The sequence below is a fragment of the Arthrobacter sp. ASL1 genome, from assembly GCF_056680475.1.
Map to the genome: position 1 here is coordinate 3,553,722 of NZ_CM155284.1, position 57,124 is coordinate 3,610,845.

Below are 57,124 nucleotides of genomic sequence, written 5' to 3' on the forward strand. Positions count from 1 at the left end.
GACCGAAGACGGTGTCGGCTATACGCTTGCCGACACCGTGGGCTTCGTCCGCTCGTTGCCGACCCAGTTGGTGGAGGCCTTCCGCTCCACGCTCGAGGAGATCGCCGACGCCGATCTGATCCTCCACGTCGTCGACGCTTCCCACCCGGACCCCGAGGGCCAGATCCATGCCGTTCGCCAAGTGCTCACGGAGGTCGATGCACAGAACATCCCGGAAATCATCGTGCTCAACAAAGCGGACATCGCCGACCCGTTCGTCGTTGAACGAATCCGCCAGCGCGAGACGAATCATGTCGTCGTCTCGGCCCGCACCGGCGGGGGCATCCCCGAGCTGCTGGAGCGGATCAGCTCCTCGATCCCGCGTCCCGACGTGGGCATGGAGTTGCTCATCCCCTACGATCGGGGGGACCTGGTGAACCGCCTGCACGGCACCGATGCCGAAATCCTTTCCACCGAACACACCCCCGAGGGGACCCGCATGTCAGTCAAGGTGCGTGGCGTACTCGCCGCGGAACTGGAGCAATTCGTCGTCCATGGCTGAAGTACAAGACGTGGTGGCCCTCCTGGACCGGGCCGTGGAACGCATGGGTGGCGAGAGCCGCACCGGACAGCATGAAATGACCCGACAGGTCGTGGAGTCTCTGGAGTCAGGGCGACACTTGCTCGTGCAAGCCGGCACGGGCACCGGCAAGTCGCTCGCCTACCTCGTCCCGGCGATTGCCCATGCACTCGAATCGGACAAACCGGTCGTGGTCTCCACCGCCACCTTGGCGCTCCAGGCGCAGATCGTTGGCCGAGATGTCCCCCGCCTACTGGAGAACCTTGCGGACGAGCTGCCGCGTCGGCTCGACGTCGCCCTGGCCAAGGGGCGCTCGAACTACGCCTGCAAGTACAAGCTCGGAGGCGGATACCCCGACGAGGATGAAGGGGCGCTCTTCGCCCTGGACGACGACGGTGCGGCACGACCGCTGACAGTCGGGGCCGGACCATCTTCCGCCTTGGGCCAGGAAGTGGTGCGGGTCCGGGAATGGGCCGAGGAGACTGAGACCGGGGACCGCGATGATCTGGTGCCCGGGGTCAGTGAACGGGCATGGCGGCAGGTATCGGTCAGTGCCATGGATTGCCTGGGCGCGCAGAAGTGCCCCATGGCAGAAGAGTGCTTCAGTGAATTGGCCCGCAAGAAGGCAGGCGAGGCCGACATCGTCATCACCAACCACGCTATGCTCGCCGTGTCGGCGTTCGAAGGGCTGGCAGTCCTGCCCGAATTCGACACCGTGATCATCGACGAGGCCCACGAACTCCAAGACCGGGTGACCAGTTCAGTCACGCGCCCGATTTCGGCGGCTTTGGTCTCTGGCGCGGCGACAGCCACCCGGAGAAATTGCAAGGGCGTGGCCGTGGAGGCCCTGAACCGCGCGGGCCAGGCCCTGGCCGACGCCCTCGACGGCGTTCCCGCAGGGCTGCTTCCCAAGGGGTTGAATGAAGAACAGCGCGGTGCCGTGGCCGCCGTCCGGGAAGCCGCTCGCGTTGCCCTGTCCGACTCGAAACCGGCCAACGGCGAAACCGCTGACGGCGGCCGGCAAATGGCACGTTCCCAGCTCCTGTACCTGACGGAACAATGCGATCGACTCGACGGACCGGCCGACGAGCGAGAAGTCGTCTGGATCTCGCGCCAGGGCAGCTTCACCCCGGGCGCCGGCTACACGGCTCCCGATGACTCCGCGCCGGCCACCATCAACGTTGCCCCACTGTCCGTCGCGGGCAAGCTCCGCGAGGGTCTATTCGATGGGCGAACCGTTGTTCTGACCTCTGCCACCTTGGCCATCGGCGCCGCCTTCGAACCCGTCGCCGGTTCATTGGGGCTCCTCGGTGAGGGCGCCCCGGCTTGGACGGGCATCGACGTGGGCAGCCCCTTTGACTACACGCGGCAGGGCATGCTCTACGTGGCACGTCACCTGCCGAAGCCGTCGAGGAGCGTTTCGCCGGAGGCCTTGGACGAACTGGCCGACCTGATCGGGGCATCGGGTGGGGGAGTGCTTGCGCTCTTCTCATCGCGCCGGGCCGCCGAGGAAGCCGCAGAGGCACTCCGCCCGAGGGTGGACCCGGATATCCTCTGCCAGGGCGAATCGAGCATGTCCACCCTGGTCCAGCAATTCGCGGACGAACGGGACACCTGCTTGTTCGGAACCATGACGCTGTGGCAGGGGGTCGATGTCCCCGGCCCCTCGTGCCGACTCGTGGTGATCGACCGGATCCCCTTCCCCCGGCCTGACGATCCACTGTCCACGGCCCGTAGCCGGGATGTCGCCAGGCATGGCGGCAACGGGTTCATGGCGGTTTCGGCCTCCCATGCCGCCGTGCGACTGGCCCAGGGGGCGGGGCGGTTGATCCGGTCCACCACCGACCGCGGCGTTGTCGCTGTCTTGGACTCGAGGTTGGCCACCGAACGATACGGAAACTTCCTGCGCGCCTCGCTTCCACCCATGTGGGCCACAACCGACAAGAAAGTTGTCCTGGGCGCCCTGGCCCGCATCGCATCCAGCTGATCCTGAACGCAAAGGCCCCCGTCCGCGGAAGACGGGGGCCGGGCGGACGGGAGTCCTAGATCGAGCGCATCACCGAAACGACCTTGCCCATGACGGTGGCGTGATCGCCGAGGATGGGTTCATATTGCCGGTTCTGGGGCAGCAGCCACGTATGTCCGTCTCGTTGGCGGAACGTCTTCACCGTGGCCTCATCGTCCAGGAGCGCGGCGACTATGTCGCCGTTCTCTGCATGCTGCTGGCGCCGGACGACCACCCAGTCGCCGTCGCAGATTGCCGCCTCCACCATTGAATCCCCGCTGACCTTGAGCATGAAGAGCTCGCCATGCCCGACCAGCTGACGGGGTAGGGACATGACATCTTCGACGGATTGGTCTGCAAGGATCGGCCCACCGGCAGCGATTCTGCCGACCAGCGGGACTCTTGCCACATCGGCGGACGAGTCCATCTCGACGACCGACAGGTCTGCGCGCTCCCTGGCCGTGTCCTCGGGCGCCTTCCCCGTCGTGTCCGAGGCAGCGGCGGTTCCGAGGCTGAGGGGCAGCAGGATTTCCATGGCCCGCGGACGACGGGGGTCACGGCGTATGTACCCAAGCTTTTCCAACTGGCTCAACTGGTGGGTGACGCTGGACAGGCTGGCCAGCCCGACCGTGTCCCCGATCTCGCGCATCGACGGTGGGTAGCCCTTGTCGGCGACGGCCCGCTGGATCGTCTCCAGAATCCTTCGTTGCCGAGCCGTCAGGCCCTTGGGTGCCTTCTTCGGCGCCGGAGTCTCCGCTGAGCTCATGGTCCATCCCGTCCTGGTAAATCGCCGGCGTACCGGGCCTGTGCGCAATCTGTCGGATGCGGCTGATGGACTCTCATCCGTTCAGCCGATGCCTCCACTCTAGGGCAGCGGAGACGGTCATTCAAAGATTTATTCGAACGTGTCTCGACAATGCTCGTACAAAGATGCTAAAAATGATCAAGAAGTTCGAATATGAGTTCGAAGAAGATTCGCGGCATCCGCGACAGGTACCCGCAGCGGCGGGTCGAAAGGAAGGCAAGACCATGGCTCACATCGCATTGACTGCCCCGGCGTTCGGCACGAATGATTGCGTCGACGCGCGGGTCGCCCGCGACATCCGTCGGGCACCAGTTTCCCCGCGGATCGAACTCACCCGGCGGGGTCGTTTCCTCCTGATTGGTCTGCCCTTGATGCTGGCGGCGACCGCGGCATTGGTACTTGCCGGCATCTTCACCGCACCCGTGATGGCAGCGGGATCGTCCGGAACCGCGCCGGTGGAGGCGACTACGGTCTCGGTGATGCAAGGGGACACCGTATGGGATCTGGCAGCGGAATTCGCGCCAGACCGGGATCGCCAGCAAGCCGTCGCGGAGATCACCGAAATGAACGACCTGCATGGTTCCGTGTTGGTCCCGGGGCAGCAGATCTTCGTTCCAACCGGCAGCTGAACCGTCATTGTGACTGCCGGCTCATCTTCAAATTCCTCGGGCGGCCCACCACGGAATTAGAATGGTGCGGTGAGTAATCAGCTGGAAAGACTGGCCAAACTGCCGTTGCGGGAGAATCTGCGCGGCATCGAACCCTACGGTGCACCGCAACTTGACGTCGCCGTCCTGCTGAACGTCAACGAAAACACGCATCCGCTACCGGAATCCGTCTGCAGGGCCATCACCGAGGACGTCACCGCGGCCGCCCTCACGCTGAACCGATACCCGGACCGGGAATTCACCGAATTGCGCGAACGCCTTGCAAACTACCTGGGCCATGGCCTGGTCGCGGAGAACATGTGGGCCGCCAATGGTTCCAATGAAGTCCTCCAGCAAATCCTCCAGGCGTTCGGCGGCCCGGGACGCAGCGTCATGAGCTTCCCACCGACCTACTCGATGTATCCGTTGCTTGCCAGTGGTACCGACACTTCATACATCGCCGGAAAGCGGGGTTTGGGTTTCGGGCTCAGCGCAGCCTCCGCCGCCGAGCAGGTCATCGCCGAGGCGCCTAGCCTCGTCATCTTGTGCTCCCCGAACAATCCGACTGGTACGGCCCTGGGCCTGGATGTCGTCGAGGCCGTCTACGACGCGGGACGGGCCAGCAACGCGATCGTCATCGTCGACGAGGCCTATGCCGAATTCGCCCTCGAGGGTACCGAATCGGCCCTGACGCTGCTCCAGGGGCGTGAACGACTGATCGTTACGCGAACCATGAGCAAGGCGTTCGCCTTGGCCGGAGCGCGGGTCGGCTACCTTGCTGCCGCACCCGAAATTGCCGACGCACTGCGGCTTGTGCGCTTGCCGTACCACCTTTCCGCCATCACCCAGGCGACTGCCAACGCCGCACTCAAGCAGGTAGATTCCCTGCTGGCCACGGTGGCGGATATCAAGAATCAACGCGACCGCATCGTCTCCGAACTCACCCGGCTGGGGCTCGAACCCGCAGTCAGCGATTCAAACTTCGTGTTCTTTGGGGGGCTCGAGCACGCCGGACGCACCTGGCAAGGGTTGCTTGACGCCGGGGTACTGGTTCGCGACGTCGGCATTCCCGGCCATTTGAGGGTCACGGCGGGAACCGAAGCCGAGACCACCGCCTTCCTTACGGCCCTCGAGGAACTGCTGTCGTCCGGGGACTCCGCCCCGTCGGATCACGACAGCTAGACTTGACTGCGGGCTGCCACATCTGCCGCCCTGCCCCACCACACCGAAGGAATGTCTGTGCCTGCAGAATTGCTCAGCGGTCGCCGCGCACGCATGGAGCGCGCCACCAGCGAGTCCACCGTCGTCGTCGAGCTCGACCTGGACGGAACCGGCGTTGCCAACATCAGCACGAGCGTCCCGTTCTACGACCACATGCTTACGGCATTGGCCAAACACTCGCTGATTGACCTCACTGTCCAGGCCACCGGCGACACCCACATCGATGTCCACCACACAGTGGAGGACATCGCGATCACCATTGGTGAAGTACTTCGGATGGCGCTGGGCAACAAGGCAGGCATCCGCCGTTTCGGTGAAGCCTCGATCCCTCTCGATGAGGCGCTGGCCCATGCCGTGGTCGACATCTCGGGGCGTCCGTACCTGGTACACGGCGGCGAGCCGGCGGGCCAGGAGTACCACCTGATCGGCGGACATTTCACCGGATCCCTGACCCGTCACGTCTTCGAGGCGTTGACTCTGCATGCCCAGATCTGCCTGCACATGCGCGTCCTCTCGGGGCGCGATCCGCACCACATCGTTGAGGCACAATTCAAGGCCTTCGCACGCGCCCTGCGCGAGGCAGTGGAACCGGACGTCCGGACGGGCGGCGCCATACCCTCGACGAAGGGGGCGCTCTAGGTGGCCGGGCCCCGCATCACCGTCCTGGACTACGGATCCGGCAACGTCCGCTCCGCGGTTCGCGCCCTCGAACATGTTGGAGCAGAGGTAAAGCTCAGCAAGGACGCCAAGGACATCCGAGAAGCGGATGGACTCGTGGTGCCCGGGGTGGGCGCATTCGCCAGTGTGATGCAGGCGCTGAAGGAGGTCGGGGCCGGCCCCCTCATTGGACGCCGAATCGCAGGCGGCCGCCCCGTGCTGGGAATCTGCGTCGGACACCAGGTCTTCTTCGAGGAGGGCGTTGAACACGGCCTCCGCACCGCCGGACTGGGCGAATGGCCCGGAACCGTTGAGCGCCTGGACGCGCCGGTGGTGCCGCACATGGGGTGGAATACCGTCGAGGCCGCGTCGGGCTCACGACTTTTCGCCGGTATCGAGGACGAACGGTTCTACTTTGTGCACTCCTACGCCGTGCAGAAGTGGGACTTCCCGGTGGCCCAGCCCCGCATGACACCGCCAGCGGTGACGTGGGCCGAGCACGGCAGCCGGTTCATCGCGGCTGTTGAAAACGGGCCGCTCTCGGCTGTCCAATTCCACCCCGAAAAGTCCGGCGATGCCGGTGCGCAACTGCTCGCCAACTGGTTGGGAACCCTTGCCTGATGTGGAGCATCCTCCTCATGGCCCTCGGTGGCGTCCTGGCCGGAGGCGCGCTGTCGCTACGCCAACAGAAGGCCCATATCTCCTGGATCATCACCGCATGGGTCTTGGCCGGCATGTCGCTGCTCGCGGCCTACATCTTGACCCTCGACTAGACCCCAGGGCCCGGACAACGGCAAACCAGTACCACCCGAGCCAACCCCCGACGACGACCGGAGACGAATATCATGAATCAGAACAGCATTCTCGAACTCTTGCCGGCGGTCGACATCGCGGACGGGCAGGCAGTTCGCCTCGTCCAAGGCGAAGCCGGCAGTGAGACCGGTTACGGGGACCCATTGGACGCGGCTCTTGCCTGGCAGCAGGATGGCGCCGAGTGGGTCCACCTTGTCGACTTGGATGCGGCCTTTGGCCGCGGGAACAACACCGAGGCCGTGTCGCGGATCTCCCGGGAACTGGGCATCAAGGTCGAGCTTTCCGGGGGCATTCGAGATGATGAATCCCTCGAACGCGCCCTCGAATTCGGTGCGGCGCGGGTCAACCTCGGGACAGCTGCCCTGGAAGCACCCGAATGGACCGCCCGGGCAATCGCCCGTCATGGGGACAAGATCGCCGTCGGCCTCGACGTCCGGGGCACCACGTTGGCCGGTCGCGGCTGGACCAGCGAGGGTGGCGACCTCTGGGAGGTGCTGGCCCGTCTCGAGGACGCCGGCTGTGCCCGCTACGTCGTCACGGACGTGACCAAGGATGGGACCCTGCGCGGACCGAACGTGGATCTCTTGCGCGAGATGTGCACGAGGACCAGTCGTCCTGTCATCGCCTCCGGCGGCATCTCCAGCCTCGCCGACTTGCGTGAATTGCGCGCCCTGGTACCAGATGGCGTCGAAGGGGCCATCATTGGCAAGGCCCTCTATTCGGGCCAGTTCACCCTGCCCGAGGCTCTCGACGTCGCGGGGCGCCGGTAGCCGATGCCCCCAGACGACCAGCCCATTCCGCGGGAAAAGCCCCATGGTGATGAGTCCGGGAGGCGGCCACGGATCGGCCGCCATTTGCCCGGCCACATCGAGGCGGCACTCCTCAAAGCGGGAGAGCGATCCGACTCAGCCGGCCAGCCGTGGTCGGGCCGTGATCTCACGGGTGAGGGCAACCCGCTGCACAACTTCGATGCGGATGACGGACAACCAGATCCCGCCTACGTCGCCGCCATCGACGCACTGAAGGCAGGCGTCGGTGATGAGCAGTCGGTGCACCGCGCCTTGTCGCACGCCCGCGTGTTCGTCCCCGTCATCGCCACGCTCGCCGAAGGGGCAATCGGCGACCACGGATTCACCGAGGACAAGGAAGCCGACATGGCCTTGGTGACCATCAAGGCACCCGACGGCCGGCTGGCTCTCCCGGTCTTCAGCAGCGTGGAGCGGCTGCATGCATGGCATGCCCAGGCCCGCCCCGTTGCCGTTTACGCGCCTCGGGCAGCACTGTCTGCAGTAGCCGAGGAAGCCCAGCTTCTCGTCATCGATCCGGGCGCGGACCTGACCTTCGTACTGCGGCGGCCAGCCATGTGGGCACTGGCCCAGCAGCGGGAATGGACTCCCAGCTACGCGGACAAGGGCCTCGTGCCGGTGCTACAGTCGGCCGCCGACGCCGACCCTGCCATCGTGGGCCTCACCGCGGCGCCCGGCAGGGGTGTTGCCTCCCGTTCGGCCGACGGCACGGTAGTGCCCGGGGGAGGTCCGGGGCCGGAATTGCGGATCGAGGTCACCATCCGTGCGGAAACGGGACGCGAGCAGGCGGCAGCCATCCTCCAGCGACTCCAGCAGGCCCTTGGCTCACACGCAGAATTCGCCGCCCGAGTCGATTCACTGGAACTGGCCCTCCAAGGACCAACCCGGATCTAAGGTTCCCGAGGCGCACAAAAAAGGAGGCCGTCGTGATCACGACGGCCTCCTGGAAGACGGGAAGAGAAGGAGTCAGTTCACCGGACCAGTGAGCTTTTCGCCCGGTCCCTGGCCCGGAGGGTCCTGGATCGTGGAGGCCTCGCGGAAGGCCAGTTGCAGCGACCGCAATCCGTCGCGCAACGGTCCGGCATGCTGGGAGCCGACTTCGGGGGCGGCCGCGGTGATCAACCCGGCGAGGGCGGTGATGAGCTTGCGCGCCTCGTCCAGGTCCTTCAGCTCTTCGGCGTCTTCGCCCTCGGCGAGTCCGCACTTGACCGCTGCGGCGCTCATCAGGTGCACGGCCGCCGTCGTGATGACTTCCACAGCCGCAACCTCGGCGATGTCGCGGACATGATTGGTCTCACCGAACGTGGCGTCCGGATTGGTTTCAGGGGTACTCATGCTGCTAAGCTTTTCACAGACCGACTGGTTTTGCTTATTCCGTGAGTTCCGCCCCAACGGGCAGGATGAACGGAGGCGGCAAAGCGAGTATGCAAGTGGAGGCCTACTCCCACCCGCAGTAACCGCCCAAGGTTGCCGGGTCACTCGGATCGGAATCTTGGTTCCGTGGCGTGCGATTGCACCCAAACCGAATTTTCAGGCCTCCATCTGCCGCGCAGCTGGAGGCCTTCTCCATGTTGCTGGTGGTTTCGGACAACGAACAGCAGGAGTTACACATCAGCGATCCACGCATTAATGATCGAATCCGCGTCCCCGAGGTGCGGCTGGTTGGACCCAATGGCGAACAGGTGGGCGTCGTCCGCATTGAGGACGCATTGCGTCTGGCCGCGGAGTCCGACCTTGATCTGGTTGAGGTGGCGCCGACGGCGAAGCCTCCGGTGTGCAAGTTGATGGACTTCGGCAAGTTCAAGTACGAAGCCGCCGTCAAGGCACGCGAGGCGCGCAAGAACCAGACCAACACGGTGTTGAAGGAAGTCCGCTTCCGGCTCAAGATCGACAAGCACGACTACGAGACGAAGACGGGCCACGCGCTGCGCTTCCTCGGAGCCGGCGACAAGGTCAAGGCCATGATCCAGTTCCGCGGTCGTGAACAGCAGCGCCCCGAGATGGGCATCCGGTTGCTCAACAAGTTCGCCGAGGACGTCGCCGCAGTTGGTGTCGTCGAGTCGAGCCCGCGCATCGACGGACGCAACATGGTGATGGTCGTCGGGCCGCTGAAGAACAAGGCCGAGGCCAAGGCCGAAGCACGCCGCCAGGCGCAGCGGGAGTCGGACAAGGCCAAGGCGACTGCAGTCAAGGAAGGTCGCGTCGACACGTCGGACGACAAGCCTGCGATGACGCAGTCCCTCGGGGACAACCTCCCGGATGAGTTCCAGGCACGTCTGGCACAGGTCGAGGCCGACAACGCCGAACAGGCCAAGAAGGACGCGGAGCAGGCCAAGAAGGATGCCGAGCAGGCCAAGAAGGATGCCGAGGCAGCCAAGGCCGCTCCCGCGGCCGAAGCGCCGAAGGCGACTGCACCGAAGGCCGAGGCGCCCCAGACTGCTGCACCGAAGGCCGAAGCGCCCAAGGCTGCAGCCCCCAAAGCCGCCGCGACCAAGCCTGCGGAGAAGCCCGCAGCGGCCCCCCAGCCGGCCGCGGCAAAGCCCGCAGCAGCTCCCAAGCCTGTGGCGACTCCGAAGCCTGTGCCGAAGCCCATGGCAACCCCCAAGCCTGCTCCGAAGCCGGCACCACGCAATACCGCGAAGCCGCGTCCGGGCAAGTAGCCCGATGCGGTATGCCCCTCGGGGCGGCACACCTGACCCACGGGTTTCCAACACCGGAAACCTGAAAGATCCCCGGCCTGAACAGGGTAACGGGAGCACGTAAGGAGAACGGCGGATATGCCGAAGTTCAAGACCCACAGCGGCGCCAAGAAGCGCTTCAAGCTCACCGGTAGCGGCAAGCTCAAGCGCCAACAGGCCAATCGTCGCCACTACCTGGAGCACAAGCCCTCCAGCCTCAAGCGTCAGCTGAAGGGCGACCGGATCGTTGCCAAGGCGGACACCAAGACCATCAAGCGGATGCTCGGCCTCTAAGCAGACGCACCGGGAACCACCGTTCCCACCCATCCATGGAGTTCCCCCGGGCTGGTCGCCGCATCAAAGGCACACCGAGGGCTAGATATTAAGGAGTACACACGTGGCACGTGTGAAGCGGGCGGTCAACGCCCACAAGAAGCGCCGGGTCGTTCTCGAACGGGCCAAGGGCTACCGCGGGCAGCGTTCGCGCCTGTACCGCAAGGCCAAGGAGCAGCTGCTCCACTCGTTCGTCTACAGCTACGGCGACCGCCGCAAGCGCAAGGGCGACTTCCGGCGCCTCTGGATCCAGCGCATCAACGCTGCATCCCGCGCCAACGGCTTGACCTACAACCGCCTCATCCAGGGTTTGAAGGCCGCCGAGGTCGAGGTTGATCGCCGTATGCTCTCCGAGCTGGCCATCTCCGACGCCAACGCCTTCACCGCGCTGGTCAAGGTCGCCAAGGACGCACTGCCGGCCGACGTCAATGCCCCGGCTACGCAGTCCGCTCCGAAGGCCGCCGCCGCGCCGGCAGCCAAGAAGGCGAGCGCTCCGAAGGCAGCAGCTCCCAAGGCCGCAGCCTCCGCCGAGGGTGAAGGTGTCATGAATGCCGTTGAGGGCGAGGACGCCCCCGAGGGCTACGTCATCAAGGGCAACCAGTCCAAGAAGTACCACGTCCCGGGTTCGACCTGGTACGAGCAGACCCAGCCGGAGTTCTGGTTCAACTCGATCGAGGCCGCCAAGGCCGCCGGCTTCGAGCCGGCTGGCGGCGAGTCCCGCCAGCAGTTCTCCAAGTAGCCAGCGCTGCTCGACGGGCCAGACCCGTTCGGCGAAGGGACGGAATCCGAGGGGATTCCGTCCCTTCGGCCGTTTAACCACCAGCACCCCTACCCCGATAAGGTTCTTCCCATGAACGCAGCGCATGCCTCCGAACCAGAGATGGCCAATCCGCGCGCCGAGCGGGTCAAGGAGGTCGCCCGGTTGGCGACCCGCTCCGGCCGGGCGAAGCGCGGGGCGTTCCTGGCAGAGGGGCCGCAAGCAGTGCGTGAGGCCCTGAGTGCCCACGACGACGCGGTCGCGACGGGCCGGCAGGGGATCGTCCAAGAGGTCTTCGCGACCCCCGAAGCATTGGAGCGCCACCCCGAACTGGCGGCACCGCGTGACCGGATCCGATGGCGGACCACGACTCCCGAGATCCTCGCGTCCATGGCCGACACCGTCACTCCGCAGGGCATCCTCGCCGTGTGCCGTATCCCCGAAGTGACACTGGATGAGGTCTTTGCCGGTACACCGCGCCTGGTCGCGGTGCTGTGCCGCGTGCAGGATCCCGGCAACGCCGGAACCATCCTGCGGGCCGCCGATGCCGCGGGAGCCGATGCCATCGTGTTGACCGAGGGGAGCGTTGACATCTACAACCCCAAGGCGGTCCGATCAACTGTTGGTTCGGTCTTCCACTTGCCGATCGTGACCGGGGCACCCTTCCGGACAGTGGTGGAGGCCGCCGGCGCGGCGGGGGTCCAGCTGCTCGCCGCGGACGGATACGGGGCGGTGGACCTGGACGTCCTGCAGGATGACAGCGCCTCACGACGGGCAGCTGAGGGCCTGGAGGGTTCCGCGGGCGCCCTGCCGGGGACCGCCGTCGTACCCGGTGACGCGCCGCGGCTGGAGGATCCCACCGCGTGGCTGTTCGGCAACGAGGCGCGGGGCCTGGACGAGGACGAGTTGGCTGCTGCCGGACACCGCGTGGCGGTGCCGTTGTACGGGGTCGCGGAGTCGTTGAATGTCGGCACCGCCGCAACCGTCTGCCTCTATGCCTCGGCCCGTGCACAGCGCCATTCCCGCTAGGCAGGCGACGGAGCGGACCGGAAGTGGCCGGCCGGCGTAGTAGCGTGTCGGTAGACGATTCCCGACGGCGCCCCGCGCCACGACAGAGGCGGAGAACATGGCAGCATCCGGTGGGAGCAAGGCGGTCATCGCGGCATTGGCGGCGAACCTGACCATTGCGGTCTTCAAATTCGTGGCCTGGCTGCTGACGCAGTCATCGTCCATGCTCGCGGAGGCGATCCACTCGGTCGCGGACTCGGGCAACCAGGTGCTGCTGCTCGTGGGCGGCAAGCGGTCCAAACGCCAGGCCAGCCCCGAGCACCCCTTCGGGTTCGGACGGGAACGCTACATCTACGCGTTCATCGTCTCCATCGTCCTTTTCACCGTCGGCGGGCTCTTCGCCCTGTACGAGGCGTACGAGAAGTTCAAGGACCCGCACGGCATCGAGGGCCCCTGGTGGTGGGTCCCCATCGCCGTCCTGGTCGGCGCGATCATCGCCGAGGCGCTGTCCTTCCGCACGGCCATCCGCGAGGCGAACCACGTCCGCGGCACGACCGGCTGGGTCCAGTTCGTGCGCCGGGCCAAGGCCCCCGAGCTGCCGGTCATCCTGCTGGAGGACCTGGGCGCCCTGATCGGCCTGTTCTTCGCCCTGATCGGCGTCGGATTGACCTTGCTGACCGGCAACGGGCTCTTCGATGCGGCGGGAACCGCGATGATCGGGCTGCTGCTGGTCTGCATCGCGATCATCCTGGCCGTCGAAACGAAATCCCTGCTGCTCGGCGAGGCCGCATCGCGGGAGAACATCGCGAAAATCGAAGCGGCCATCACGTCCGACGGCACCACGATCATCCACCTCAAGACGCTGCATCTGGGCCCGGACGAGATCCTGGTGGCCGCCAAGATCGGGATCTCCCGCGGGGTCACTGGCGAGGAGATCGCCGGGTCCATCGACGACGTCGAATCCCGCATCAGGGACGCGGTCGCGACGGCCACGGTGATCTACCTCGAACCAGACATCCCCCGGGCCGGGGCCGCCTCCGCGAACGTTGCCGGGAACGACGACGGTGCTCCGCGGTGAGTGGGCTGAAACAGATCGTCGGAGCAGCCCTGGTCGATGACCTGGACGCCCCGACCCGGCTCCTGGCCGCCCGCCGCACCAGTCCTCCGGCCTTGGCCGGGATGTGGGAATTTCCCGGCGGCAAGGTGGAACCGGGTGAATCGTGTGAGACCGGGTTGTTGCGTGAACTAAGCGAGGAACTCGGCATCGTGGCGGAGCTCGGGACCGAAATCGAGGGCCCGACCGACCAGGGCTGGAAGCTCGCGGGCCCAGCCGCCATGCGCGTGTGGCTCGCCGCGATCACCGGCGGGGAACCGGCTCCGTTGGAGGACCATGACGAGTTGCGGTGGGTGGACCTGGCCGGCGACGCAATCGCCGCCCTGGCCTGGATCCCCGCCGACGTGCCGATCGTCGAGGCCATCGTGTCACGCCACGCAGCCACACCCGCAGCAGCGGACCAGGGGGGCGGTGCGCGATGATCCTGCTCACCGGATTCGAGCCCTTTGGCGGTGACGCCACGAACCCCTCCATCGTGGCCGCACGCCAGGCGGCCGGGGAACTCAGTGCGGCGGGCCAGCCGGCCACCGCCGTCGAGCTGCCGTGCGTCTTCGCCACGGCACCGGGAGCCCTGCGACAGGCACTGAAAACGCACCAGCCGGAGCTGGTCATCTGCATCGGCCTGAACGCCGGAACATCCGCCATCACGCTGGAACGGGCCGCCCTGAACGTCATCGATGCCCGCATCCCGGACAACGCGGGGGAACAACCCATCGACGTGCCGGTCGTCGCCGGAGGGCCGGCTGCCTACTTCACGACCCTGCCCATCAAGCGCACTCTGGCGGGGCTGCTTGCCGCCGGCCTGCCCGCCCAGGTTTCCCAGAGCGCGGGCACCTTTGCATGCAACCAGGTCTTCTACACCCTGATGCACGAGCTGGCAGGAGGCGGGGTGCGCGGCGGCTTCGTCCATGTCCCCCCGACGGGCGCTGGCGGTGCCGACCCCGGGCAGCTCGCGCGCGGGCTGTTTCTCGTGGCCCGCGAGGCCCTGGACCCCGCCGCGGACCTCAGCCTCGGTGCCGGCTCCATCGCCTGAGCTCGCGCAGGACGTCGGCGGCGGACCGGACCGGCCGTTCGATGTAGCCTCCCGCAGCCAAACCGGCATCGCGCTCGAAGGCGTTCCGGGAGGCCGGATCGCCGGCGCGCCACCATGAGTAGCCGGCGGCCACCGCATACAGCGCCAGGAACGGCAGACCCAGGCACACCGCGTACTGCGTGCTGTGCCGGTCCTCGTGGGCAACCAGGCCCGGGAAGCGGGCCGGGTCGTCGTAGCGCGGGCGGAACAGGACCACATTGCCGACGGTGAAGGCTCCGGCAACCGGCAGCCGTGGGCGGTAGCCAGCGGCGAAATACAGACCGCGTCCGCCCTCGACCACCCGACACCCCGCAGCCCGGGCGACCAGCAGCCCGCCGGGGGTCGAGAGGTTCACCCAGTTGGCCACCGACCGCACCCGCAGCCAGTCCACCTCAGCCGCCGGCCCGCTGGACGCCGGTGAGGAAGTCGCGGACCAGCGGGCCGGCGGTCTGGGCGCCGCCGTTGCCCTCGGCCACGAACGCCGCGACGGCCAGGTCTCCCTGGATGGCGATGACCCAGGCATGGGCGTTGCGGTCGGCGTCGTATTCGGCCGTGCCCGACTTGCCGTAGACGGTCGGGCCCGGGATCTTCTGCAGGTCCACCAGCGTCCCGTGCGTGACGGTGCCGGCCATCATCTTCTTCAGTTCGGATGCTTCGCCGGAGGCCAGTTTCTTGGTGGGGGACTCGGCCGCATCCGGCTTCGGGGTGGCCAGCAGATGCGGGGAGACCGTCTGGCCGGCGGCCACCGAGGCGGCAACCGTAGCCATGCCCAGCGGCGACGTTTCGACCACACCCTGGCCGATCCCGTTGGCGGCCAACGTGGTTCCCGTCGAATCGTCGGGAATCGATCCGAGGAAGGCGGCCGCGCCGACGGAGGGTTTGGCGTTCAGGCCGAGGGAGGCTCCCGCGTCGGTGAGCTGGCCGGCCTTCATGGTGGAGGCCCCCTTGACGAAGACGGTGTTGCACGACTGCGCGATGGCCTCCGAGAGGGGGATCGTGCCCAGCTTGGCATCGGGGTAGCCGTCGTAGTTCTTGAACTCCTTGCCGTCGATGGTCAACGTGGCCGGGCACTTGACCTCGCTCGTGGGTTTGTCTCCCGCTCGCAGCATCGCCAGTGCCGTGACGACCTTGAAGGTGGAGCCCGGGGCGTATTTGCCGAGCATCGCGGTGTTCAGGCCCCGGTCCGCCGGGCCGGAGGCGGCGGCGAGGATGGACCCGTCGGAGGGGCGGATGGCCACGAGTGCCGAGGCCGGATCGACCTGGGTGAGCACCTTCTCCGCGAGCTTCTGTTTCGCGGAATCCAACGTGACGACGATGTTCTTGCCGTCGACGGGTTTCCGGCTGAACAGCTGGCGGACCTGCTGGCGCGAGGAATCGTAGACGTCCACCGAATAGCCGGTGGTCCCCGAGAGCCGGTCGTTGTATTGGGACTGCAGGCCGGAGAGCCCGACGACGTCGCCGGCCTTGATCTTCCCCTTCGACTTTTCGACGATCTCAGCCGTGGCCTGTCCGACGCTGCCCAGGATCGGGCGCGCGAAGGTCCGGGTAGGTGCCAGCGGTTCGGTGTCGGGGATGGCCCGGCCTCCGGGGATCGCCTTGATCTTCGTGTCGGTGGCGGTACGGTCCGCGTTGTCCCGCAGGGTGATCGCCTCGACGAACGCCTTGTCGCCGGCGCCCTTGACCTTGGATGCATAGCTGGCCGCGTCGATGTCGACCAGATCTGCGAGTTTCTTGGCCGCGCTGGCCGCCTGGCCGGCATCCAGGCGGGTCTTGTCGATGCCCACATGGACGACGGGCCGGTCCTTGACCAGGGCCTCCTTGTCGGTGCTGCGGATCTGACCGCGTGCGGCCTTGCTGGTCTTCAGGGCCACGTACTGGCCGGTTTCGAGTCCGGGAAGGGCGATGGAGGGGGCATAGTCGACCTGCCACGCCTTGGCGTCGGCATCGTAGGCGAGCTGGGCGGTGCTGCCGTAGGTCCAATCCGTTTCCGTGTCGTCCAGGTCCCACACGGTCTTGAGCTCCGCGGTCGCCGTTGGCGTGTCCTGGTTCTCGGAGGTCTGCACCGACTGGACGGTGGTCGTGTGCTTGACATCCTTCAGCGGGGCGAACGCCTCGGACAGGGCCGTGGATGCGGCCGAGGGGTCCTCGCCTTTCAGGGGCACTGAGGAGAAGTCAAAGGTCTCCAGGGCCTTGGCCAACGATTCGGCGGTGGGCTGGGGGTCCGGGACCTGCGGCGAGCACGCGGACAGGCCCCCCAGGGCGAGTGTGGACAGGACGGTCGTCAGCGCCAGGCGCCGGGCTACATGCATGGTGATCATTATTGCCGGGGTGTGGAGCCGATCACAAGGCGGCGCATATGCGCCTCCCGCGTCGGGAACCGGCAGGTGACGCGCATTCGGGCCGGTGGGATCGAACTACTAGACTGGGTCACAGCAACAGGACCACACCGCGATTGTGAAAAGGGCTGTACACCCCCATGTCTGAACCCACGCCACCCAACGGTGGAACCACCGAGGCCGCGAGCACGGCACCACACCCCACCGACGAGGCAGCCGTCCAGTCGGCGGTTGAGGCGGCACTGGCGGCGTTCGCCGACGCCGTGGACCTCGAATCCCTCAAGGCTGCACGCCTGGCCCATACGGGTGAGAAGTCGCCGTTGTCGCTGGCCAACCGCGAGATCGGCCAGCTGGACAAGGCAGACAAGGCCACGGCCGGCAAGCTGATGGGTGCCGCCCGCGGCCGCGTCAACAAGACACTGGCCGCGCGCACCACCGTGCTGGAGGAGGAACACGCGGCCCGCATCCTCGTCGAGGAGGCCGTCGACGTCACGGCGGCCCCGCACCGCCGTCGTGCAGGAGCCCGGCACCCGCTCTCCACCCTGCAGGAACGCGTCAGCGACATCTTCGTGGGCATGGGCTGGGAGATCGCCGAAGGCCCCGAGGTCGAGTCCGAATGGTTCAACTTCGATGCCTTGAACTTCCCCCCGGACCACCCGGCCCGCGAAATGCAGGACACCTTCTTCGTGGACCCGCCCGAGTCGCATCTGGTCCTGCGCACGCACACCTCCCCGGTGCAGATGCGCTCGATGCTCGAACGCGACCTGCCGGTCTACGTGCTGTGCCCGGGCAAGACGTTCCGCACCGACGAACTCGACGCCACCCACACCCCGGTCTTCCACCAGTTCGAGGGCCTGGCCGTCGACAAGGGACTGACCATGGCCGACCTGCGTGGCACGCTGGAGCACTTCGCCCGGCAGATGTTCGGTGCCGAGGCGGCCATCCGGCTGCGCCCGAATTTCTTCCCCTTCACCGAGCCCTCCGCCGAGATGGACATCTTCCACCCCGGCGCCAAAGGCGGTCCGCAGTGGATCGAATGGGGTGGTTGCGGGATGGTGCACCCCAACGTGCTGCGCGCCGCGGGCATCGATCCGGAGGTCTACTCCGGGTTCGCCTTCGGCATGGGCATCGAGCGCACGCTCATGTTCCGCAACGACGTCCCGGACATGCACGACATGATCGAGGGCGACATCCGCTTCAGCGAACACTTCGGGATGGAGATCTAGAGATGCGCATTCCCCTGTCCTGGTTGCGCGAATACGCGCAGGTACCGGCCGACGCCACGGCCGAAGACGTCATGGCCGAGCTCGTGAAGGTCGGCCTCGAGGAGGAGGACGTCCACCGTCCCACCGACTCCCTTTCCGGTCCCATCGTGGTGGGCCAGGTGCTCACACTGGTCAAGGAACCCCAGTCCAACGGCAAGACCATCAACTGGTGCCAGGTCCGCGTGGTGCCCGAGGGCCAGCCGCAGACGCTGACGAACGAGGGCATCGACCCCTCGGGTGTGCAGGGCATCGTCTGCGGTGCCCACAACTTCGTCGAGGGCGACAAGGTCGTGGTGACCCTGCCCGGCGCCGTGCTGCCCGGGGACTTCGCGATTTCGGCCCGCAAGACCTACGGCCACCTCTCCGCCGGCATGATTGCCTCGGTCCGCGAGCTGGGCATCGGCGATGACCATGACGGCATCCTGGTCCTCTCCACCCTGGGCCTGGATCCCGAGGTCGGCACCGACGCCATGGGGCTGCTGGGCCTCTACGACCAGGCCGCGGAAATCAACGTCACCCCGGACCGCAGCTACTGCTTCTCGATCCGCGGGGTGGCCCGCGAATACGCGCACGCCACCGGCACGCCGTTCACCGACCCGGCGACCGGGATCACCGTGCCCGTAGCCTCCGGGCCCGGCTACCCGGTGCGGATCGCGGACGACGCCGGGGCGTACGCCGCGCCGGGCTGCGACCGTTTCGTGGCGCGCATCGTCACCGGGGTGGACGCCTCGCGCCCGACCCCGCCGTGGATGGCCTCGCGCCTGCGGCTGGCCGGGATGCGCTCGATCTCGCTGGTCGTGGACATCTCCAACTACGTGATGCTCGAGCTCGGCCAACCGCTGCACTTCTACGATGCCGACGCCTTGCGCGGTGACATCGTCGTGCGCCGGGCGACGCCGGGGGAGCAGCTGCAGACCCTGGACGACAAGGTCCGCACGCTCCACGAGCAGGACGTCGTCATCGCCGACGACCGCGGGCCCATTGGGGTCGCCGGCGTCATGGGTGGTGCCGAGACCGAGGTGTCCGGGACGACGACGCGCGTGCTCATCGAGGCGGCCCACTTCAACCCCATCGCCATCGCCCGCTCCCGCCGCCGGCACAGGCTGCCCTCCGAGGCGTCCAAGCGCTTCGAGCGCGGGGTGGACTGGGAAGTCGCCGACGAATCAGCCCAGCGGGCCGTCGAGCTGCTCGTCGAGCTGGCCGGAGGCACCGCCGAGGACACCGCCACCGATGTGGGCACCCGCCCCGAACCGGCGGTCATCGACTTGCCCGAGGGATTCGCTTCCCGCCTGATCGGCGTCGACTATACCCCCGAACAGGTCCAGACTGCCCTGGTCGACCTCGGGGCCGGCGTCGAGGAGGCCGCCGGCGGGCTGCGGGTCACCGCGCCGTCCTGGCGGCCCGACCTGCGCATCCGCGAGGACCTGGTCGAGGAGATCGCCCGCCTGGTCGGCTACGAGAAGATCCCCGCGACCCTGCCGGTCGCCCCGCCCGGCCGTGGCCTCACCCGCGTCCAGCAGCAGCGCCGCCGCGTCATGCAGGGACTGGCCGACGCCGGCCTGGTCGAGGTGCTCAGCTACCCGTTCGCCTCCGCGGCGCAGAACGACACGTTCGGCACCCCGACCGCCGGCGAGGAGGTGGCCTCAGTGAAGCTGGCCAACCCGCTCTCCGCCGAATTCGGGTTCCTGCGCACCAGCATCCTGCCCGGGCTGCTGGAGACCGCACGCCGGAACCTCTCGCGCGGGTTCCGCGACCTGGCCGTCTACGAATCCGGGTTGGTCTATCTGCCCGGTGAGGGCGTGCTCGGCAGCCCCGAGATCCCGCCGCTGGGCGTGCGTCCGGCCGACGAGGTCCTGGACGGGCTGGACGCCGGCCTGCCGGACCAGCCGCAGCATATCGGTGCGGTGCTGTTCGGCCACGACTCGGCCCCCTCGGCCGGCTCCGCGCCGCAACCCCACGACTGGGCCTCGGCGCTGGACGTCGCCCGCCTGATCGGGGACATCCTCGGCGTCGAGCTCGTAGTCTCCCAGGGCAGCCACCAGGCGTTCCACCCGGGACGCACCGCCGCCCTGGCGCTGCGCACCGGTGAGCACGTCGGCTACGCCGGCGAACTGCACCCGAAGCTGCTGGCGGAGTTGGATCTGCCGGCCCGCTCGGTGGCCATGGAGGTCAACGCGGATGCGCTGTTCGACGCTGCAGCCGACCTCGTCGTGGCCCGGCCGCTGTCGACCTACCCGCTCTCCACCCAGGATGTGGCCCTGGTCGTGGACCGCGACGTCGTCGCCGGCGACGTGCTGGAGACCCTGCGCCTGGGCGCCGGCGAGCTGCTGGAGGACGTCGCGCTGTTCGACGTCTACCAGGGCCCGGGCATCGAGGAGGGCAAGAAGTCACTGGCCTTCGGGCTGCGCTTCCGCGCCGCCGACCGGACGCTGACCGCCGATGAGGCCTCCGCATCGCGCTCGGCAGCGGTCGCGGCGGCCGCCGAGAAGTTCGGCGCCGTCCAGCGCTGACCGGACCCCCTCCGACGAAGGGACAGGAACCTCCCAGCGGGGTTCCTGTCCCTTCTCCGGGCGTGCGGCGGGGTGTCAGGGCGCGGGTGGGTCCGAGAGGTCGGCCACGGTCGCCTCCAGCGCCCGCAGGGCCCGGTCCGCATCCAGCGTGAGGCCGACACCGTGGGCACCGCCGCCGATCGAGATCGAGCGTCCTGCCATTTCCCGGTCCGCGTACACGGGCAGGACCCGGGCGGCGCCGAACGGGGTGATCGTCCCGCGCTCGTATCCGGTGACGTCCCGAGCTTCCGCGGCGTCCGGCATGGACAGGCGGTTGGTGCCCAGCAGGGCGCGCAGCTTCGGCCAGGAGAACGTCCGGTCCCCGGTCACGAGGACGAAGACGTAGTCGTTGTCGCTGCGGCGGATGACCAGCGTCTTGATGAGGTCACGGGGTTCGATGCCGCGGGCCGCGGCGGCCTCGGCCAGGCTGGAGACCCGACCGTGGCGCGTCACCGACACCTCGAGTCCGGCGGCGCGGGCAGCGGCAGCGGCCGGGCCGTCGTCTCCGGTTCCGGCTCGGGTACCCGGCCCGGTGGGCACAGCGTTCTCCGTGGCGGATCCAGATCCCGGCGCCTCCGTGCCGGCCAACGCATAGGCCGAGCCGTCGGGGGAGCGGGATGCCAGCCCCGCGTCGACGAGGTAGCGGCGCAGGGCTACGGGATCGTTGGTGATTCGTTCCAGCCGGGAGGTGACCTCCGGCTCGGAGAGCACCTCGCCGGGGGACAGTGCCCGTTGCGCGGCCCACTCCAGGAGCTGATGGCGCTGGGCCGGTTTCGCGGGAAAGGCATGGATGTGGTCGTCGCGGACGAACTTGTCGATGACCTCGTTGCCGGAGGCGGGCCGCGCCGCGGCCGCCGGGGTGGAGAGCAGCGCGCGCAGGCCGGCGGCATCGATTCGCCACTCGGCGTCCTCGTCGCGGGCCAGCAGGCCAGCGGCGGCAAGCTGTGCCAGCCCCTTGTCCCGGCGCCCGGCCGCAACTGTGGTGTCCCGCTGTCGTGCCTCGTCGGTGATCACCTCGGCCAGCAGGAGCCGTTGCTCCGCGTTGGCCAAGGCGGCCACCACCGGTCGCCAGCCCTCGGCGGCCGGTGCCGCCCCGTCGTCGTGCCGTGTCATGGTCAGCCGCGATCCGTCGCGCCGCCGGGCACCAGGATGACCTTGCCGGTCGTCGCGCGCGACTCCAACGCCGTGTGGGCGGCGCCGGCATCCTCGAGCGCGAATCGCTCCCCGATGGCGACGTTCAGCGTGCCCGCGGCGACCAGCCCGAACAGTTCGGTGGAGCGCCAGCGCCGTTCGTCGGCGTCGAGCAGGAAGTCGGCGAGCTTGGGCCGGGTCACCGTCAGCGACCCGTGGGCGTTGAGCTGCTGGAGGTCGAACGGGGGGACCTGTCCGGAGGCGCCGCCGAAGAGGACCAGGGTGCCGCGGGTGCGCAGCGCATCGAGTGAGCCCTCGAAGGTGTCCTTGCCGATGCCGTCGTAGACTGCCGCGACGCCGGCACCGCCGGTCAGTTCGCGGACGCGGTCGGGGACCTCATCGTAGGCCAGGACGTGGTCGGCGCCGGCGGCCCGGGCCAGCTCGGCCTTGTCGGGGGTGGAGGTGGTCGTGATGACCGTGGCCCCGCGGAGCTTGAGCAGCTGGATGAGCAACTGGCCCACCCCACCGGCACCGGCGTAGGTCAGCACGGTGTCCCCCGGCTGGACCCGGTAGCTGTTGTTGATCAGGTAGTGGGCGGTCATGCCCTGCAGGGGGAGGGCGGCGGCGACCTCGTCGGAGACGCCGTCGGGAACGGGCAACGCCTTGTCCGCGTCGAGAACCATGAATTCGGCATAGCTGCCCGACCCCTCGGCCGTGGCCACGCGGTCGCCGACGGAGAACCCGGCCACGTCCGCTCCGACCTCCTCCACGGTGCCTGCACCCTCGGACCCGGGGACGAGGGGGTAGCGGACCCGGTAGACGCCGGAGCGCTGGTAGGTTTCAATGAAGTTGACCCCGGCGGCGGCGACGCGGACCAGCAGCTGACCGGGCCCCGGGACCGGGCGGTCGACCTCGACGCGTTCGAAGACCTCGGGGCCACCCGCGTGGGGGACCTGCAGGGCATAGGGCATGATGGGGGCTCCTTCGTTCGTACGCGGTCGTTGACCTCACTGTAGGCCGCGCGGGCGGGGCGCCGCAGCCCGCGGTGGCCCCGCGCACCTTGATGAATAATTATTAGCCATGGTGCATAAGTTCGTTGTAGGCTGTTGCCATGAGTATTTCGGTAGCCGTTTCCGGGGCCAGTGGATATGCGGGCGGAGAGGTGCTGCGCCTGTTGGCCCACCACCCCGACGTCACCATCGGGGCCATCACCGCGCACAGCAACGCCGGGCAGCAACTCGGGGCCCTGCAACCGCACCTGCACGCGCTCGCCGACCGCACACTCGTGGACACCACCGCCGAGAACCTGGCCGGTCACGACGTCGTCGTCCTGGCCCTGCCACACGGTGCCAGCGCCGCGATCGCCGCGCAGCTCCCGGAGACGACGCTGGTCATCGACGCCGGAGCGGACCACCGGCTCGAATCCCCGGACGCCTGGGAGACGTTCTACGGCGGCGAGCACGCCGGACACTGGCCCTACGGGCTGCCCGAACTGCCCGGCCAGCGGGAGAAGCTGCGCGGGGCCACGCGCATCGCCGTGCCCGGCTGCTACCCGACCTCGGCCCAGCTGGCCCTGGTCCCCGGATTCGCCGCGGGCCTGCTCGAGGCCCACGACGTCGTCATCGTCTCCGCTTCCGGGACCTCCGGTGCGGGCAAGTCGATGAAGCCCCACCTGCTCGGCTCCGAGGTCATGGGCGGCATGAGCCCCTATGGCGTCGGCGGCGGGCACCGACACACCCCCGAGATGGAGCAGGGCTTCAGCGCCGCCGCCGGCGAACCGGTCGGCGTCTCCTTCACCCCCACGCTGGCCCCCATGGCCCGCGGCATCCTGGCCACGGCCACCGCACGGGTCAAGCCCGGGGTCGACGCCGCGGCGCTGCGCACCGCCTGGGAGGCCGCCTACGCAGATGAGCCGTTCGTCCACCTGCTACCCGCCGGCCAATGGCCCTCCACCAAGGCGGTGCAGGGCTCCAACCACGCGACGCTGCAGCTGGCCTACGACGAGCACGCCGGCCGCGTGATCGTGGTCTGCGCCATCGACAACCTCGTCAAGGGCACCGCCGGCGGTGCCGTGCAGTCCATGAACATCGCCCTGGAACTGCCCGAAACCCGCGGACTCGAACTGGAAGGCATCGCACCATGAGCAACGCCCCAACAACGCAACCCGGTGGATCCGCCGTCGGCGTCACGGCCGCACCCGGCTTCCGCGCCGCCGGTGCCACCGCCGGGCTGAAGGCCTCCGGCACCCCCGATGTGGCGCTGGTCGTCAACGACGGGCCGCTGCATCATGCGGCCGCCGTCTTCACCTCCAACCGCGTTGCCGCCGCCCCCGTGCACTGGTCGCGCCAGGCGGTCTCCGACGGGCGCGCCGACGCCGTGTTCCTGAACTCCGGCGGGGCCAACGCCTGCACCGGTGCCGAGGGGTTCCAGAACGCCCACACCACCGCCGAAGCGACCGCAGCCGCGCTGGGCATCAGCGCCGGCGACGTGCTGGTCTGCTCCACCGGACTGATCGGCGAGCAGCTGCCGATGGACAAGATCCACGCCGGCATCACCACCCTTTCCGGGGCGCTGGCCGGGGGAGCGGGGAACGACGGCGGTGCTGCCGCGGCCACCGCGATCATGACCACCGACACCGTCCCCAAGCAGGCCGGCTTCACCGGTTCCGGCTACACCATCGGCGGGATGGCCAAGGGTGCCGGCATGCTCGCCCCCGGCCTGGCCACCATGCTGGTGGTCCTCACCACCGATGCCGACCTCGCGCCGGCCGAACTGGACGACGCGCTGCGGGGCGCCACGCGGGTCAGCTTCGACCGTGCCGATTCCGACGGCTGCATGTCCACCAACGACACGGTCATCCTCATGGCCTCCGGCGCCTCCGGTGTCCGGCCTGATGCGGATGAATTCGCCGAGGGGCTGGCCGGGATGTGCACCGACCTGGCCCGCCAGCTCATTGCCGACGCCGAGGGCGCCGCCCACGAGATCAGCGTCCGCGCCTTCAACGCAGCCAGCGTCGAGGACGCCGAGGAGGTCTCCCGCGCCGTGGCCCGTTCGAACCTGTTCAAGACCGCGATCTTCGGCCAGGACCCGAACTGGGGGCGCGTGCTCTCCGCCGTCGGGACCACCGGTGCCGCCTTCGAGCCCGACCGGCTGGACGTGGCCATCAACCAGGTCCAGGTGTGCCGTGCCGGTGGCATCGGCGAGGACCGTTCGCTCGTGGACCTGTCCGGACGCCAGGTCCTGGTGGAGATCGATCTCCACGCTGGGGACGCCGAGGCCACGATCTGGACCAACGACCTCACCCATGACTACGTGCACGAGAATTCCGCCTACTCCAGCTAGGACGCTGCCGATCATGAACACCCCCACCACTGCAGGCCCCCAGGAAACGCTCTCCGGGGATGCCTGGGACACAGCGCACCGCAAGGCCGAGGCGCTGATCGAGGCCCTGCCCTGGATCCAGCACTTTGCCGGGTCCACGATGGTCATCAAATACGGCGGGAACGCCATGGTCAACGACGAGCTGCGCCGGGCCTTCGCCGAGGACATCGTCTTCCTGCACCACGTGGGCATCCATCCGGTCGTCGTCCACGGCGGCGGGCCGCAGATCAGCTCCATGCTTGAACGCCTGGGTATCGAATCCGAATTCCGCGGCGGGTTGCGGGTGACGACGCCGGAGGCCATGGACATAGTGCGCATGGTGCTCACCGGTCAGGTCGGCCGCGAACTGGTCGGGCTGGTCAACTCCCACGGCCCCTACGCCGTGGGGCTCTCCGGCGAAGACGGCGCGCTGCTCCAGGCCGTCCGCACCGGTACCGTCGTCGATGGCGAAACGGTCGACCTGGGCCTGGTCGGCGAGGTCACCGGCGTCGAACCCCGGGCTCTGGTCGACCTGCTGGCCGCCGGGCGCATCCCCGTGATCTCCACGATCGCCCCGGAGGTCGGGGACGATGGTGAACCCACCGGCCAGGTGCTCAATGTAAACGCCGACACCGCCGCGGCCGCCGTGGCCTCGGCCCTCGGTGCCTCGAAGCTGGTCATCCTCACCGACGTCGAGGGTCTCTATTCCGACTGGCCCGACCGCTCATCGCTGGTGTCGTCGCTCACCGTTGCCGAATTGCGGCGGATGATGCCGCGGCTGGAATCGGGCATGATCCCCAAGATGGAAGCCTGCCTGAAGGCGGTCGAGGACGGCGTCGAACGGGCGCACATCGTCGATGGACGCCAACCCCATTCGATGCTGCTCGAGGTCTTCACCTCCGCCGGCGTCGGCACCCAAGTGGTCCCGGAGGAACAACCATGAACCAGACACCGACGACCCCAGCTGCCCAACCGCTGGCCGAGAGCGGCGAATTGGCTGCACTGCATGGACTGCATTCGGCCGAGCTGACCCAGCGGTACAACGCCTCCCTGATGGGCGTCTTCGGCACGCCGCAGCGGGTCCTGGTCCGCGGATCCGGCTGCGTGGTCTGGGACGCCGATGGCCGTGAATACCTTGACCTGCTCGGCGGCATCGCAGTCAACGCGCTGGGCCATGCCCACCCGTTCCTGACCTCCGTGGTTTCCAGCCAGCTGGCGACACTGGGCCACGTGTCCAACTTCTTCACCAGCCCCACGCAGATCGCGCTGGCAGAGAAGCTGCTCGGCCTGGCCCGTGCGCCGCAGGGATCGAAGGTCTTCTTCGCCAATTCCGGCACTGAGGCCAACGAGGCTGCCTTCAAGCTCGCCCGGCGCAACGACGGGGCGGGGACCGCCACGCCGCGGCGGCGCATCATCGCCCTGGAGAACGCCTTCCACGGCCGGACCATGGGTGCCCTGGCGCTGACATGGAAGCAGGGATACCGCGAACCCTTCGAACCGTTGCCCGGGGGGATCGAGTGGGTTCCCGCCGGTGACGTCGAAGCACTGCGCGCGGCGGTCGACGAGAGTGTCGCGGCGGTCTTCATCGAACCGATCCAGGGCGAGGCCGGGGTGCGCGGATACCCGCGGGGCTACCTGCAGGCCGCCCGGGAAATCACCCGGGCCGCCGGCGCGCTGCTGATCATCGACGAGGTCCAGACCGGCATTGGTCGCACGGGCGCCTGGTTCGCCTCCGAGGGGATCGAACCGGACGCGATCACGCTGGCCAAGGGGCTCGGCGGTGGGTTCCCCATCGGTGCCCTGATCACCTTCGGGGAGCGGACTTCGACACTGCTCTCAGCCGGCCAGCACGGGACCACCTTCGGCGGCAACCCCGCGGCCACCGCCTCCGCACTGGCGACGTTGCACGTCATCGAGAGCCAGGGGCTGCTGGATCACGTGCAGGACATGGGACTACTCCTCACAGCGGAGCTCGGGAAGCTGGATTTCGTCACCGACGTCCGCGCCCATGGGTTGCTCGTTGGCTTCGACCTCGAGGCCGACGTGGCAGCAGCCGTCGTGCGTGCCGCACTTGAGGCAGGGTTCATCATCAATTCCACCGGGCCGGCATCCTTGCGCCTGGCCCCGCCGCTGATCATCACCGCCGAACAACTACAGACCTTTGTCGACTCACTACCCGGCCTGTACGCCACGGCCCAGGAGGACCACGCATGAGCGCCCCGACCATCCGCCATTTCCTGGTCGACACCGACCTGACGCAAGCCGAACAAGCCGAGGTCCTGGACCTTGCCGCGGCGATGAAAGCCGATCGCTTTGGCTACCACCCCTACGCCGGGCCGCAGACGGTCGCGGTTTTCTTCGACAAGACCTCCACCCGCACCCGGGTTTCCTTCGCCGCGGGGATCGCCGAGCTTGGCGGCACGCCGCTGGTCATCAACGCCGGGGAATCGCAGCTGGGCCACAAGGAGTCCATTGCCGATTCCGCCCGCGTGCTGAGCCGCATGGTCTCCACCATCGTCTGGCGCACCTACGCGCAGGCCGGACTGGATGAGATGGCCGCCCACAGCCGGGTGCCGGTGATCAACGCGCTCTCCGACGACTACCACCCGTGCCAGCTGCTGGCCGACCTGCTGACCATTCGCGAGCACAAGGGCCAGCTGTCCGGTCTCTCCATGGCCTATCTCGGTGACTCCGCCAACAACATGGCCAACTCCTACCTGCTGGCCGGGGTGACCGCCGGAATGCATGTGCGCATCGCCGGCCCGCAAGGCTACCTTCCGGACGAGGCGGTCGTCGCGGCGGCCCGGGCCCGCGCCGCCGAGACCGGTGGATCGGTGACCGTCACCACCGACGCCGCACAGGCGCTGGCCGGAGCCGACGTCGTCGCCACCGATACCTGGGTCTCCATGGGCCAGGAGGACGAGAAGGCGGAACGCGTGAAGCTCTTTGGCGACTACCGTGTCGACGAAGCCGCCATGGCACGCGCCGCCGATGGCGCGATCGCCCTGCACTGCCTGCCGGCCTACCGTGAATACGAAATCGCCGCCGAAGTCATCGACGGGCCCCAGTCGGTCGTGTGGGACGAAGCCGAAAACAGGTTGCACGCCCAGAAGGCCCTGATGGCGTGGGTGATGGCCAAGTCGGGACTGGCCGCGGTCGAGGGCATCTCGGAGGGCCGGCAACGATGAGCTCACAGCCGGGCATCCAGCCCACCACCAAGATCGCCCGCCAAGCCCGTATCAAGGCAATCCTGGGGGCAGGTTCGGTGCGTTCCCAAGCCGAGCTCGCGGCATTGCTCGCGGCCGACGGAGTCCAGGTCACCCAGGCCACGCTGTCACGTGATCTCGTGGAAATGGGCGCCATCCGCGTCCGCGGCGTCGAAGGCGGACTCGTCTACGCGCTGCGCTCCGAGGGAGGGGACCGGGCGCCGCAGACCGGCATCACGCAGGAGGTACTGGACGCGCGGCTGGCCAAGCTCTCCGCCGACCTGATCGTCACCGCCGAGTCGTCGGCGAACATCGTCATCCTGCGCACCCCGCCCGGCGCGGCGAACTTCCTGGCCCTGTCGATCGACCATTCGATCATGCCCGACGTTCTCGGGACCATCGCCGGCGACGACACCGTCATGCTCATCACCCGCGACCCCGCCGGCGGCGCCGACGTCGCCGCACGCTTCCTGGAATTGGCCAACCCGCAATAGGCCGGCGCCGCTCAGCGGGGGAGTGCCGGTTGGCCGGTCCCCAGTCGATGGGCCGAACGCGGCTGGACCGTGCCCGGCTTGCTAGAGGTATTCTCCGATGAGCTCGCGCATGGCCGGCAGGTCGAACATTTCGGTGACCGCCAACGCGTTCTGTGGCCCGAGTTTCGGATCCGCGCCGGCATCCAGGAGGAAGCGCGTCAGTTCTTCGTTCTGGCGGAAGACGGCGCAAGTCAGCGCGGACTGGCCCTTGTCGTTGAGGCGGTCCACCGTGGCCCCGCGTTCAACCAGGGCACGTGCGAGGTCGTTGCGGCCGTTGTAGGAGGCCAGAATCAGGAGGGTGTCGCCCTTGTGGTCGGTGAGGTCCGCCGGCAGGCCCTCGGTGACGAGGGCCAGCAGCTTGTCGGCTTCCCCTTGACGAGCCAGGTCGAAGGTGGAATGAAGGAAAGCCAGTTCCTCTTCGGTGAGTTCCGGCGGGGTCTGGTCTGCTGGCTCGGTCATGCGTTTAAGCCTAACCGTCGTGGCGCAAGGGGCCGCATTGCATCGTTTGCATAGTTATGTAGACTAGTGAATAAGAAATGAATATTCCGGCGCGAAGCAGCTCCGGAACCCCCAATCCCAGAGGAGAACCCCGTGAAGGAACGCATTGTCTTGGCCTATTCCGGCGGCCTGGATACGTCCGTGGCCATCGGCTGGATCGGCGAAGCCACCGGTGCCGAGGTCATCGCCGTGGCGGTTGACGTCGGTCAGGGTGGCGAGTCCCTCGAAACCGTACGCGACCGGGCTCTGGGCTGCGGCGCCGTCGAGGCCTACGTGGCCGACGCCCGGGACGAGTTCGCCAACGAGTACTGCATGCCCACACTGCAGACCGGTGCGCTCTACCAAGACCACTACCCGCTGATCTCGGCCATCTCCCGGCCGGTCATCGTCAAGCACCTGGTCACCGCCGCCAAGCAGTTCGGCGCCACCACCGTCGCCCACGGCTGCACCGGCAAGGGCAACGACCAGGTCCGCTTCGAGGTCGGCATCCAGACGTTGGGCCCGGACCTGAAGTGCATCGCCCCGGTCCGCGATCTGGCCCTGACCCGCGACAAGGCCATCGACTACGCGGAGAAGAACAACCTCCCGATCGAGACCACCAAGAAGAACCCGTTCTCCATCGATCAGAACGTCTGGGGCCGCGCCGTGGAGACCGGCTACCTTGAGGACATCTGGAACGCCCCGACCAAGGACGTCTACAGCTACACCGATTCGCCGGAGTTCCCGCCAGCCCCCGACGAGGTCACCATCACGTTCCGCTCGGGCATCCCGGTGGCCATCGACGGCGTGGCCGTCACCCCACTGGAGGCCATCGAGCAGATGAACCGCCGCGCCGGCGCCCAGGGCATCGGCCGCATCGACATCGTCGAGGACCGCCTGGTGGGCATCAAATCCCGCGAGATCTACGAGGCACCCGGTGCCATGGCACTCATGGAGGCCCACAAGCACCTCGAGAACATCACCATCGAGCGCGAACAGGCCCGGTTCAAGTCCACCGTTTCCCAGCGTTGGAGCGAACTGGTCTACGACGGCCAGTGGTTCTCGCCGCTGAAGCGCTCGCTGGACACCTTCGTGGCCGATACGCAGCGCCATGTCAACGGCGACATCCGCATGGTGATGCACGGCGGCAGGGCCGTCGTCGAGGGCCGCCGCTCGGAGACCGGCCTGTACCGCTTCGACCTGGCCACCTACGACACCGGCGACGCCTTCGACCAGTCCAGTGCCCGCGGTTTCATCGACATCTTCGGCCTCTCGGCCAAGGTCGCCACGGAGCGCGACGAGCGCGTGGCCGAGGGCAAGTAGGCATGCCCGAGTCACACGGCACCAACGAGGGCGCGCTGTGGGGTGGCCGGTTCTCCGGCGGCCCCGCGGATGCCCTCGCGGCCCTGAGCAAGTCGACCGACTTCGACTGGCGGCTGGCCCGCTACGACATCGCCGGATCGCGTGCACACGCCCGCGTCCTGCACACTGCGGGCCTGTTGGACGCGGCCGAACTCGAGGGCATGATCACTGCCCTGGACCAGCTCGAATCCGACGTCACCGACGGCACCTACACGGCTGCCGAATCGGACGAGGACGTGCACGGTTCGCTCGAGCGCGGGCTGATCGAACGCGCCGGCCCGGCGCTGGGCGGCAAGCTGCGCGCCGGACGTTCGCGCAACGACCAGATCGCGACGTTGGGACGGATGTTCCTGCGGGACCATGCGCGGGTCGTTGCCCGCGGCGTGCTGGCGACCATCGATGCACTCATCGACCAGGCCGAGGCGCACCCGGATGCGGCCATGCCGGGGCGCACCCACCTGCAGCACGCGCAGCCGGTGCTGCTGGGGCACCACCTGCTGGCCCACGCCTGGGCGCTGCTGCGCGACGTACAGCGGCTCGCCGACTGGGACCGCCGGGCGGCGGTCTCCCCCTACGGATCGGGTGCCCTCGCCGGCTCCTCGCTGGGGCTGGACCCCAACGCCGTCGCCGCGGACCTGGGCTTCGACTCGGCCACCTGGAACTCGATCGACGGCACCGCCGGCCGCGACGTCTTTGCCGAGTACTCCTGGGTCGCCGCCATGATCGGCGTTGACCTGTCGCGGATCTCGGAGGAGGTCATCCTCTGGGCGACCAAGGAGTTCTCCTTCATCACGCTGCACGACTCCTATTCCACGGGGTCCTCGATCATGCCGCAGAAGAAGAACCCCGACGTCGCCGAGCTCGCCCGCGGCAAGGCCGGACGCCTCATCGGCGACCTGACCGGGCTGCTGGCCACGCTCAAGGGCCTACCGCTGGCCTACAACCGGGACCTGCAGGAGGACAAGGAACCGGTGTTCGACGCGACCGACACCCTGGAACTGCTGTTGCCGGCGGTCTCCGGGATGATCGCGACGCTGAAGTTCAACACGCCGCGCATGGCCGAACTGGCGCCGTTGGGGTTCGCATTGGCCACCGACATCGCCGAATGGCTGGTCCGCCAGGGTGTGCCGTTCCGCGACGCGCACGAGCTCTCCGGTTCGGCCGTCCGCCAGGCCGAATCGCGCGGCGTCGAGCTATGGGACCTGACCGACGCGGAATTCGCCGCCATCTCCCCGGAACTGACCCCCGCGGTCCGCGAGGTCCTGAGCACCGCCGGCTCCTTGGGTTCGCGGTCCTCGCAGGGCGGCACGGCACCGTCCGCGGTGGCCGCACAGCTGGCCGCATTGAAGGAGCAGCTGGCCCCCCTGCGCGACTTCGCGGCCTGAGGCTCCCACGCCACACACCTACCGCCGTCGTCCACGCTGGACGACGGCGGTAGTCTGCTCTCATGACACAGCCCACCACCGCGTCGCTGGCCGCTGCAGTCCACGACGCCACCGCCCAGGCCCGCGCCGCACTCGGGGCGCTCGCCCCCGAGGCCTTCACCGCACCGTCCTCGCTGCCCGGCTGGAACCATGCCCACCTGCTGGCCCACCTCGACGGCGTCACCCGTGCCCTGGCCCGGCAACTGGCCTACGCCGCACGCGGTGAGCGCATCGGCTTCTACGACGGAGGAATCGACGGGCGCAACGAGCGGATCGAACTGGGCGCCCTGCAACAACCCGACGCCCTGGCCACCAGGGTCCGCCAGGGCCTGGACCTGCTCGACGAGGCCATCACGGACATCCCCGCCGGCGGGTGGGACGCGGCAACGAGCTTCCGCGGCGACGGCACCGTCACCGACTGCGTGAAGGCCGCCTGGCGCGAGGTCCTCATCCACGCCACCGACCTGGACACCACGGTCACCCTCGCCGACTGGCCCACGGAATTCTCGGCCCACCTCTTCGAATTCCTCTCCCTGCGGGTGCCCTCCGATGTCCGGCTGCTGCTCCAGCCCACGGGACGCCAACCGCTCACCGTGGGCGGGGGGACCACCGGATACGTGGTCACCGGGATGGAATTCGACCTCGCCGCCTGGCTGGCCGGACGCGAACCCTCGGGACCCGTGCGGGCGACGGCTTCGGCCGACGGCGTCGACCTGCCGACCCTCCTGCCCTGGCCATCGGGGCTGGCTACCACACGGTGACCGCAACGGATCCCCAGCTCTCCCGCACCGCGCTCGAGGTCGCACCGCTGCTGCTGGGCACCATACTCACCGTCGAGCGCGATGGCCTGCGCGTCGCCGTACGAATCACCGAGGTCGAGGCCTACGAGGGCGAACGGGACCCGGGATCACACGGGTTCCGCGGCCGTACGACCCGCAACGCCTCGCTATTTGGGCCGCCCGGCACGTTGTACTGCTACTTCACCTACGGGATGCACCACTGCGCCAACATCGTCTGCGGCACCGAAGGGCGGGCCTCCGCGGTGCTGCTGCGCGGCGGGGAGATCATTGCGGGGCAGGAAACCGCCAGGGCACGACGGCGGAACCCGGCCCGGGCGCGGGACCTCGCCAATGGCCCGGCCAAGCTCGCCCAGGCACTGGGCCTGGACCTGGGCTGCGATGGATGGCAGATCGCCACCGGGCAGGAGGTCGGCGCCGGCGAAGACGGCGGAATCGGCTCCGGAGGTGGGGCGATCCTGTCGCCGCTGCCTGCGGTGGCGCAGCCCGGTGTGCGGACCGGACCCCGCGTGGGCGTCGCGGGGCCCGGCGGCAGCGACGAATATCCGTGGCGGTTCTGGCTCGGCGGCGAGGAGTCAGTATCGGTGTATCGCCGCGCCCAGCCGCGCAAACGCCGCAAACCGGCTGGAGGCACGCCGGGCACGAACTAGTATGGATGCGTGCATTCCACGACCGAGACCATGTCCGAACTCCTGGACCGCCTGTGTGCGATTGTCCCCGACTACCCCCAGCCCGGCGTGTCCTTCAAGGACCTCACGCCCGTCTTCGCCGACGCCGAGGGCCTGAGGCGGATGGTGGACGAGATCATCGCACCTTTCGCCGGGACGTTCGATGCCGTCGCCGGGCTCGAGGCACGCGGCTTCGTCCTGGCTGCAGCTGCCGCTTACGCCAGTGGGACGGGAATGGTGACCATCCGCAAGAAGGGAAAGCTCCCGCGGGCCCTCCACTCCGAGGACTACACGCTCGAATACGGCACGGCGACGCTGGAGTTGCATCGCGACGATGTCGCGCCGGGTACCCGTGTCCTGGTCCTTGACGACGTGCTGGCCACGGGAGGCACCATCAATTCGGCGGTGTCCCTGCTGCAGAAGGCCTCCGCCGAAGTGGTAGGCGTTGGGGTCGTCCTGGAGCTCACGGAGCTCGGTGGGCGCCAGCGGCTTGCCGGGCAGCGCATCGTGTCACTACAAGAAGTCTGATCGTCATCTGTCCGCGGGCGACCGGACAACCGGTAGACTTGTCGGCCTGTCATTTCGCACCAGGAGGATTCCATGCCGCAGTCACCCTCACCCGCCCCTGAACTGGAGCGAGAGCGGGCCTATGTCGAACGGTTGTACCGCCGGCTCGACGCGCTGCGTGAGGAGAAGACCCGGCAGCTGTCCCGAGTCAGGGGCAGTGGGGCCGTGGGCTCGCTGCAGAACATCTCCGAGCGCGACTCCTTCGCCAACCTCTACGAGAACCGCCTGGCGCAGCTCAATGCCGTCGAGGACCGCCTCGTGTTCGGCCGCCTGGACCTGGAGGGCACCGACGACGAGGGGGCTGGAACCAGCCACTACATTGGCCGCATCGGGATGACCGATGCGGACCAGTCACGGCTCATGGTCGACTGGCGTGCCCCAGAGGCTGGCGCCTTCTACCAGGCGACGGCCTTCGAACGCCACGGCGTGCGCCGTCGTCGCCACCTGATCCTCAAGTCGCGCACCGTCGTCGGACTCGAAGACGACGTCCTGGATCCCGAACTTCTGGCCGAGGGTGTCTCCCACCAGGGGGAGGGCGCCCTGCTGGCGGCCCTGACGAGCCGGCGGACCGGCCACATGGCGGACATCGTCAGCACCATCCAGGCCGAGCAAGACAGGATCATCCGTTCCCCCCTGGCGGGTGTTCTCGTCGTCCAGGGTGGCCCCGGAACCGGCAAGACAGCAGTGGCCCTGCACCGTGCCGCATTCCTGCTCTATGAGCATCGCGAACGGCTGAAGTCGGCCGGCGTGCTGCTGGTCGGCCCGTCGACTGCCTTCATGCGCTACATCGAACGTGTTTTGCCGTCGCTAGGGGAGACCGGCGTCGTGATGTCCTCCGTCGGACGCCTGATGCCCGGTATCAATGCCGTCCCCGAGCAGGACCGGGAGGCCGCGCGCATCAAGGGCCAACTCGGCATGGCCGATGTCATCGCCCGCGCCGTCGCCAACCGCCAGCGTGTGCCCGCGGGGCCGCGGCGCGTGGTTGTCGAGGGCACCCCGTTGACGATCAACCCGCGCCAGGTCCGACGTGCGGGTGACAAGGCCCGAGCCACTGGCAAGCCCTACAACGAGGCGCGTGGCACATTCGTGAAGGTCATGCTGCGCGAGCTCGCCGACCAACTGCAGCAGAAGCTCGAGGACTCATCCGGCAACGGCAACGCCGCCGACCGGTCGTACCTGATCGAGGACGTCCGCTCGTCACGCGACGTCAGGATCGCCTTGAACCTGTGTTGGATGCCCATGAGCCCAGAACAGCTGCTCACGGACCTCTACACGAAACCGGAGACCCTGGAGACGGTGGCTCCGGACCTGTCCTATGCGGAACGCCGGACACTGCGCCGGGCTGCCGACGCGCCGTGGACCGAAGCCGACGTTCCACTGTTGGATGAGGCCGCCGAGCTTCTGGGAGTCTTCGACGCGAGCGTCGGCCATGAGAAGGCCCAGGCAGAGGCCAGCCGCAAGCGAGACTTGGCCAACGCCGAACAGACCCTGAAGAACGTCAGCGCGACGCTTGCCGAGATCGGCATCGACGGGTCGGTCAGTGCGGAGGAACTGGCCGATCTCAATGAGGAAACGGGCCAGCGTCTCACGGCCGCGGAGCGCGCGGCCACCGACCGGACCTGGGCCTACGGTCACGTGGTGGTCGACGAAGCCCAGGAGCTCTCTCCGATGCAGTGGCGGTTGCTAATGCGGCGGTGCCCGCTCAAGTCCTTCACCGTCGTGGGTGACATCGCCCAGGCCAGTTCAGCCTCCAGCGCCGGCAGCTGGGCCGCTGCCATGAAGCCGTTCGTTGGCGGACGCTTCGACCTGGAGGAACTGACCGTGAACTATCGGACCCCGGTCCAGATCGCCGAGTCGGCTGCCCGGATGGCCCAAGAAGCCGGCTTGGCCGTATCGACGCCCAAGGCCGTTCGGGAAGGCGATTGGCCACCGGTCGTCGACCGGGTCGCATCCGATGGACTGGTGGAGGCCACGCTGGCCGCGCTTCCCGAGGAAATCAGGATCGCCGATGGGGGGCTGGTGTCCGTCATCGTTCCCTCGAGCAGGATCCGGGAGGTGCGCACTGCCGTGGTGAAGGAATACGGGCGGCGCGTGGGGAGCGGATCCGGTGCCCTTGACCAGGACATCGTGGTCACCACGGCCACCGCATCCAAGGGTCTGGAATTCGATGTCGTCATGATTCTCGAACCCCAGGAAATCGTTGACGAGGCAGGGGGGACCGTGGGCGACCTGTATGTGGCCATGACCCGAGCGACACAGCGATTGCATGTCCTGGCCAGCGGCAACATACCAGCAGGAATCGAAACCGGGGCCTGATCCCGGGCGGCATGCTGCTAGGTTTAATGGCGTGTCAATCAGTGAATTGAATCCCGCGATTGCGGGACAGCAGAACGATCCGTCCTTCCCCAACATCTGGCAGGAACTGAAGTGGCGTGGCCTGGTCCACGTTTCCACTGATGAAGCCGAGCTCGAACAGATGCTCGCGGGGGATCCGATCACCTATTACTGCGGCTTCGATCCCACTGCGGCATCGCTGCACCTGGGTAACCTGGTTCAACTCCTGAACATGCGCCGCCTCCAGTTGGCGGGCCACCGGCCGCTGGGATTGGTGGGCGGCTCCACTGGGCTGATCGGCGATCCGCGACAGACCGCCGAACGGGTGCTGAATACCAAGGAAACGGTCAACGCTTGGGTAGGCCAGCTACAACGTCAGGTCAGCTGGTTCCTGGCTTCAGACGGCCCCAACGCGGTGCGGATCGTGAACAACCTCGACTGGACGGCGCCGATGAGTGCCATCGATTTTCTGCGCGAGATCGGCAAGCACTACCGGGTGGGGACGATGGTCAAGAAGGACATCGTCGCCTCGCGCCTGAATAGCGATGAGGGCATCAGCTACACGGAGTTCAGCTACCAGATCCTGCAGGGCATGGACTACCTGGAGCTGTACCGCGACTACGGCTGCCGCCTGCAAACAGGGGGGTCGGACCAATGGGGGAACCTGACCAGCGGAACCGAGCTGATCCGCAAGGTCGAGGGTGCCACCGTCCATGCCTACGGTACGCCGCTGATCACCAACTCGGACGGCAGCAAGTTCGGCAAGAGCGAGGGCAACGCCATCTGGCTCGATGCCGAGATGTGCAGCCCATATGCCTTCTACCAGTTCTGGCTCAATACCGCCGATGCCGACGTGTCTGGCCGGTTCAAGGTGTTCACCTTCCGGACGCGGGAGGAGATCGAGAACATAGAGCGCGACGTAGCCGAACGCCCATTCGCCCGTGCCGGCCAACGCCAGCTGGCCTATGACGTGACCTCACTGGTCCATGGCGTGGAAGCGACCGAGAAAGTCATTGCCGCTTCCGCCGCGCTCTTCGGCCAAGGGGCGCTTGAGGACTTGGACGAGGATCTCCTGGTGGCAGCAACTGCCGAACTGCCGAGTGCGAAGGTGTCGACCGACGCGCTGTCCGTGGTCGAGCTCCTCGTCGCCACCGGTCTGTCGGAATCCAAGTCGGCGGCACGCCGTACGGCGGGTGAGGGCGGCGCCTACGTCAACAACATCAAGGTAGCCGGCGCGGACGCCATCATGGATCCGTCCGCGCTGCTACACGGCCGGTACCTCCTGGTCCGGCGCGGCAAGAAGAACCTCGCGATGGTCGAGGTATCCGACTAAAACGGTTCCGGGCGGTCATCGCCACTTCGCTGGAGCCGCAGGCGGCAACCAAGACCGGCTGGCCCGAGACGTGAATCACGTCGGGGCCAGCCGGTCTTTTGTGTACCCGAGGGGCCTGGCCGTAGCCGGTAGGAGTCGTTTGATCCGCGGAATCCCGCGGAACCAGAGTCCACATCGGCGGTCGTCTTTCGACAACGGCGCCGATTTGCAGAGCCCCAGCCGCACGTGTAATGTTTTCTCTTGTCGCCGCCGCTACTGCAGCGGACAACGGAAACGAAAGCTTCCCGGACAGCGACCGAACCCCTTCAAATAATCGATAATCTCGAGTGTATTTCGTACGCCTTGATCACGAACATGAGGGTGGGGGAAGACCTGGATGATCGAAATCAAATCAAAAACACCGATTTGACAACGAGAAAACAATCCAATAAATTAGCTTAGTAACAACGAGAGAAAAGCAAAAACAAAGCAGTTTGAAAAATCTGCGGTTTGCTTGGAATCGTTAGTTGTCTGTTGTTTGAGAACTCAATAGTGTGCCATGTTTGTTGACACCGATTTTTTATGAATTGGTGAATGGTCTTTTGTGGGTGCACCCCCGTGTGCTCGCAGGGACATATTTGCCGGGTTCAGTAACTTGGTGCAGTCCTTCCCTTGTTTTCCCTTGGGTTGTTGGCTGTGTCTGTATTTTTTTACGGAGAGTTTGATCCTGGCTCAGGATGAACGCTGGCGGCGTGCTTAACACATGCAAGTCGAACGATGATCCCGGTGCTTGCACCGGGTGATTAGTGGCGAACGGGTGAGTAACACGTGAGTAACCTGCCCCCGACTCTGGGATAAGCCCGGGAAACTGGGTCTAATACCGGATATTCACTTCCTTCCGCATGGGGGGTGGTGGAAAGATTTATCGGTGGGGGATGGACTCGCGGCCTATCAGCTTGTTGGTGGGGTAATGGCCCACCAAGGCGACGACGGGTAGCCGGCCTGAGAGGGTGACCGGCCACACTGGGACTGAGACACGGCCCAGACTCCTACGGGAGGCAGCAGTGGGGAATATTGCACAATGGGCGAAAGCCTGATGCAGCGACGCCGCGTGAGGGATGACGGCCTTCGGGTTGTAAACCTCTTTCAGTAGGGAAGAAGCGAAAGTGACGGTACCTGCAGAAGAAGCGCCGGCTAACTACGTGCCAGCAGCCGCGGTAATACGTAGGGCGCAAGCGTTATCCGGAATTATTGGGCGTAAAGAGCTCGTAGGCGGTTTGTCGCGTCTGCCGTGAAAGTCCGGGGCTCAACCCCGGATCTGCGGTGGGTACGGGCAGACTAGAGTGATGTAGGGGAGACTGGAATTCCTGGTGTAGCGGTGAAATGCGCAGATATCAGGAGGAACACCGATGGCGAAGGCAGGTCTCTGGGCATTAACTGACGCTGAGGAGCGAAAGCATGGGGAGCGAACAGGATTAGATACCCTGGTAGTCCATGCCGTAAACGTTGGGCACTAGATGTGGGGGACATTCCACGTTTTCCGCGTCGTAGCTAACGCATTAAGTGCCCCGCCTGGGGAGTACGGCCGCAAGGCTAAAACTCAAAGGAATTGACGGGGGCCCGCACAAGCGGCGGAGCATGCGGATTAATTCGATGCAACGCGAAGAACCTTACCAAGGCTTGACATGGGCCGGATCGCCGCAGAAATGTGGTTTCCCCTTTGGGGCCGGTTCACAGGTGGTGCATGGTTGTCGTCAGCTCGTGTCGTGAGATGTTGGGTTAAGTCCCGCAACGAGCGCAACCCTCGTTCCATGTTGCCAGCACGTAGTGGTGGGGACTCATGGGAGACTGCCGGGGTCAACTCGGAGGAAGGTGGGGACGACGTCAAATCATCATGCCCCTTATGTCTTGGGCTTCACGCATGCTACAATGGCCGGTACAATGGGTTGCGATACTGTGAGGTGGAGCTAATCCCAAAAAGCCGGTCTCAGTTCGGATTGGGGTCTGCAACTCGACCCCATGAAGTCGGAGTCGCTAGTAATCGCAGATCAGCAACGCTGCGGTGAATACGTTCCCGGGCCTTGTACACACCGCCCGTCAAGTCACGAAAGTTGGTAACACCCGAAGCCGGTGGCCCAACCCCTTGTGGGAGGGAGCCGTCGAAGGTGGGACCGGCGATTGGGACTAAGTCGTAACAAGGTAGCCGTACCGGAAGGTGCGGCTGGATCACCTCCTTTCTAAGGAGCAGCTAGCATCGCGGGGCCTGCCACTTGGTGGGTTTTCTTGTGGTGTTCAGTGTTTGCCCGTTTCTGCCACTTGTGTTGGCAGGCGGGTGCTCATGGGTGGAATGTCAACGAATCATGGCCTGGGATCCGCGGATCCCGGTTATCCAGTACGCAGTCCCGTTGACGGGGTTGTTGGAACGATGCCGGGGGATGTGAATGGTCCTCGGGTCTTTGGCACACTGTTGGGCCCTGAAACAACAGGCCCCTTTTACCGGTTCGTGCCGGCACTTCTGGTGTCGGTCGTGGTGGTGGTTGGGTTTTGTTTGTTTTGGCTCCCGCGCATGGCCTATGCCACGTACCTTGATCCGGTCCCTTTTGGGGGGTTGGTGGTGCTGGTGGTGGGTGTGACGGGGTTGTTGTTTGGGAACTGCATAGTGGACGCGAGCATCTTGCAAGGACAACGCGTGATTGGCCTGCCTACCCTTTTTGGGGTGGGTGGTCTTTTGTGTGTTGTGTTTGCGAAAGCAATTATTTGAGAATCCCCAGCATCTTTTGGGTGTTGGTGGTTCTCTCGATCAAATGCTCTTGTGGAATGACCTTTTTGTGGTCAAGTTTTCAAGGGCGCATGGTGGATGCCTTGGCATCAGGAGCCGAAGAAGGACGTGGGAATCTGCGATAAGCCTGGAGGAGTCGATAACCGGACGTTGATACCAGGATTTCCGAATGGGGAAACCCCGCACGGCGTCATGTCGTGTGACCCGTAGCTGAACACATAGGCTGCGTGGAGGGAACGCGGGGAAGTGAAACATCTCAGTACCCGCAGGAAGAGAAAACAACAGTGATTCCGTGAGTAGTGGCGAGCGAAAGCGGATGGGGCTAAACCGATCCATGTGTGATAGCCGGCGGGCGTTGCATGGGCGGGGTCGTGGGACCAGCCATTCCAGTTCTGCCGGACTGGGGAAGTGAGGTGCGGGTGCATAGGCGAACCGGTTTGAAGGCCGGACCATAGGGGGTGTTAGTCCCGTAGCCGTAATGTCCTCCGCCGCTTTGTGTTGGTATCCCAAGTAGCACGGGGCCCGAGAAATCCCGTGTGAATCTGCCAGGACCACCTGGTAAGCCTGAATACTTCCTGATGACCGATAGCGGACAAGTACCGTGAGGGAAAGGTGAAAAGTACCCCGGGAGGGGAGTGAAATAGTACCTGAAACCATGTGCCTACAATCCGTCGGAGCCACCTTGTTGTGGTGACGGCGTGCCTTTTGAAGAATGAGCCTGCGAGTTAGTGCCGTGTCGCGAGGTTAACCCGTGTGGGGAAGCCGTAGCGAAAGCGAGTCTGAACAGGGCGTTCAGTGGCGCGGTCTAGACCCGAAGCGAAGTGATCTACCCATGGCCAGGTTGAAGCGTGTGTAAGAGCGCGTGGAGGACCGAACCCACTTCAGTTGAAAATGGAGGGGATGAGCTGTGGGTAGGGGTGAAAGGCCAATCAAACTTCGTGATAGCTGGTTCTCCCCGAAATGCATTTAGGTGCAGCGTTGCGTGTTTCTTGCCGGAGGTAGAGCGACTGGATGGCTAATGGGCCCTACAAGGTTACTGACGTCAGCCAAACTCCGAATGCCGGTAAGTCAGAGCGTGGCAGTGAGACTGTGGGGGATAAGCTTCATAGTCGAGAGGGAAACAGCCCAGAACGCCAACTAAGGCCCCCAAGCGTGTGCTAAGTGGAAAAGGATGTGGAGTTGCGAAGACAACCAGGAGGTTGGCTTAGAAGCAGCCATCCTTGAAAGAGTGCGTAATAGCTCACTGGTCAAGTGATTCCGCGCCGACAATGTAGCGGGGCTCAAGCACACCGCCGAAGTTGCGTCATCCAGGTACATAGGTAGGCCTTCGTGGTCCAGCCGCCTGGGTGGGTAGGGGAGCGTCGTGCCGGCAGTGAAGCCACGGTGTGAACCAGTGGTGGAGACGGCACGAGTGAGAATGCAGGCATGAGTAGCGAAAGACGGGTGAGAAACCCGTCCGCCGAATGATCAAGGGTTCCAGGGTCAAGCTAATCTGCCCTGGGTGAGTCGGGACCTAAGGCGAGGCCGACAGGCGTAGTCGATGGACAACGGGTTGATATTCCCGTACCGGTGAAGGACCGTCCCTACCGGACTGGCGATGCTAACCGCCCCAGACACCCACCATCCTTCCTTCGGGAAGGGTATCGGGTGCGAGGCGCGGGACCCGAGCCAGCGAGGTCAACGTATTAACAGGTGTGACGCAGGAAGGTAGCCGGGCCAGGCAATGGAATCGTCCTGGTCCAAGGGTGTAGGCCGAACGGTAGGCAAATCCGCCGTTCACATAGGTTGAGACCCGATAGGCGCCCACTTTGGTGGGTGATCCGGTGATCCTATGCTGCCAAGAAAAGCATCGACGTGAGGTCCAAGCCGCCCGTACCCCAAACCGACACAGGTGATCAGGTAGAGAATACCAAGGCGATCGAGAGAATCATGGTTAAGGAACTCGGCAAAATGCCCCCGTAACTTCGGGAGAAGGGGGGCCCCAACCTTGAACACCACTTGCTGGTGGGAGGGGATCGGGGCCGCAGAGACCAGGGGGAAGCGACTGTTTACTAAAAACACAGGTCCGTGCGAAGTCGCAAGACGATGTATACGGACTGACTCCTGCCCGGTGCTGGAAGGTTAAGAGGACCGGTTAGCCCCTTGTGGGCGAAGCTGGGAATTCAAGCCCCAGTAAACGGCGGTGGTAACTATAACCATCCTAAGGTAGCGAAATTCCTTGTCGGGTAAGTTCCGACCTGCACGAATGGAGTAACGACTTCCCCGCTGTCTCAACCATGAACTCGGCGAAATTGCAGTACGAGTAAAGATGCTCGTTACGCGCAGCAGGACGGAAAGACCCCGAGACCTTTACTATAGTTTGGTATTGGTGTTCGGTGCGGCTTGTGTAGGATAGGTGGGAGACGTTGAAGCGGGCACGCCAGTGTTCGTGGAGTCATCGTTGAAATACCACTCTGGCCGTACCGGATTCCTAACTTCGGCCCATGATCTGGGTCAGGGACAGTGCCTGATGGGTAGTTTAACTGGGGCGGTTGCCTCCTAAAGAGTAACGGAGGCGCCCAAAGGTTCCCTCAGCCTGGTTGGCAATCAGGTGGCGAGTGTAAGTGCACAAGGGAGCTTGACTGTGAGAGTGACAGCTCGAGCAGGGACGAAAGTCGGGACTAGTGATCCGGCGGCACGTTGTGGAACGGCCGTCGCTCAACGGATAAAAGGTACCTCGGGGATAACAGGCTGATCTTGCCCAAGAGTCCATATCGACGGCATGGTTTGGCACCTCGATGTCGGCTCGTCGCATCCTGGGGCTGGAGTAGGTCCCAAGGGTTGGGCTGTTCGCCCATTAAAGCGGTACGCGAGCTGGGTTTAGAACGTCGTGAGACAGTTCGGTCCCTATCCGCTGCGCGCGCAGGAAATTTGAGAAGAGCTGTCCTTAGTACGAGAGGACCGGGACGGACGAACCTCTGGTGTGTCAGTTGTACTGCCAAGTGCACCGCTGATTTGCTACGTTCGGAAGGGATAACCGCTGAAAGCATCTAAGCGGGAAGCCCACTTCGAGATGAGATTTCCATACACGTTTATCGTGTGGGAGGCCCCCAGCCAGACCACTGGGTTGATAGGCAGGATGTGGAAGCGGGGACTAAAGACCCGTGGAGCTGACCTGTACTAATAGGCCGATAACTTACACCACAAAACACCACACACCTTGTGTGTGGGCAAGCATGCTGCGTCCACTATGCGGTTGCGGGACAACAACCCCCAACCAACCACACCACCACCACCCGACCCACTTTGTGGGTCCGGGTTGTGGTGGGAAACACCCCCATGGCGGGGTGTGCTGGTTGGTCGGGGAGCGCCTGGCCATAATAGAATAGATACACCAACGCACCCCACACCCCCTCCAGGGGTTGGGGGAGCGCACGGTAACTGGTTTTCCCACCAAACACCCCCCGGGGTGCTTGGATCGGGTCGAAGAGTTACGGCGGTCATAGCGTGGGGGAAACGCCCGGTCCCATACCGAACCCGGAAGCTAAGACCCACAGCGCCGATGGTACTGCACTCGGGAGGGTGTGGGAGAGTAGGACGCCGCCGGACCATCATTGAAGTTGAGGCCCTCAGCCCCTGGTTGAGGGCCTCAACTCGTTAACAGGCGAAACTCGCAGTCGGTACAGCTTCCTGAACCGCAGCAGGTGCGATTGTGACGACTCGTCTAAGATTGAATGAGCTTATGAAGCCCCTAGGACAATTCCCAGGGCACCCGAGATGTAACCCAGATGCGGCCCGGCCGGATCTCAGAGAGGAACGGCCACCGTGGCTGACGAACGCAATAACTTCCGAGGGCCGCGGGACGACAAGTCCAAGCGCTCCGGATCGAACGACCGCGACCGGCGCGAGGGTGGCTTCCAGGGCGGCAACGACCGTCGTGAAGGTGGCTTCCGGGGTAAGCCGGAGCGTTCCGAGGGTGGCTACCGTGGGAACAACGATCGCAACGACGGTGGTTTCCGTGGCGGTAATGACCGCCGCGAGGGAGGCTTCCGCGGTAAGCCGGAGCGTTCCGAGGGTGGCTACCGTGGGAACAACGATCGCAACGACGGTGGTTTCCGTGGCGGCAATGACCGCCGCGAGGGAGGCTTCCGCGGTAAGCCGGAGCGTTCCGAGGGTGGCTACCGTGGGAACAACGATCGCAACGACGGTGGTTTCCGTGGCGGCAATGACCGCCGCGAGGGAGGCTTCCGCGGTAAGCCGGAGCGTTCCGAGGGTGGCTACCGTGGGAACAACGATCGCAACGACGGTGGTTTCCGTGGCGGCAATGACCGCCGCGAGGGAGGCTTCCGCGGTAAGCCGGAGCGTTCCGAGGGTGGCTACCGTGGGAACAACGATCGCAACGACGGTGGTTTCCGTGGCGGCAATGACCGCCGCGAGGGAGGCTTCCGCGGTAAGCCGGAGCGTTCCGAGGGTGGCTACCGTGGGAACAACGATCGCAACGACGGTGGTTTCCGTGGCGGCAATGACCGCCGCGAGGGAGGCTTCCGCGGTAAGCCGGAGCGTTCCGAAGGTGGTTTCCGTGGCGGTAACGACCGCCGCGAGGGAGGCTTCCGCGGTAAGCCGGAGCGTTCCGAAGGTGGTTTCCGTGGCGGTAACGACCGCCGCGAGGGAGGCTTCCGCGGTAAGCCGGAGCGTTCCGAAGGTGGTTTCCGTGGCGGTAACGACCGCCGCGAGGGAGGCTTCCGCGGTAAGCCGGAGCGTTCCGAAGGTGGTTTCCGTGGCGGTAACGACCGCCGCGAGGGAGGCTTCCGCGGTAAGCCGGAGCGGAACGACGGCGGCTACCGCGGCAAGAGTGATGATCGGCCCTCGCGCGATCTGAACAGCGGTGACGACACGCGGCGCAACTTCCCCGGTCTGGAGGAAGGCGAACGTCCGGCACATAATCCTGCCGACTTGCGCGTATCCAACCGAGCAGACCGCCCGCGTTCCCCCGAGATCGATCCCGACGTCACGGGTAAGGAGCTCGACCGGATCACCCGCGCCGAGCTGCGCTACCTAGATGAAAAGAACTTCGATTGGGTGGCGAAGCACCTGGTGATGGCCGGTCGTCTTATCGACATCGACCCCGAGGTTGCCTACGAGCATGCCATGGGAGCGAGCCGTCGCGGAGGTCGTGTCGCCGTCGTGCGTGAGGCAGTTGGCCTGACCGCGTACACCGCAGGCAACTACGCCGAAGCGTTGCGCGAATTCCGGACCTTCCGCCGCATCAGCGGTTCGAACATCCACCTGCCGGTCATGGCTGATTGTGAACGGGGATTGGGCAAGCCCGAAAAGGCGCTCGAGACCGCCCACAGCGAAGAGGCGAAGTCCCTCGACACACCGGGTCGCGTCGAAATGGCCATCGTGGCATCCGGGGCACAGTCGGATCTGGGCAATCGTGAAGCTGCGCTTGCGGAACTGCAGATCCCACAACTGGACATCAACCGGGCATTTTCATTCAGCCCCCGGTTGTTCGAGGCGTACGCCATGGCTCTCGAGGCGCTGGGCAAGAAAGGTGAAGCCGAGCTCTGGCGCCGCCAGATATCGCTGGCCGAGCGTGCCCTGGGCGTCGGTGAATTCTCCGATCCGGACATCATGGACCTTGGCGAAGACGAAGACGATGAAGAAGCACCCAGTGGCAGGCCACGTGCCCGTGACCTGGTCAATGACGCCGGCACCGAACCGGTAACGGATCGCGCGTTGGAGCAGCCCGAGACTTCTGCCGACGATGAATCCGATATTGCACCGGCAACGGACGAGGACAGCGGCGCAGACTCGGATGAGGACGGTGACGAGGACTCGGACGATGCCCCCTCCGAGGACTCGACGTCCAACGTGACGGACGGTGAAGGCGACGAACCAGTCGCCGGAAGCGCGCCGGACGCCCACTCAAACCCGTTCGATACGGAAAAGTAGGAGTTAGCCCTCCATGCTGATATCCGCCTTCGACGCCGTCCTGTCCGACTTGGACGGCGTCGTCTATGCCGGCCCGGACGCCATTGCCGGGGCCCCCGAGGCCCTGGGGCGCCTGGCCGGCGTCGGCGTCGAACTGGCATACATCACCAACAACGCCTCCCGTTCTCCCGAGGTCGTCGCCCGGCACATCCGCCAGCTCGGCGCCCCCGCGGACGCCGGGAGCGTCTTCGGGTCGGCTGATGCCGGCGCCGACCTGCTGGCCGAGCGGATCCCGGCGAAGAGCAAGGTCCTGGTCGTCGGCAGCGCCTACTTGCGTGACTGCATCGTCGCCCGTGGCCTGGCGTTGGCGGAGTCGGCGGAGGAGTCCCCGGCAGCAGTCATCCAGGGGTTCGACCCCGAGGTGAACTGGAGGGACCTCGCGGAGGCCGCCCATGCCATCAACGCCGGCGCGGTCTGGGTGGCGACGAATACCGACATGACCATCCCGCGGGCCCGTGGGATCGCCCCGGGCAACGGCTCGCTGGTCCAGGCCGTCGCCACGGCGACCCGGGTCCGGCCGGTCGTCGCCGGCAAGCCCGAGCCGCTGCTCTTCCAGGTTGCCGCCGAACAGCTCGAGGCGTCCCGACCGTTGGTGGTCGGTGATCGCCTGGACACGGACATCCTCGGCGGAAACCGTGCGGGTTTCGCCACCGCTCTCGTCCTCACCGGCATCGACGATGCGGCGGCCGTACTCGGCGCGCCCGCTGACCAGCGACCGCGCTACATCCTGGGGACCCTGGCGGAACTCTTCAGCGATTATCCCGTCGTGCGGGCCACCGGCAAGCAGATTGTCTGCGGAGCAGCTCGTGCCGGCGTAGAGGGCGATGCCATTACCGTGACCGGGTCGCGTGATGACCTGGATGCCTGGCGTGCGGCGTGCTGCGCGTGGTGGTATGCCAACCCGCGGGCAACCGAGCACACGACGCCGGACCTCAACTTCAGCTCATAGGGCACCCACCCGGTGTCGCCACCACAGGTCCGCAGCGAGGAGGAACATCTTGGACGACCAGCAGGTCCGGCCCGGTCCCGGGCCGACCGGTGATGCAGCCGTCGACGCGCAGCTCGAGGCGTTGGATGGGCTGGACGCCCTGCCCATCGAGGACCACCAGGCCGTGTACGGCGCACTCCACGACGGGCTCCGCCACGTCCTCGACGAGGACCCAGCGGACGCATGAACCGGCTCGACCAGGAACTTGTTGCCCGCGGGCTGGCGCGTTCACGCACCCACGCCGCGAAGCTGGTTTCCGCCGGGCGCGTCAGCCTTGATGGCTTGCCGGCGACGCGCGCGGCCAAGCAGGTCGGACCGGCCCAGCAGCTGACGGTGCAGGAGGGGACCGACGAGGAATTCGTCAGCCGTGCGGGCCACAAGCTGGCCGGGGCCCTCGACATCTTCACCGACATCGAGGTCTCCGGGCGCCGGTGCCTGGACGCAGGGGCCTCCACCGGCGGCTTCACGGACGTTCTGCTGCGCCGCGGTGCCGGAAAGGTCGTCGCCGTCGACGTTGGCCACGGACAGCTGGTCGACCAGATCCGCAACGATCCGCGCGTGGAGGTCCACGAGGGGATGAACGTGCGCCATCTGGCACCGGCCATGATCGGCGGTGACGTCGACCTCGTGGTCGCCGACCTTTCGTTCATCTCCCTGCGACTGGTCGTCGGGGCGTTGGCCGCGGTCACACGGCCATCCGGTGATCTGGTCCTGATGGTCAAGCCCCAGTTCGAGGTGGGCCGGGACAACCTGGGACGCACCGGCGTTGTCGGCAGTGCGGAATTACGTCGTTCGGCCGTCTCCGGCGTGGTGCGGGCGGCAGCCGACGCCGGTTTGGGACTGGCTAAACTGGCACGGAGCCCATTGCCCGGCCAGGACGGCAACGTGGAGTTCTTCCTCCGGTTGCGTGCCGGTTCAGCCGCCCATTACCCACATTCCGACACCGAAACCGCCAGACTGGCCGAAATTGACTATTCTTGAACCTGATCCCGATCTCCCGAAAATCCCGTGTCCGGGAGACGATTCGAACATACCTTCGTCTACGGTGAAGTAGGTCCACAAGGGAAGGAACGCATGAGACGAATACTGGTCCTGGCGCATACCGGGCGGGATGATGCACTCCGCGCGGCGCTGGACACCTGTCTTCGACTGCGTGATTCCGGGCTCGTTCCCGTCATGCGTCGCGACGAGGTCCGCAACCTGCACAACGCCCCCGATGGCAAGAGCCTCGAGGTGCAGATCCTGGGCGAGGACGTCCAGCTCAGCGACATTGATCTGGGCATGGTCCTGGGCGGGGACGGAACCGTCCTGCGAGCCGCCGAGATGGTCCGCGACTCCGCCGTGCCGTTGCTCGGCGTCAATCTGGGCCACGTCGGGTTCCTCGCCGAGAGTGAGCGCGCCGACCTGAGGCAGACCGTGGACTGGGTGGTGAACCGGCACTACGTGGTCGAGGAGCGCATGGCCATCGACGTGCAGGTCTGGCTCGGCAATCGGCGGATCGCCCATACGTGGGCGCTGAACGAGGCGGCTGTGGAGAAGGCCAACCGCGAACGCATGATCGAGGTGGTGATGGAGGTGGACGGCCGCCCGATCAGCACTTTCGGCTGCGACGGGATCGTCATGGCCACCCCCACCGGTTCGACCGCCTACGCGTTCTCCGCCGGGGGACCGGTCGTCTGGCCCGGTGTCGAGGCGCTGATCATGGTGCCGATCTCCGCCCACGCCCTCTTCGCCAAGCCCCTGGTGGTCGCCCCGACCTCCACCATGGCCATCGAACTGCTCTCCCGCACCGACGCCCAGGGCGTGCTCTGGTGCGACGGACGCCGCACCCTGGACCTGCCACCGGGGGCCCGCGTCGAGGTGACCCGATCGACGAAGCCCGTCAGGCTGGCCCGGGTCAACCGCACTCCGTTCAGCGAGCGGCTGGTGCGCAAGTTCGAACTTCCCACCAGCGGCTGGCGCGGCCCCGTCTCCGAGGTCCACCGGGACGCCGAGACCTCCGCCCTGCCGATCATCACCCCGCCGCTGCAGGTCGTCGAGCCGCGCAACTACCAACCGCGCCCCGAGACGGAGCAGCACCCATGATCGAGGAGATCCGCATATCGGACCTCGGCGTCATCACCCGGGCCACCCTGGAACTGGACCCGGGATTCACCGTCGTAACCGGCGAAACCGGGGCCGGCAAGACCATGGTCGTCACCGCGCTGGGGCTGCTGCTGGGCAACCGGGCCGACGCCGGAGCCGTCCGCCACGGCGCCAAGCAGGCGGTCGCCGAAGCCACTCTTCGGCTGCCCTCCGGCAGTCCGGCACTGGCCCGCGCCGAGGACAGCGGGGCCATGGTGGAGGAGCACGACGGCGCCGCCGAGTTGATCCTTGCACGCATCCTCAGCGCGGAGGGACGCAGTCGCGCAGCCGTCGGCGGCACCTCCGCCCCGGTGGGGCTGCTGACCGAGCTCGGAACGCACCTGGTGGCCGTGCACGGTCAAAGCGACCAGCTGCGCCTGCGCAGCGCCGTCGCCCAACGTGGATCACTCGACAAGTTCGGCGGGCCGGACCTGGCCGCCGCGAGGACCGCCTACCAGGAGACCTTCGATACCTGGAAGGCGGTGGCCGTCGAACTCGACGAGATCACCTCGGCGTCCCGTGAGCGGGTCAGGGAAGCGGAATCGCTGCAGATCGCGCTCGAGGAGATCGACGCCGTCGACCCGCGTCCCGGCGAGGACGCGGAGCTCAAGGCCGAAGCCCAGAAGCTCTCCAACGTCGAGGGCCTGCGGTCGGCCGCCGTGACCGCACACGGGGCACTCACCGGGGACGAGTTCAGCGAGGAACCCAACGCCGTCGGCCTCGTGGACACCGCCAAGCGGGCCCTTGAGATGGTCGCGGATGACGACCCGGAGCTGCGGGCCCTGGGCTCCCGGGTCGACGAGATCGGCATCCTCGTGGCCGACGTGACCATGGAGCTGGGCAGCTACCTGGCATCCCTGGACGGTGATGGCCCCGGTCGGCTGGCGGAGGTCGAGGAACGCCGTGCCGCACTCAACCAGCTCATCCGCAAATACGCCCCGACCATCGACGAGGTCATCGGCTGGACCGAGACGGCCCGCCGACGCCACATGGATCTGCAGGACGATTCCGGCCGCATCGAGGCCCTCAACGCCCGGCTGGAGGGCCTGGGGGAGCGGCTGGGCGGGCAGGCTGCCGCGTTGACCGCGCTGCGCACCACTGCTGCGGTACGGCTCTCCGAGCGGGTCAGCGACGAATTGGCTGCGCTGGCCATGCCCGACGCCCGGTTCGTCGTGGAGGTCGGCACCCTCGAGGAGCCGGCGCGCCACGGGGCGGATAACATCGCCATGCTGCTCCAGCCCCACGCCGGCAGCGCTCCGCGCCCCCTGGGCAAGGGTGCCTCCGGCGGCGAGCTCTCCCGCGTGATGCTGGCCATCGAGGTGGTCCTCGCGGAAACCGACCCGGTGCCGACCTTCGTTTTTGACGAGGTCGACTCGGGCGTCGGCGGGAAGGCCGCCGTGGAGATCGGGAAGCGGTTGGCCATGCTCGCCCGGCACGTCCAGGTGATCGTGGTGACCCACCTGCCCCAGGTGGCGGCCTACGCGCAACGCCACATCCGGGTGATCAAGAACTCCGACGCCCAGGCGCAGGACGGTGCCGGTTTCACCGCCAGCGACGTGCTGACACTCGACGAGGCCGACCGCGTACGTGAGTTGGCTCGCATGCTGGCCGGCCAGGAACACTCCGACACGGCCCAGGCCCACGCGGAGGAATTGCTCGAGGCGGCACGCCAGGCCATGTCGGGGCTGGCAACCTAGGCCATGTGGGACCGTGCTGATGTCGTCTCCGCGGACGATGGGGTGCGGTCCGGGCAGTAGAGTGGCCACAACCCGTCCGGCGAATAGATGATAGGCTCGAATTCCGTGGTGCAGCGAACAATTTCCAAGTCCCGGTCCGAAACTACCAAGCAGATTTTTGTCACCGGTGGTGTGGCCTCGTCCCTCGGCAAGGGACTGACGGCCTCCAGCCTCGGTCACCTCCTGCGGGCCCGTGGCCTCACGGTGACAATGCAAAAACTGGATCCCTATCTGAACGTGGATCCCGGCACGATGAACCCCTTCCAGCACGGCGAGGTCTTCGTGACCGACGACGGCTCGGAAACCGACCTCGATATCGGCCACTACGAGCGCTTCCTCGATGAGAACCTCGACGGGTCCGCCAACGTGACCACCGGCCAGGTCTACTCCCGGGTCATCGAGAAGGAACGACGCGGCGATTACCTCGGTGACACGGTCCAGGTCATCCCGCATATCACCGACGAGATCAAGCGCCGGATGCGCCTGCCTTCCGAGGCGCAGAACGCCCCCGACGTGATCATCACCGAAATCGGCGGCACCGTTGGCGACATCGAATCCCAGCCGTTCCTCGAATCGGCACGCCAGGTCCGCCAGGACGTCGGACGCGGCAACGTCTTCTTCGTCCACGTGTCGCTGGTGCCCTACATCGGCCCCTCGCACGAACTGAAGACCAAGCCGACCCAGCACTCCGTGGCCGCGCTGCGGTCCATCGGCATCCAGCCGGACGCCCTGGTGATCCGCTCCGACCGCGAGATCCCCGACGAGATGCGCGAAAAGCTCGGCCGCACCTGCGACGTAGACCCCGAAGCGGTCATCAACTGCGCGGATGCACCGAGCATCTACGACATCCCGGTCATCATCCATGACCAGGGCCTCGACGCCCACATCGTGCAGTCCCTGGGCCTGAAGTTCAAGGACGTCGACTGGACGCAGTGGACCCGGCTGCTGCACGCCGTGCACCACCCGGACCACGAGCTCGAGGTCGCCCTCGTCGGCAAGTACATCGAGCTGCCCGACGCCTACCTCTCGGTCACCGAGGCCCTGCGTGCCGGAGGCTTCGCCAACGAGACGCGGGTTAATATCCGCTGGGTCCCCTCGGACGAATGCGCCACCCCGGCCGGGGCGAAGAAGGCCCTGCACGGTGTCGACGCGATCTGCGTGCCCGGCGGATTCGGCATCCGAGGCCTCGACGGCAAGCTCGGTGCCCTGAAGTTCGCCCGCGAGACCGGCCTGCCGACGCTCGGGTTGTGCCTGGGCCTGCAGTCGATGGTCATCGAGTACGCCCGCAATGTCGCCGGTCTGGACGACGCCTCGTCCACCGAGTTCGAGCCCGATTCCCAGCATCCAGTCATCGCCACGATGGCCGAGCAGGAGGACATCGTCGCCGGCAAGGGTGACCTGGGCGGAACGATGCGCCTCGGCCTCTATGACGCTGTCCTCGGTGAAGGCACCGTCGTGGCCGAAACCTATGGGACAACTGAGGTCGCGGAACGCCACCGCCACCGCTACGAGGTCAACAACGCCTACCGGGCCCAGCTCGAGGAAGCCGGACTGGTCTTCTCCGGGACCTCACCGGATGGCAAGCTCGTCGAATTCGTCGAGCTCCCGGCGTCGAAACACCCGTACTACGTCTCGACGCAGGCGCATCCGGAACTCAGCTCGCGCCCGACCCGTCCGCACGCGCTCTTCACGGGGCTGATCAAGGCGGGGCTGGAGCACCAGAAGGCCGGACGGTAGGTCATGACCAACCACGGTCCACACGGCGCGGAGCTGGGCGACGAGCCCAGCCCGCGCCGAGTGCTCCATTCCGAGACGGTGTATGAGGGCCGCATCTGGAACGTCAGGCAGGACACCTTCGAGTTGTCCGCCGGCCACCAGCCGCTCGTCCGCGACTACATCGACCACCCCGGTGCGGTCGCCGTCCTCGTCCTCGACGCAGAGGGCCGGGTCCTGCTGGTGCGGCAGTACCGCCACCCCGTGGGCATGGCGCTCTGGGAGATCCCTGCGGGCCTGCTCGACGTGGCGGGAGAGGAACCCCTCGACGCCGCGGCACGTGAGCTCTCCGAAGAGGCAGACCTGACAGCAGGCCGGTGGGATCTGCTCGTGGAGATGTTCAATTCCCCGGGCTCCTCCAGCGAGGCCCTGCGGATCTACCTGGCCCGCGAACCCCGCGTGGTCCCCGGCCACGAGCGCTTCGAGCGCACCGAGGAGGAGGCCGAAATGCAGTGGCAGTGGGTTCCGCTCGAAGAGGCGGTGCAGGCCGTCCTGGCCGGCCGCATCCACAATCTCTCGGCCGTCGCCGGGGTTTTGGCCGCCTCGGCCGCCCGGGCCACTGGATTCACCGGCCTGCGTGCTGCCAACGATCCGTGGACCGCCCATCCCCGTCTCCGGTCATCGGATGGGTAGGGGCCGGTGAGCGCATGTCCACGGTCGTGACACCGGAACCCTCCGCCGGGGGCCGGGGCGAGGTTCCCGGACCGCTGGCCCGCGAGGTGGCCTCCTATCTCCAGCATGTCGCGGTCGAGCGGGGGATGGCCGCCAACACCGTCGCCGCCTACCGCCGCGACCTGCAGCGCTATGCGCTGTTCCTGGCGGTCCAGGAGGTCGTATCGGCCACCGACATCACCCGCCACCACCTCACGGCCTTCGCACAATCGCTCCGTGACGGCTCCGACGGCGGTGCCCCACTCAGTGCCCGCTCCGCGGCACGCAGCATCGTCGCCGTCCGCGGACTGCATCGCTTCTGGGCGCTCGAGGGCCTGACTCCGGACAACGCCGCGGCGGACCTGCACCCACCGGCCGTCGGGCAGCGGCTGCCCAAGGCCATCAGCGTCCCCGAGGTCACCGCGATCCTGGAATCAGTGCCCACCGACACCGAAGCGGGACTGCGCGACCGGGCGCTGCTCGAGTTCCTCTATTCCACCGGCGCACGCATCAGCGAGGCCGTCGGGCTCGACGTCGACGACTTGCACCTGGAGCGGCCCGCCGAGGGACCCGCCGTCGTAAGGCTGTTCGGCAAGGGGTCCAAGGAACGCATCGTGCCGCTGGGCTCCTATGCGGCCACGGCATTGGAGGCCTACCTGGTCCGGGGGCGGCCGGGCATGGCCGCCAAGGGACAGGCAACCCCCGCCCTGTTCCTGAACCGTCGGGGCGGACGGCTTAGCCGGCAATCCGCCTGGTCGGTGCTCAAGGCGGCCGCGGAACGTTCGGGCATCAACAAGGATGTCTCACCGCACACGCTGCGGCATTCCTTCGCCACCCATCTGCTCGAAGGTGGTGCCGATGTCCGCGTGGTCCAGGAACTGCTCGGGCACGCCTCGGTCACCACCACACAGGTCTACACCATGCTCAACGCCCAGACCCTGCGCGAGGTCTACGCCGCGGCGCACCCCCGGGCCCGTGGCTGAGCCGGGCCTTGCCGGCCAGCAGGGTACCGCCGTCGTCCTCTGCCTGCTCCAACGGGGCCCGGCCGACCGCCGCGAGGTCCTGCTGGGGCACAAGCTGCGCGGATTCGGGCACGGTAAGTTCGTGCTGCCGGGCGGGAAGATCGAACCGGGGGAGACCGCGCCGGAGGCCGCCGCCCGCGAACTGGCCGAGGAAACCGGGCTTGAAGCGGACCCATCGAGCCTGCATGAGATCGCGACCGTCCGCTTCATCTTCCCGGCGAGCCCTGCGTCGGACATGCACTGCACGGTGTTCCGAGCCGGGACCACCACGGGCACGCCACGGCGGACCGCGGAGCTCTCCCCGGCCTGGCACCCGGTGGACCGGTTGCCGATGGCGCAGATGTGGGAGGACTCCCCGCGCTGGCTCGTGCCGTTGCTGCACGGCAACGAGCTGGATGCCGAGGTGGTGCTCGCCGAGGACAACCTGTCCGTCGCCAGCTACTCCGCAACGCCCCGCCACTGAACGCGATGGCGCCCGCGGCGGGTGCCGCGGGCGCCATCGGGACGTCGTTCCGGGAATGTCCGGACCGGCTCAGAGTTCGCGCTGCTCCGGACCGTTGTAGGCCGATAGCGGGCGGATCAGGGCGTTGTTGGCGCGCTGTTCCATGATGTGCGCCGTCCAGCCCGAAATCCTCGAGGCGATGAATAGCGGGGTGAACATCTGGGTGTCGAAGCCCATCAGGTGGTACGTCGGGCCCGCCGGGTAGTCCAGGTTGGGCTTGATGCCCTTCGCCTCGGCCATGGCCGCCTCGAGCCCGTCGTAGAGCCCCAGGATCTCGTCGCGGCCGAAGTACTCGATCATCGCATCCAGCGCGCCCTTCATGGTTGGCACGCGGGAGTCTCCGTTCTTGTAGACACGGTGGCCGAAGCCCATGACCTTCTTCTTCGCGGCCAGCGCCTCCTCCATCCACTTCTTGGCGCGGGCGGCGGCATCCTCCCGGGATTCGTCCTTGCGGATGCCGATCTCCTCGAAGGTGTGCATGACCGCCTCGTTGGCCCCGCCGTGCAGGGGGCCCTTCAGCGCGCCGATCGCCCCGACGATGGCCGAGTGCATGTCCGAAAGCGTCGAGGTGATGACCCGGGCGGTGAACGTGGAGGCGTTGAAGGAATGCTCCGCATAAAGCACCATCGAGACACGGAAGGCGTCCACGACCTCGGGTGCGGCCTCCTCCCCGTTGGTCATCCAGAGGAAGTTCTGCGAGTAGTCCAGGTCCTCGCGCGGGTCGACGGGATCCTGCTTCCGGCGGCGGCGCTGGTCGTAGGCGACAATCGCAGGGAAGCGGGCCAGCAGCGACTTGGCCTTCTCCAGCTCCGCCTCCGGCGAGGAATCCTCGGCCAGCGGATGGTTGGCGCCCAGCACCGAGACCGCGGTGCGTGCCACATCCATGGGGTGGCAGTCCAACGGCAGCAGGTCCACCGCGGCCTTCACGTTGTCCTCCATCGCCCGGTTGGCGCGCTCGTAGGCGACGAACTCCTGCAGCTCCCCGGCGCTGGGAAGCTCGCCGGTCCACAGCAGCAGGGCGACCTCCTCGAAGCTCTTGGACGCGGCCAGGTCCTGCACCGGATACCCGCGGTAGAGCAGGGAATTGGTGTCGGAGTTGACCTTGGAGACGGCGGTGTAGTCGACGACGACGCCGGCCAGGCCCTTCTTGATCTCGGTCTCGTTTTCGCTCATGGTTGGTGCTCCTTTGAACCCGATGTCAGGTTTGCGTTGTTGCCGTCGATGTCGAGCCCGGGGACCTGGAAATTGAAGATCCCGGTATCGAAGCGGTTGTAGGCCTCGTAGTCCACCAGATCATACAACCGGGTCCGGGTCAGCATCTGCGGCACCTGGCTTTCCTGGGTGCCGTCGACGCTGATCGCCTCCAGCACGCGTTCGGCGGCGCCCATGGCGCTGCGCAGCAGGGTCACCGGGTAGATCACGAGGGCAACGCCGGCGTCGGCCAGGTCCTGGCGGGTGAAGAGCTCGGACTTGCCGAATTCCGTCATGTTGGCCAGCACCGGGACGTCCACGGCGGCGCAGACGGCCTCGAATTCCGAGAGGTCGCGCATGGCCTCGGGGAAGATCGCGTCGGCTCCGGCATCCACGAGCGCCTTCGCCCGGTCGATCGCGGCGTCGAGCCCGTCGACGGCACGCACGTCGGTGCGCGCCATGATGAGGAAATTCGGGTCTCGGCGGGCGTCCGCGGCGGCGGCGATGCGCTTGACCATGGTGTCCAGGTCCACGACGTTCTTCCCGTCGAGGTGCCCACACCGCTTGGGGTTGAACTGGTCCTCGATGT

At 66.6% G+C, this 57,124-nt stretch carries 52 protein-coding genes, 3 rRNA genes and 1 pseudogene (2 of these 56 only partly in view); 45 read left to right on the top strand and 11 right to left on the bottom strand.

Going from position 1 to position 57,124, the window contains the following annotated elements; all coding sequences use genetic code 11:
• Positions 1-541: the final stretch of a GTPase HflX gene (gene hflX / locus AC1MEQ_RS16790; protein ID WP_479792327.1), read on the top strand. The gene continues 1,028 nt to the left of window position 1, outside the view; only the last 541 of its 1,569 coding nucleotides appear in the window; its start codon lies beyond the left edge, outside the window; the stop codon is at positions 539-541.
• Complete coding sequence (locus AC1MEQ_RS16795) at positions 534-2,546, top strand: ATP-dependent DNA helicase (protein ID WP_479792329.1); 2,013 nt, start codon at positions 534-536, stop codon at positions 2,544-2,546. Before hflX ends, AC1MEQ_RS16795 begins: the two co-directional genes overlap by 8 nt.
• Positions 2,547-2,601: 55 nt before the next feature.
• Here AC1MEQ_RS16795 and lexA read toward each other — a convergent pair whose 3' ends face one another.
• A complete protein-coding gene (lexA, locus tag AC1MEQ_RS16800) occupies positions 2,602-3,330 on the bottom strand; it encodes a transcriptional repressor LexA (protein ID WP_479792331.1) in 729 nt (242 codons plus the stop codon).
• A gap of 173 nt (positions 3,331-3,503) precedes the next feature.
• Between lexA and AC1MEQ_RS16805 the strand changes: the two genes are divergently transcribed.
• From AC1MEQ_RS16805 to AC1MEQ_RS16835, 7 genes are all read left to right on the top strand, one after another.
• Positions 3,504-3,998 (top strand): LysM peptidoglycan-binding domain-containing protein, encoded by a 495-nt coding sequence (locus AC1MEQ_RS16805; protein WP_479792334.1) that lies wholly within the window; start codon positions 3,504-3,506, stop codon positions 3,996-3,998.
• 69 nt (positions 3,999-4,067) lie between these two features.
• Entirely contained in the window at positions 4,068-5,198 is a 1,131-nt protein-coding gene (locus tag AC1MEQ_RS16810; RefSeq protein ID WP_479792335.1) for a histidinol-phosphate transaminase, read from the top strand.
• Between the two features lie 51 nt (positions 5,199-5,249).
• On the top strand, positions 5,250-5,876 hold the full coding sequence (gene hisB, locus AC1MEQ_RS16815) for an imidazoleglycerol-phosphate dehydratase HisB (protein WP_479792337.1): 627 nt from the start codon (positions 5,250-5,252) through the stop codon (positions 5,874-5,876).
• A complete protein-coding gene (gene hisH / locus AC1MEQ_RS16820) occupies positions 5,877-6,515 on the top strand; it encodes an imidazole glycerol phosphate synthase subunit HisH (RefSeq protein ID WP_479792338.1) in 639 nt (212 codons plus the stop codon).
• Positions 6,515-6,667: a hypothetical protein gene (locus tag AC1MEQ_RS16825; RefSeq protein WP_479792340.1), complete on the top strand. Its 153-nt coding sequence runs from the start codon at positions 6,515-6,517 to the stop codon at positions 6,665-6,667. Before hisH ends, AC1MEQ_RS16825 begins: the two co-directional genes overlap by 1 nt.
• 72 nt (positions 6,668-6,739) lie before the next feature.
• Positions 6,740-7,477, top strand: coding sequence for a bifunctional 1-(5-phosphoribosyl)-5-((5-phosphoribosylamino)methylideneamino)imidazole-4-carboxamide isomerase/phosphoribosylanthranilate isomerase PriA (gene priA / locus AC1MEQ_RS16830; protein WP_479792343.1), 738 nt, complete (start codon positions 6,740-6,742; stop codon positions 7,475-7,477).
• 84 nt (positions 7,478-7,561) lie between these two features.
• Positions 7,562-8,407 carry an SseB family protein gene (locus AC1MEQ_RS16835; RefSeq protein WP_479792346.1) on the top strand — a complete coding sequence of 282 codons (846 nt, stop codon included), beginning with the start codon at positions 7,562-7,564 and terminating at the stop codon, positions 8,405-8,407.
• Between the two features lie 72 nt (positions 8,408-8,479).
• Here AC1MEQ_RS16835 and AC1MEQ_RS16840 read toward each other — a convergent pair whose 3' ends face one another.
• Positions 8,480-8,848, bottom strand: a complete 369-nt coding sequence (locus AC1MEQ_RS16840; protein WP_479792348.1) for a DUF1844 domain-containing protein — start codon at positions 8,846-8,848, stop codon at positions 8,480-8,482.
• Between the two features lie 233 nt (positions 8,849-9,081).
• Between AC1MEQ_RS16840 and infC the strand changes: the two genes are divergently transcribed.
• The 7 genes from infC to pcp all read left to right on the top strand — a co-directional run bounded on the left by infC (position 9,082) and on the right by pcp (position 14,436).
• Positions 9,082-10,173, top strand: coding sequence for a translation initiation factor IF-3 (gene infC / locus AC1MEQ_RS16845; protein WP_479792349.1), 1,092 nt, complete (start codon positions 9,082-9,084; stop codon positions 10,171-10,173).
• A 117-nt stretch (positions 10,174-10,290) separates the two neighbouring features.
• Positions 10,291-10,485, top strand: coding sequence for a 50S ribosomal protein L35 (rpmI, locus tag AC1MEQ_RS16850; RefSeq protein WP_479792351.1), 195 nt, complete (start codon positions 10,291-10,293; stop codon positions 10,483-10,485).
• Positions 10,486-10,588: 103 nt separating this feature from the next.
• Positions 10,589-11,263: a 50S ribosomal protein L20, sunset domain variant gene (rplT, locus tag AC1MEQ_RS16855; RefSeq protein WP_479792353.1), complete on the top strand. Its 675-nt coding sequence runs from the start codon at positions 10,589-10,591 to the stop codon at positions 11,261-11,263.
• A 111-nt stretch (positions 11,264-11,374) separates the two neighbouring features.
• Positions 11,375-12,310 carry a TrmH family RNA methyltransferase gene (locus tag AC1MEQ_RS16860; protein WP_479792355.1) on the top strand — a complete coding sequence of 312 codons (936 nt, stop codon included), beginning with the start codon at positions 11,375-11,377 and terminating at the stop codon, positions 12,308-12,310.
• Positions 12,311-12,407: 97 nt separating this feature from the next.
• Positions 12,408-13,367 carry a cation diffusion facilitator family transporter gene (locus AC1MEQ_RS16865; RefSeq protein WP_479792359.1) on the top strand — a complete coding sequence of 320 codons (960 nt, stop codon included), beginning with the start codon at positions 12,408-12,410 and terminating at the stop codon, positions 13,365-13,367.
• On the top strand, positions 13,364-13,825 hold the full coding sequence (locus AC1MEQ_RS16870; protein ID WP_479792360.1) for a (deoxy)nucleoside triphosphate pyrophosphohydrolase: 462 nt from the start codon (positions 13,364-13,366) through the stop codon (positions 13,823-13,825). The genes AC1MEQ_RS16865 and AC1MEQ_RS16870 overlap by 4 nt, the downstream gene beginning before the upstream one ends.
• The gene (gene pcp / locus AC1MEQ_RS16875) at positions 13,822-14,436 is read left to right on the top strand and encodes a pyroglutamyl-peptidase I (RefSeq protein WP_479792362.1); all 615 of its coding nucleotides are present in this window, start codon (positions 13,822-13,824) and stop codon (positions 14,434-14,436) included. Before AC1MEQ_RS16870 ends, pcp begins: the two co-directional genes overlap by 4 nt.
• On the opposite strand, the gene AC1MEQ_RS16880 is transcribed toward pcp, so the two are convergent.
• Complete coding sequence (locus AC1MEQ_RS16880; protein ID WP_479792364.1) at positions 14,408-14,866, bottom strand: hypothetical protein; 459 nt, start codon at positions 14,864-14,866, stop codon at positions 14,408-14,410. The genes pcp and AC1MEQ_RS16880 overlap by 29 nt on opposite strands.
• 1 nt (position 14,867) lies before the next feature.
• A complete protein-coding gene (locus AC1MEQ_RS16885) occupies positions 14,868-16,784 on the bottom strand; it encodes a penicillin-binding transpeptidase domain-containing protein (RefSeq protein ID WP_479792365.1) in 1,917 nt (638 codons plus the stop codon).
• Positions 16,785-16,951: 167 nt separating this feature from the next.
• Between AC1MEQ_RS16885 and pheS the strand changes: the two genes are divergently transcribed.
• Together pheS and pheT are read left to right on the top strand one after the other, a co-directional pair.
• Entirely contained in the window at positions 16,952-18,037 is a 1,086-nt protein-coding gene (gene pheS / locus AC1MEQ_RS16890) for a phenylalanine--tRNA ligase subunit alpha (RefSeq protein WP_479792367.1), read from the top strand.
• 2 nt (positions 18,038-18,039) lie between these two features.
• Positions 18,040-20,586, top strand: a complete 2,547-nt coding sequence (pheT, locus tag AC1MEQ_RS16895) for a phenylalanine--tRNA ligase subunit beta (protein WP_479792370.1) — start codon at positions 18,040-18,042, stop codon at positions 20,584-20,586.
• A gap of 75 nt (positions 20,587-20,661) precedes the next feature.
• Here pheT and AC1MEQ_RS16900 read toward each other — a convergent pair whose 3' ends face one another.
• The 3 genes and pseudogenes from AC1MEQ_RS16900 to AC1MEQ_RS16910 all read right to left on the bottom strand — a co-directional run bounded on the left by AC1MEQ_RS16900 (position 20,662) and on the right by AC1MEQ_RS16910 (position 22,727).
• A complete protein-coding gene (locus AC1MEQ_RS16900) occupies positions 20,662-21,165 on the bottom strand; it encodes an aminoacyl-tRNA deacylase (protein WP_479796167.1) in 504 nt (167 codons plus the stop codon).
• Positions 21,166-21,273: 108 nt separating this feature from the next.
• Positions 21,274-21,738: pseudogene (locus tag AC1MEQ_RS16905) on the bottom strand (DUF2087 domain-containing protein); the annotation flags it as partial.
• A gap of 2 nt (positions 21,739-21,740) precedes the next feature.
• The gene (locus AC1MEQ_RS16910; RefSeq protein WP_479792372.1) at positions 21,741-22,727 is read right to left on the bottom strand and encodes a quinone oxidoreductase family protein; all 987 of its coding nucleotides are present in this window, start codon (positions 22,725-22,727) and stop codon (positions 21,741-21,743) included.
• A 140-nt stretch (positions 22,728-22,867) separates the two neighbouring features.
• Between AC1MEQ_RS16910 and argC the strand changes: the two genes are divergently transcribed.
• Genes argC through AC1MEQ_RS16940 form a run of 6 tightly spaced genes read left to right on the top strand, consistent with a single transcriptional unit; the run spans position 22,868 to position 28,816 of the window.
• Positions 22,868-23,899: an N-acetyl-gamma-glutamyl-phosphate reductase gene (argC, locus tag AC1MEQ_RS16915; RefSeq protein ID WP_479792374.1), complete on the top strand. Its 1,032-nt coding sequence runs from the start codon at positions 22,868-22,870 to the stop codon at positions 23,897-23,899.
• Positions 23,896-25,098, top strand: coding sequence for a bifunctional glutamate N-acetyltransferase/amino-acid acetyltransferase ArgJ (gene argJ / locus AC1MEQ_RS16920; RefSeq protein WP_479792376.1), 1,203 nt, complete (start codon positions 23,896-23,898; stop codon positions 25,096-25,098). Before argC ends, argJ begins: the two co-directional genes overlap by 4 nt.
• Positions 25,099-25,111: 13 nt before the next feature.
• Complete coding sequence (argB, locus tag AC1MEQ_RS16925; protein ID WP_479792377.1) at positions 25,112-26,059, top strand: acetylglutamate kinase; 948 nt, start codon at positions 25,112-25,114, stop codon at positions 26,057-26,059.
• Positions 26,056-27,330: an acetylornithine transaminase gene (locus AC1MEQ_RS16930; protein WP_479792379.1), complete on the top strand. Its 1,275-nt coding sequence runs from the start codon at positions 26,056-26,058 to the stop codon at positions 27,328-27,330. Before argB ends, AC1MEQ_RS16930 begins: the two co-directional genes overlap by 4 nt.
• On the top strand, positions 27,327-28,304 hold the full coding sequence (argF, locus tag AC1MEQ_RS16935) for an ornithine carbamoyltransferase (RefSeq protein WP_479792382.1): 978 nt from the start codon (positions 27,327-27,329) through the stop codon (positions 28,302-28,304). The genes AC1MEQ_RS16930 and argF overlap by 4 nt, the downstream gene beginning before the upstream one ends.
• Positions 28,301-28,816 carry an arginine repressor gene (locus AC1MEQ_RS16940; protein WP_479792383.1) on the top strand — a complete coding sequence of 172 codons (516 nt, stop codon included), beginning with the start codon at positions 28,301-28,303 and terminating at the stop codon, positions 28,814-28,816. Before argF ends, AC1MEQ_RS16940 begins: the two co-directional genes overlap by 4 nt.
• A gap of 81 nt (positions 28,817-28,897) precedes the next feature.
• Here AC1MEQ_RS16940 and AC1MEQ_RS16945 read toward each other — a convergent pair whose 3' ends face one another.
• A complete protein-coding gene (locus AC1MEQ_RS16945; protein WP_479792385.1) occupies positions 28,898-29,314 on the bottom strand; it encodes an ankyrin repeat domain-containing protein in 417 nt (138 codons plus the stop codon).
• A gap of 132 nt (positions 29,315-29,446) precedes the next feature.
• Between AC1MEQ_RS16945 and AC1MEQ_RS16950 the strand changes: the two genes are divergently transcribed.
• The 11 genes from AC1MEQ_RS16950 (at position 29,447) to rrf (ending at position 44,163) form a co-directional block, all read left to right on the top strand.
• The gene (locus AC1MEQ_RS16950) at positions 29,447-30,655 is read left to right on the top strand and encodes an argininosuccinate synthase (RefSeq protein ID WP_479792387.1); all 1,209 of its coding nucleotides are present in this window, start codon (positions 29,447-29,449) and stop codon (positions 30,653-30,655) included.
• A gap of 2 nt (positions 30,656-30,657) precedes the next feature.
• On the top strand, positions 30,658-32,079 hold the full coding sequence (argH, locus tag AC1MEQ_RS16955; RefSeq protein ID WP_479792388.1) for an argininosuccinate lyase: 1,422 nt from the start codon (positions 30,658-30,660) through the stop codon (positions 32,077-32,079).
• 62 nt (positions 32,080-32,141) lie between these two features.
• A complete protein-coding gene (locus AC1MEQ_RS16960) occupies positions 32,142-32,879 on the top strand; it encodes a maleylpyruvate isomerase family mycothiol-dependent enzyme (RefSeq protein ID WP_479792389.1) in 738 nt (245 codons plus the stop codon).
• Positions 32,876-33,565: a DNA-3-methyladenine glycosylase gene (locus AC1MEQ_RS16965; protein ID WP_479792391.1), complete on the top strand. Its 690-nt coding sequence runs from the start codon at positions 32,876-32,878 to the stop codon at positions 33,563-33,565. The genes AC1MEQ_RS16960 and AC1MEQ_RS16965 overlap by 4 nt, the downstream gene beginning before the upstream one ends.
• Positions 33,566-33,595: 30 nt before the next feature.
• Positions 33,596-34,111: an adenine phosphoribosyltransferase gene (locus AC1MEQ_RS16970; RefSeq protein WP_479796168.1), complete on the top strand. Its 516-nt coding sequence runs from the start codon at positions 33,596-33,598 to the stop codon at positions 34,109-34,111.
• A 72-nt stretch (positions 34,112-34,183) separates the two neighbouring features.
• Entirely contained in the window at positions 34,184-36,466 is a 2,283-nt protein-coding gene (locus tag AC1MEQ_RS16975; RefSeq protein WP_479792393.1) for a HelD family protein, read from the top strand.
• 46 nt (positions 36,467-36,512) lie between these two features.
• A complete protein-coding gene (tyrS, locus tag AC1MEQ_RS16980; protein WP_479792394.1) occupies positions 36,513-37,817 on the top strand; it encodes a tyrosine--tRNA ligase in 1,305 nt (434 codons plus the stop codon).
• A 688-nt stretch (positions 37,818-38,505) separates the two neighbouring features.
• Positions 38,506-40,033: ribosomal RNA gene (locus AC1MEQ_RS16985) — 16S ribosomal RNA — on the top strand.
• A 329-nt stretch (positions 40,034-40,362) separates the two neighbouring features.
• Positions 40,363-40,557: a hypothetical protein gene (locus tag AC1MEQ_RS16990; RefSeq protein WP_479790613.1), complete on the top strand. Its 195-nt coding sequence runs from the start codon at positions 40,363-40,365 to the stop codon at positions 40,555-40,557.
• Positions 40,558-40,626: 69 nt separating this feature from the next.
• Positions 40,627-43,759: ribosomal RNA gene (locus tag AC1MEQ_RS16995) — 23S ribosomal RNA — on the top strand.
• Between the two features lie 287 nt (positions 43,760-44,046).
• Positions 44,047-44,163 (top strand): 5S ribosomal RNA (gene rrf, locus AC1MEQ_RS17000).
• Together the 16S, 23S and 5S rRNA genes form the textbook arrangement of a ribosomal RNA operon.
• A gap of 48 nt (positions 44,164-44,211) precedes the next feature.
• On the opposite strand, the gene AC1MEQ_RS17005 is transcribed toward rrf, so the two are convergent.
• Complete coding sequence (locus AC1MEQ_RS17005; protein ID WP_479792396.1) at positions 44,212-45,495, bottom strand: hypothetical protein; 1,284 nt, start codon at positions 45,493-45,495, stop codon at positions 44,212-44,214.
• Positions 45,496-45,507: 12 nt separating this feature from the next.
• Here AC1MEQ_RS17005 and AC1MEQ_RS17010 point away from each other — a divergent pair, with 12 nt between their 5' ends.
• The 10 genes from AC1MEQ_RS17010 to AC1MEQ_RS17055 all read left to right on the top strand — a co-directional run bounded on the left by AC1MEQ_RS17010 (position 45,508) and on the right by AC1MEQ_RS17055 (position 55,305).
• Positions 45,508-46,509 carry a tetratricopeptide repeat protein gene (locus AC1MEQ_RS17010; RefSeq protein WP_479792397.1) on the top strand — a complete coding sequence of 334 codons (1,002 nt, stop codon included), beginning with the start codon at positions 45,508-45,510 and terminating at the stop codon, positions 46,507-46,509.
• Positions 46,510-46,522: 13 nt separating this feature from the next.
• A complete protein-coding gene (locus tag AC1MEQ_RS17015) occupies positions 46,523-47,497 on the top strand; it encodes an HAD-IIA family hydrolase (RefSeq protein ID WP_479792398.1) in 975 nt (324 codons plus the stop codon).
• Positions 47,498-47,546: 49 nt separating this feature from the next.
• A complete protein-coding gene (locus tag AC1MEQ_RS17020) occupies positions 47,547-47,723 on the top strand; it encodes a hypothetical protein (RefSeq protein WP_479792399.1) in 177 nt (58 codons plus the stop codon).
• Positions 47,720-48,517, top strand: coding sequence for a TlyA family RNA methyltransferase (locus AC1MEQ_RS17025; protein ID WP_479792401.1), 798 nt, complete (start codon positions 47,720-47,722; stop codon positions 48,515-48,517). Before AC1MEQ_RS17020 ends, AC1MEQ_RS17025 begins: the two co-directional genes overlap by 4 nt.
• Before the next feature lie 93 nt (positions 48,518-48,610).
• A complete protein-coding gene (locus AC1MEQ_RS17030; RefSeq protein ID WP_479792403.1) occupies positions 48,611-49,621 on the top strand; it encodes an NAD kinase in 1,011 nt (336 codons plus the stop codon).
• Complete coding sequence (gene recN / locus AC1MEQ_RS17035; RefSeq protein WP_479792405.1) at positions 49,618-51,357, top strand: DNA repair protein RecN; 1,740 nt, start codon at positions 49,618-49,620, stop codon at positions 51,355-51,357. The genes AC1MEQ_RS17030 and recN overlap by 4 nt, the downstream gene beginning before the upstream one ends.
• 87 nt (positions 51,358-51,444) lie before the next feature.
• A complete protein-coding gene (locus AC1MEQ_RS17040; RefSeq protein WP_479792407.1) occupies positions 51,445-53,133 on the top strand; it encodes a CTP synthase in 1,689 nt (562 codons plus the stop codon).
• A 3-nt stretch (positions 53,134-53,136) separates the two neighbouring features.
• Entirely contained in the window at positions 53,137-53,802 is a 666-nt protein-coding gene (locus tag AC1MEQ_RS17045; protein WP_479792409.1) for an NUDIX domain-containing protein, read from the top strand.
• Positions 53,803-53,816: 14 nt separating this feature from the next.
• Complete coding sequence (gene xerD / locus AC1MEQ_RS17050) at positions 53,817-54,803, top strand: site-specific tyrosine recombinase XerD (RefSeq protein ID WP_479792411.1); 987 nt, start codon at positions 53,817-53,819, stop codon at positions 54,801-54,803.
• Positions 54,796-55,305, top strand: a complete 510-nt coding sequence (locus tag AC1MEQ_RS17055; protein ID WP_479792413.1) for an NUDIX domain-containing protein — start codon at positions 54,796-54,798, stop codon at positions 55,303-55,305. Before xerD ends, AC1MEQ_RS17055 begins: the two co-directional genes overlap by 8 nt.
• Positions 55,306-55,374: 69 nt before the next feature.
• Here the strand turns inward: AC1MEQ_RS17055 and AC1MEQ_RS17060 are convergent, their stop codons facing one another.
• Together AC1MEQ_RS17060 and prpB are read right to left on the bottom strand one after the other, a co-directional pair.
• Entirely contained in the window at positions 55,375-56,517 is a 1,143-nt protein-coding gene (locus AC1MEQ_RS17060; RefSeq protein WP_479792415.1) for a bifunctional 2-methylcitrate synthase/citrate synthase, read from the bottom strand.
• Positions 56,514-57,124, bottom strand: partial view of a methylisocitrate lyase gene (prpB, locus tag AC1MEQ_RS17065; protein ID WP_479792416.1) — the 3' portion only. The gene runs 346 nt beyond the window's last position; the window shows 611 of its 957 coding nt (coding positions 347-957); its start codon lies off the right edge, out of view — the gene reads right to left on this strand; the stop codon is at positions 56,514-56,516. Before prpB ends, AC1MEQ_RS17060 begins: the two co-directional genes overlap by 4 nt.

Coding starts and splice junctions, on each gene's coding strand:
- xerD (WP_479792411.1), top strand. CDS start 53,817: ATGTCCACGGTCGTGACACCGGAACCCTCCGCCGGGGGCCGGGGCGAG.
- lexA (WP_479792331.1), bottom strand. CDS start 3,330: ATGAGCTCAGCGGAGACTCCGGCGCCGAAGAAGGCACCCAAGGGCCTG.
- AC1MEQ_RS16795 (WP_479792329.1), top strand. CDS start 534: ATGGCTGAAGTACAAGACGTGGTGGCCCTCCTGGACCGGGCCGTGGAA.
- AC1MEQ_RS17045 (WP_479792409.1), top strand. CDS start 53,137: ATGACCAACCACGGTCCACACGGCGCGGAGCTGGGCGACGAGCCCAGC.
- AC1MEQ_RS16840 (WP_479792348.1), bottom strand. CDS start 8,848: ATGAGTACCCCTGAAACCAATCCGGACGCCACGTTCGGTGAGACCAAT.
- AC1MEQ_RS16910 (WP_479792372.1), bottom strand. CDS start 22,727: ATGCCCTATGCCCTGCAGGTCCCCCACGCGGGTGGCCCCGAGGTCTTC.
- AC1MEQ_RS17025 (WP_479792401.1), top strand. CDS start 47,720: ATGAACCGGCTCGACCAGGAACTTGTTGCCCGCGGGCTGGCGCGTTCA.
- argF (WP_479792382.1), top strand. CDS start 27,327: ATGAGCGCCCCGACCATCCGCCATTTCCTGGTCGACACCGACCTGACG.
- AC1MEQ_RS17005 (WP_479792396.1), bottom strand. CDS start 45,495: ATGTGCCGGACGTTCGCCTTCCTCCAGACCGGGGAAGTTGCGCCGCGT.
- AC1MEQ_RS17015 (WP_479792398.1), top strand. CDS start 46,523: ATGCTGATATCCGCCTTCGACGCCGTCCTGTCCGACTTGGACGGCGTC.
- AC1MEQ_RS16975 (WP_479792393.1), top strand. CDS start 34,184: ATGCCGCAGTCACCCTCACCCGCCCCTGAACTGGAGCGAGAGCGGGCC.
- argB (WP_479792377.1), top strand. CDS start 25,112: ATGAACACCCCCACCACTGCAGGCCCCCAGGAAACGCTCTCCGGGGAT.
- AC1MEQ_RS16930 (WP_479792379.1), top strand. CDS start 26,056: ATGAACCAGACACCGACGACCCCAGCTGCCCAACCGCTGGCCGAGAGC.
- AC1MEQ_RS16860 (WP_479792355.1), top strand. CDS start 11,375: ATGAACGCAGCGCATGCCTCCGAACCAGAGATGGCCAATCCGCGCGCC.
- AC1MEQ_RS16945 (WP_479792385.1), bottom strand. CDS start 29,314: ATGACCGAGCCAGCAGACCAGACCCCGCCGGAACTCACCGAAGAGGAA.
- AC1MEQ_RS17060 (WP_479792415.1), bottom strand. CDS start 56,517: ATGAGCGAAAACGAGACCGAGATCAAGAAGGGCCTGGCCGGCGTCGTC.
- recN (WP_479792405.1), top strand. CDS start 49,618: ATGATCGAGGAGATCCGCATATCGGACCTCGGCGTCATCACCCGGGCC.
- pheT (WP_479792370.1), top strand. CDS start 18,040: ATGCGCATTCCCCTGTCCTGGTTGCGCGAATACGCGCAGGTACCGGCC.
- priA (WP_479792343.1), top strand. CDS start 6,740: ATGAATCAGAACAGCATTCTCGAACTCTTGCCGGCGGTCGACATCGCG.
- hisB (WP_479792337.1), top strand. CDS start 5,250: ATGTCTGTGCCTGCAGAATTGCTCAGCGGTCGCCGCGCACGCATGGAG.
- AC1MEQ_RS16960 (WP_479792389.1), top strand. CDS start 32,142: ATGACACAGCCCACCACCGCGTCGCTGGCCGCTGCAGTCCACGACGCC.
- argJ (WP_479792376.1), top strand. CDS start 23,896: ATGAGCAACGCCCCAACAACGCAACCCGGTGGATCCGCCGTCGGCGTC.
- argC (WP_479792374.1), top strand. CDS start 22,868: ATGAGTATTTCGGTAGCCGTTTCCGGGGCCAGTGGATATGCGGGCGGA.
- AC1MEQ_RS16970 (WP_479796168.1), top strand. CDS start 33,596: ATGTCCGAACTCCTGGACCGCCTGTGTGCGATTGTCCCCGACTACCCC.
- AC1MEQ_RS16805 (WP_479792334.1), top strand. CDS start 3,504: ATGATCAAGAAGTTCGAATATGAGTTCGAAGAAGATTCGCGGCATCCG.
- AC1MEQ_RS17030 (WP_479792403.1), top strand. CDS start 48,611: ATGAGACGAATACTGGTCCTGGCGCATACCGGGCGGGATGATGCACTC.
- pheS (WP_479792367.1), top strand. CDS start 16,952: ATGTCTGAACCCACGCCACCCAACGGTGGAACCACCGAGGCCGCGAGC.
- infC (WP_479792349.1), top strand. CDS start 9,082: ATGTTGCTGGTGGTTTCGGACAACGAACAGCAGGAGTTACACATCAGC.
- AC1MEQ_RS16865 (WP_479792359.1), top strand. CDS start 12,408: ATGGCAGCATCCGGTGGGAGCAAGGCGGTCATCGCGGCATTGGCGGCG.
- AC1MEQ_RS16825 (WP_479792340.1), top strand. CDS start 6,515: ATGTGGAGCATCCTCCTCATGGCCCTCGGTGGCGTCCTGGCCGGAGGC.
- pcp (WP_479792362.1), top strand. CDS start 13,822: ATGATCCTGCTCACCGGATTCGAGCCCTTTGGCGGTGACGCCACGAAC.
- AC1MEQ_RS16940 (WP_479792383.1), top strand. CDS start 28,301: ATGAGCTCACAGCCGGGCATCCAGCCCACCACCAAGATCGCCCGCCAA.
- AC1MEQ_RS16885 (WP_479792365.1), bottom strand. CDS start 16,784: ATGCATGTAGCCCGGCGCCTGGCGCTGACGACCGTCCTGTCCACACTC.
- argH (WP_479792388.1), top strand. CDS start 30,658: ATGCCCGAGTCACACGGCACCAACGAGGGCGCGCTGTGGGGTGGCCGG.
- AC1MEQ_RS17040 (WP_479792407.1), top strand. CDS start 51,445: ATGATAGGCTCGAATTCCGTGGTGCAGCGAACAATTTCCAAGTCCCGG.
- AC1MEQ_RS16990 (WP_479790613.1), top strand. CDS start 40,363: ATGGCCTATGCCACGTACCTTGATCCGGTCCCTTTTGGGGGGTTGGTG.
- rpmI (WP_479792351.1), top strand. CDS start 10,291: ATGCCGAAGTTCAAGACCCACAGCGGCGCCAAGAAGCGCTTCAAGCTC.